Annotated in this window: 51 protein-coding genes and 4 pseudogenes (1 of these 55 only partly in view); 21 read left to right on the top strand and 34 right to left on the bottom strand. The window is 74.0% G+C overall.

Annotated elements, in window-relative coordinates:
• From egtC to A6A27_RS05445, 5 genes are all read right to left on the bottom strand, one after another.
• Positions 1-659 carry the 5' portion of an ergothioneine biosynthesis protein EgtC gene (egtC, locus tag A6A27_RS05465; protein ID WP_073833424.1) on the bottom strand. Its footprint begins 88 nt before the window's first position, so 659 of the gene's 747 nt are visible here — the first part of the coding sequence; its start codon is at positions 657-659; its stop codon lies off the left edge, out of view.
• Positions 660-698: 39 nt separating this feature from the next.
• Positions 699-2,033 (bottom strand): ergothioneine biosynthesis protein EgtB, encoded by a 1,335-nt coding sequence (gene egtB / locus A6A27_RS05460; protein ID WP_073833423.1) that lies wholly within the window; start codon positions 2,031-2,033, stop codon positions 699-701.
• Positions 2,030-3,265, bottom strand: a complete 1,236-nt coding sequence (egtA, locus tag A6A27_RS05455) for an ergothioneine biosynthesis glutamate--cysteine ligase EgtA (RefSeq protein ID WP_073833421.1) — start codon at positions 3,263-3,265, stop codon at positions 2,030-2,032. The genes egtB and egtA overlap by 4 nt, the downstream gene beginning before the upstream one ends.
• A gap of 172 nt (positions 3,266-3,437) precedes the next feature.
• Positions 3,438-4,379, bottom strand: a complete 942-nt coding sequence (locus A6A27_RS05450) for a hypothetical protein (protein WP_073833420.1) — start codon at positions 4,377-4,379, stop codon at positions 3,438-3,440.
• 16 nt (positions 4,380-4,395) lie between these two features.
• Positions 4,396-5,037 (bottom strand): RNA polymerase sigma factor, encoded by a 642-nt coding sequence (locus A6A27_RS05445; protein WP_073833418.1) that lies wholly within the window; start codon positions 5,035-5,037, stop codon positions 4,396-4,398.
• 550 nt (positions 5,038-5,587) lie between these two features.
• Here A6A27_RS05445 and A6A27_RS05440 point away from each other — a divergent pair.
• Entirely contained in the window at positions 5,588-6,964 is a 1,377-nt protein-coding gene (locus A6A27_RS05440) for a serine/threonine-protein kinase (protein ID WP_198940204.1), read from the top strand.
• Positions 6,965-7,058: 94 nt separating this feature from the next.
• On the opposite strand, the gene A6A27_RS05435 is transcribed toward A6A27_RS05440, so the two are convergent.
• The 13 genes and pseudogenes from A6A27_RS05435 to A6A27_RS05380 all read right to left on the bottom strand — a co-directional run bounded on the left by A6A27_RS05435 (position 7,059) and on the right by A6A27_RS05380 (position 19,555).
• Positions 7,059-9,542 (bottom strand): ABC transporter permease, encoded by a 2,484-nt coding sequence (locus A6A27_RS05435; protein WP_073833572.1) that lies wholly within the window; start codon positions 9,540-9,542, stop codon positions 7,059-7,061.
• 18 nt (positions 9,543-9,560) lie between these two features.
• Positions 9,561-10,352 (bottom strand): annotated as a pseudogene (locus A6A27_RS42895) (ABC transporter ATP-binding protein); the annotation flags it as partial.
• 121 nt (positions 10,353-10,473) lie between these two features.
• The gene (locus A6A27_RS05425) at positions 10,474-11,139 is read right to left on the bottom strand and encodes a response regulator (RefSeq protein ID WP_073833415.1); all 666 of its coding nucleotides are present in this window, start codon (positions 11,137-11,139) and stop codon (positions 10,474-10,476) included.
• The gene (locus A6A27_RS05420; protein WP_073833414.1) at positions 11,136-12,368 is read right to left on the bottom strand and encodes a sensor histidine kinase; all 1,233 of its coding nucleotides are present in this window, start codon (positions 12,366-12,368) and stop codon (positions 11,136-11,138) included. The genes A6A27_RS05425 and A6A27_RS05420 overlap by 4 nt, the downstream gene beginning before the upstream one ends.
• 118 nt (positions 12,369-12,486) lie before the next feature.
• Positions 12,487-13,482, bottom strand: coding sequence for a carcinine hydrolase/isopenicillin-N N-acyltransferase family protein (locus tag A6A27_RS05415; protein WP_073833412.1), 996 nt, complete (start codon positions 13,480-13,482; stop codon positions 12,487-12,489).
• A 41-nt stretch (positions 13,483-13,523) separates the two neighbouring features.
• The gene (locus A6A27_RS05410; RefSeq protein WP_073833411.1) at positions 13,524-14,456 is read right to left on the bottom strand and encodes a PfkB family carbohydrate kinase; all 933 of its coding nucleotides are present in this window, start codon (positions 14,454-14,456) and stop codon (positions 13,524-13,526) included.
• Positions 14,457-14,495: 39 nt separating this feature from the next.
• Positions 14,496-14,966 (bottom strand): DUF1203 domain-containing protein, encoded by a 471-nt coding sequence (locus A6A27_RS05405; protein WP_073833409.1) that lies wholly within the window; start codon positions 14,964-14,966, stop codon positions 14,496-14,498.
• 88 nt (positions 14,967-15,054) lie between these two features.
• Entirely contained in the window at positions 15,055-15,360 is a 306-nt protein-coding gene (locus A6A27_RS47355) for a hypothetical protein (RefSeq protein WP_443189950.1), read from the bottom strand.
• 36 nt (positions 15,361-15,396) lie between these two features.
• A pseudogene (locus A6A27_RS47350) lies at positions 15,397-15,974 on the bottom strand (asparagine synthase C-terminal domain-containing protein); the annotation flags it as partial.
• A gap of 91 nt (positions 15,975-16,065) precedes the next feature.
• Complete coding sequence (locus A6A27_RS47345; protein WP_443189947.1) at positions 16,066-16,638, bottom strand: hypothetical protein; 573 nt, start codon at positions 16,636-16,638, stop codon at positions 16,066-16,068.
• A 22-nt stretch (positions 16,639-16,660) separates the two neighbouring features.
• Entirely contained in the window at positions 16,661-17,782 is a 1,122-nt protein-coding gene (locus A6A27_RS05395; RefSeq protein WP_241825087.1) for a hypothetical protein, read from the bottom strand.
• Between the two features lie 128 nt (positions 17,783-17,910).
• Positions 17,911-18,695, bottom strand: a pseudogene (locus A6A27_RS05385) (isocitrate lyase/PEP mutase family protein).
• Positions 18,696-18,808: 113 nt separating this feature from the next.
• The gene (locus A6A27_RS05380) at positions 18,809-19,555 is read right to left on the bottom strand and encodes an ArsR/SmtB family transcription factor (protein WP_073833408.1); all 747 of its coding nucleotides are present in this window, start codon (positions 19,553-19,555) and stop codon (positions 18,809-18,811) included.
• A gap of 128 nt (positions 19,556-19,683) precedes the next feature.
• On the opposite strand from A6A27_RS05380, the gene A6A27_RS05375 reads away from it, so the two are divergent.
• Positions 19,684-21,891, top strand: coding sequence for a family 43 glycosylhydrolase (locus A6A27_RS05375; RefSeq protein ID WP_073833406.1), 2,208 nt, complete (start codon positions 19,684-19,686; stop codon positions 21,889-21,891).
• On the opposite strand, the gene A6A27_RS05370 is transcribed toward A6A27_RS05375, so the two are convergent.
• Positions 21,854-22,468 (bottom strand): 2'-5' RNA ligase family protein, encoded by a 615-nt coding sequence (locus tag A6A27_RS05370; protein ID WP_083672445.1) that lies wholly within the window; start codon positions 22,466-22,468, stop codon positions 21,854-21,856. The genes A6A27_RS05375 and A6A27_RS05370 overlap by 38 nt on opposite strands.
• A gap of 57 nt (positions 22,469-22,525) precedes the next feature.
• Between A6A27_RS05370 and A6A27_RS05365 the strand changes: the two genes are divergently transcribed.
• Positions 22,526-22,954, top strand: a complete 429-nt coding sequence (locus A6A27_RS05365; RefSeq protein WP_241825086.1) for a nucleoside deaminase — start codon at positions 22,526-22,528, stop codon at positions 22,952-22,954.
• A 5-nt stretch (positions 22,955-22,959) separates the two neighbouring features.
• On the opposite strand, the gene A6A27_RS05360 is transcribed toward A6A27_RS05365, so the two are convergent.
• Together A6A27_RS05360 and A6A27_RS05355 are read right to left on the bottom strand one after the other, a co-directional pair.
• Positions 22,960-23,565 (bottom strand): response regulator transcription factor, encoded by a 606-nt coding sequence (locus A6A27_RS05360; protein WP_073833404.1) that lies wholly within the window; start codon positions 23,563-23,565, stop codon positions 22,960-22,962.
• Positions 23,562-24,704 carry a sensor histidine kinase gene (locus A6A27_RS05355; RefSeq protein ID WP_073833403.1) on the bottom strand — a complete coding sequence of 381 codons (1,143 nt, stop codon included), beginning with the start codon at positions 24,702-24,704 and terminating at the stop codon, positions 23,562-23,564. The genes A6A27_RS05360 and A6A27_RS05355 overlap by 4 nt, the downstream gene beginning before the upstream one ends.
• Before the next feature lie 132 nt (positions 24,705-24,836).
• Between A6A27_RS05355 and A6A27_RS05350 the strand changes: the two genes are divergently transcribed.
• The gene (locus tag A6A27_RS05350) at positions 24,837-25,670 is read left to right on the top strand and encodes a hypothetical protein (RefSeq protein WP_073833401.1); all 834 of its coding nucleotides are present in this window, start codon (positions 24,837-24,839) and stop codon (positions 25,668-25,670) included.
• A 60-nt stretch (positions 25,671-25,730) separates the two neighbouring features.
• Positions 25,731-27,533, top strand: a complete 1,803-nt coding sequence (locus tag A6A27_RS05345; protein ID WP_073833400.1) for a DEAD/DEAH box helicase — start codon at positions 25,731-25,733, stop codon at positions 27,531-27,533.
• A gap of 56 nt (positions 27,534-27,589) precedes the next feature.
• Here A6A27_RS05345 and lon read toward each other — a convergent pair whose 3' ends face one another.
• The gene (gene lon, locus A6A27_RS05340; protein ID WP_073833398.1) at positions 27,590-29,926 is read right to left on the bottom strand and encodes an endopeptidase La; all 2,337 of its coding nucleotides are present in this window, start codon (positions 29,924-29,926) and stop codon (positions 27,590-27,592) included.
• Positions 29,927-30,172: 246 nt separating this feature from the next.
• Here lon and A6A27_RS05335 point away from each other — a divergent pair, with 246 nt between their 5' ends.
• Positions 30,173-30,520: a histone-like nucleoid-structuring protein Lsr2 gene (locus A6A27_RS05335; RefSeq protein WP_073833570.1), complete on the top strand. Its 348-nt coding sequence runs from the start codon at positions 30,173-30,175 to the stop codon at positions 30,518-30,520.
• A gap of 240 nt (positions 30,521-30,760) precedes the next feature.
• Positions 30,761-32,008, top strand: a complete 1,248-nt coding sequence (locus tag A6A27_RS05330; RefSeq protein ID WP_073833397.1) for an MDR family MFS transporter — start codon at positions 30,761-30,763, stop codon at positions 32,006-32,008.
• Between the two features lie 127 nt (positions 32,009-32,135).
• On the opposite strand, the gene A6A27_RS05325 is transcribed toward A6A27_RS05330, so the two are convergent.
• Positions 32,136-33,005, bottom strand: coding sequence for a DUF2726 domain-containing protein (locus tag A6A27_RS05325; RefSeq protein WP_073833569.1), 870 nt, complete (start codon positions 33,003-33,005; stop codon positions 32,136-32,138).
• A 211-nt stretch (positions 33,006-33,216) separates the two neighbouring features.
• Here A6A27_RS05325 and A6A27_RS05320 point away from each other — a divergent pair, with 211 nt between their 5' ends.
• The 5 genes from A6A27_RS05320 (at position 33,217) to A6A27_RS05300 (ending at position 35,737) form a co-directional block, all read left to right on the top strand.
• Positions 33,217-33,405 carry a hypothetical protein gene (locus A6A27_RS05320; RefSeq protein ID WP_073833396.1) on the top strand — a complete coding sequence of 63 codons (189 nt, stop codon included), beginning with the start codon at positions 33,217-33,219 and terminating at the stop codon, positions 33,403-33,405.
• A 13-nt stretch (positions 33,406-33,418) separates the two neighbouring features.
• Positions 33,419-33,802: an Asp23/Gls24 family envelope stress response protein gene (locus A6A27_RS05315; protein WP_073833394.1), complete on the top strand. Its 384-nt coding sequence runs from the start codon at positions 33,419-33,421 to the stop codon at positions 33,800-33,802.
• Position 33,803: 1 nt separating this feature from the next.
• Complete coding sequence (locus A6A27_RS05310) at positions 33,804-34,322, top strand: hypothetical protein (RefSeq protein WP_073833393.1); 519 nt, start codon at positions 33,804-33,806, stop codon at positions 34,320-34,322.
• Positions 34,319-34,870: a hypothetical protein gene (locus A6A27_RS05305; RefSeq protein WP_073833391.1), complete on the top strand. Its 552-nt coding sequence runs from the start codon at positions 34,319-34,321 to the stop codon at positions 34,868-34,870. Before A6A27_RS05310 ends, A6A27_RS05305 begins: the two co-directional genes overlap by 4 nt.
• Before the next feature lie 150 nt (positions 34,871-35,020).
• A complete protein-coding gene (locus tag A6A27_RS05300) occupies positions 35,021-35,737 on the top strand; it encodes a helical backbone metal receptor (RefSeq protein ID WP_073833568.1) in 717 nt (238 codons plus the stop codon).
• A 47-nt stretch (positions 35,738-35,784) separates the two neighbouring features.
• On the opposite strand, the gene A6A27_RS05295 is transcribed toward A6A27_RS05300, so the two are convergent.
• Positions 35,785-36,483: a CBS domain-containing protein gene (locus A6A27_RS05295; protein ID WP_073833390.1), complete on the bottom strand. Its 699-nt coding sequence runs from the start codon at positions 36,481-36,483 to the stop codon at positions 35,785-35,787.
• Between the two features lie 209 nt (positions 36,484-36,692).
• On the opposite strand from A6A27_RS05295, the gene A6A27_RS05290 reads away from it, so the two are divergent.
• Complete coding sequence (locus A6A27_RS05290; protein WP_443189946.1) at positions 36,693-37,286, top strand: DoxX family protein; 594 nt, start codon at positions 36,693-36,695, stop codon at positions 37,284-37,286.
• Between the two features lie 148 nt (positions 37,287-37,434).
• Positions 37,435-37,803 (top strand): FKBP-type peptidyl-prolyl cis-trans isomerase, encoded by a 369-nt coding sequence (locus tag A6A27_RS05285; RefSeq protein WP_073833387.1) that lies wholly within the window; start codon positions 37,435-37,437, stop codon positions 37,801-37,803.
• A gap of 92 nt (positions 37,804-37,895) precedes the next feature.
• On the opposite strand, the gene A6A27_RS05280 is transcribed toward A6A27_RS05285, so the two are convergent.
• A complete protein-coding gene (locus A6A27_RS05280) occupies positions 37,896-38,246 on the bottom strand; it encodes an STAS domain-containing protein (protein WP_073833385.1) in 351 nt (116 codons plus the stop codon).
• On the opposite strand from A6A27_RS05280, the gene A6A27_RS42885 reads away from it, so the two are divergent.
• Both A6A27_RS42885 and A6A27_RS05275 read left to right on the top strand, forming a co-directional pair.
• Positions 38,245-38,445, top strand: a complete 201-nt coding sequence (locus A6A27_RS42885; RefSeq protein WP_143193896.1) for a hypothetical protein — start codon at positions 38,245-38,247, stop codon at positions 38,443-38,445. The genes A6A27_RS05280 and A6A27_RS42885 overlap by 2 nt on opposite strands.
• A gap of 32 nt (positions 38,446-38,477) precedes the next feature.
• Positions 38,478-39,494, top strand: a complete 1,017-nt coding sequence (locus A6A27_RS05275; RefSeq protein WP_073833384.1) for an SMP-30/gluconolactonase/LRE family protein — start codon at positions 38,478-38,480, stop codon at positions 39,492-39,494.
• Between the two features lie 157 nt (positions 39,495-39,651).
• Here the strand turns inward: A6A27_RS05275 and A6A27_RS05270 are convergent, their stop codons facing one another.
• From A6A27_RS05270 to pdhA, 5 genes are all read right to left on the bottom strand, one after another.
• Positions 39,652-40,914 (bottom strand): L,D-transpeptidase, encoded by a 1,263-nt coding sequence (locus A6A27_RS05270; protein ID WP_073833383.1) that lies wholly within the window; start codon positions 40,912-40,914, stop codon positions 39,652-39,654.
• A 138-nt stretch (positions 40,915-41,052) separates the two neighbouring features.
• Positions 41,053-42,732 (bottom strand): right-handed parallel beta-helix repeat-containing protein, encoded by a 1,680-nt coding sequence (locus tag A6A27_RS05265; protein WP_073833381.1) that lies wholly within the window; start codon positions 42,730-42,732, stop codon positions 41,053-41,055.
• A 108-nt stretch (positions 42,733-42,840) separates the two neighbouring features.
• Positions 42,841-44,247 carry a dihydrolipoamide acetyltransferase family protein gene (locus tag A6A27_RS05260; protein ID WP_073833380.1) on the bottom strand — a complete coding sequence of 469 codons (1,407 nt, stop codon included), beginning with the start codon at positions 44,245-44,247 and terminating at the stop codon, positions 42,841-42,843.
• A gap of 73 nt (positions 44,248-44,320) precedes the next feature.
• The gene (locus A6A27_RS05255) at positions 44,321-45,325 is read right to left on the bottom strand and encodes an alpha-ketoacid dehydrogenase subunit beta (protein ID WP_073833378.1); all 1,005 of its coding nucleotides are present in this window, start codon (positions 45,323-45,325) and stop codon (positions 44,321-44,323) included.
• Positions 45,325-46,530 carry a pyruvate dehydrogenase (acetyl-transferring) E1 component subunit alpha gene (gene pdhA, locus A6A27_RS05250; protein ID WP_198940207.1) on the bottom strand — a complete coding sequence of 402 codons (1,206 nt, stop codon included), beginning with the start codon at positions 46,528-46,530 and terminating at the stop codon, positions 45,325-45,327. The genes A6A27_RS05255 and pdhA overlap by 1 nt, the downstream gene beginning before the upstream one ends.
• Positions 46,531-46,602: 72 nt before the next feature.
• Here pdhA and A6A27_RS05245 point away from each other — a divergent pair, with 72 nt between their 5' ends.
• Positions 46,603-47,109, top strand: coding sequence for an Lrp/AsnC family transcriptional regulator (locus tag A6A27_RS05245; RefSeq protein ID WP_073833567.1), 507 nt, complete (start codon positions 46,603-46,605; stop codon positions 47,107-47,109).
• Between the two features lie 3 nt (positions 47,110-47,112).
• On the opposite strand, the gene A6A27_RS05240 is transcribed toward A6A27_RS05245, so the two are convergent.
• The 3 genes from A6A27_RS05240 to A6A27_RS05230 all read right to left on the bottom strand — a co-directional run bounded on the left by A6A27_RS05240 (position 47,113) and on the right by A6A27_RS05230 (position 48,880).
• The gene (locus A6A27_RS05240) at positions 47,113-48,087 is read right to left on the bottom strand and encodes a DNA polymerase domain-containing protein (RefSeq protein ID WP_073833375.1); all 975 of its coding nucleotides are present in this window, start codon (positions 48,085-48,087) and stop codon (positions 47,113-47,115) included.
• A 57-nt stretch (positions 48,088-48,144) separates the two neighbouring features.
• Complete coding sequence (locus A6A27_RS05235) at positions 48,145-48,471, bottom strand: hypothetical protein (RefSeq protein WP_073833373.1); 327 nt, start codon at positions 48,469-48,471, stop codon at positions 48,145-48,147.
• A 166-nt stretch (positions 48,472-48,637) separates the two neighbouring features.
• The gene (locus A6A27_RS05230) at positions 48,638-48,880 is read right to left on the bottom strand and encodes a hypothetical protein (protein WP_241825085.1); all 243 of its coding nucleotides are present in this window, start codon (positions 48,878-48,880) and stop codon (positions 48,638-48,640) included.
• Positions 48,881-49,015: 135 nt separating this feature from the next.
• Here A6A27_RS05230 and A6A27_RS05225 point away from each other — a divergent pair, with 135 nt between their 5' ends.
• Positions 49,016-49,771, top strand: coding sequence for a histidine phosphatase family protein (locus A6A27_RS05225; RefSeq protein ID WP_073833371.1), 756 nt, complete (start codon positions 49,016-49,018; stop codon positions 49,769-49,771).
• 177 nt (positions 49,772-49,948) lie between these two features.
• Positions 49,949-51,280 (top strand): annotated as a pseudogene (locus A6A27_RS45715) (vanadium-dependent haloperoxidase); the annotation flags it as partial.
• Positions 51,281-51,504: 224 nt separating this feature from the next.
• Here A6A27_RS45715 and A6A27_RS45710 read toward each other — a convergent pair.
• Positions 51,505-52,563, bottom strand: coding sequence for an AfsR/SARP family transcriptional regulator (locus A6A27_RS45710; RefSeq protein ID WP_073833368.1), 1,059 nt, complete (start codon positions 52,561-52,563; stop codon positions 51,505-51,507).
• A gap of 334 nt (positions 52,564-52,897) precedes the next feature.
• Between A6A27_RS45710 and A6A27_RS05210 the strand changes: the two genes are divergently transcribed.
• Positions 52,898-54,424, top strand: coding sequence for a S8 family peptidase (locus A6A27_RS05210; protein WP_073833367.1), 1,527 nt, complete (start codon positions 52,898-52,900; stop codon positions 54,422-54,424).
• 395 nt (positions 54,425-54,819) lie between these two features.
• On the top strand, positions 54,820-55,974 hold the full coding sequence (locus A6A27_RS05205; protein ID WP_338013277.1) for an RNA-guided endonuclease InsQ/TnpB family protein: 1,155 nt from the start codon (positions 54,820-54,822) through the stop codon (positions 55,972-55,974).
• The last annotated feature ends 60 nt before the right edge of the window (positions 55,975-56,034 follow it).

Below are 56,034 nucleotides of genomic sequence, written 5' to 3'. Positions count from 1 at the left end.
TCGTCGAGAGGTTCCGAGGCCAACAGCACCGACTCGGGGGTACGGCGCACCGACAACGCGTGCCCAGCCACGCTGGCCACCGCCGTCGTACCGTCGGTGAGCAGCAGGTTCATCCGCGACCCGGGCGCGACCCCCGCGACCGCCGCGACGGTGTCGGCCACCGCCCGCGCCGGATCCTGCCCGGCCCGCAGCCGGTGCCGGACCAGCGCCCACAGCAGCGCGGCGTCGGTCGGCGCGTCCAGCGTCAGCAGGTCGCGGACCGGCAGCTCGGCGGCGAGCGGCACCACCGTGTCCGGCCAGCCCCGGACCACGCCGTTGTGGCTGAACAGCCAGCGCCCCTCGGCGAACGGGGCGACGGCCGTCTCCTGCACCGGCATGCCGACCGTCGCGGACCGGACGGCGGCCAGCACCGCACCGGCGACCGTGACCGCCGCGAGCCCGGGCAGCGTGGTGTCGCTCCACAGCGGCTGCGCCCGCCGGTAACGGACCGGGTCGCCGGTGCCCGGGTACCACCCGACGCCGAAGCCGTCGGCGTTGATCGTGCCGCCGCCGCGCATGTCGCGCGGCGCCCAGGACTGCCGCAGCAGCCCGTACGGCGGGTCGTACAGCAGGCTACGCAGGCTGACCAGCGGACCGAGGTACGCCAGGTGGCGGCACATCAGGTGGAACCGCCGCTCACGCCGCCCCGCTCCGGTCGCTCACGCCGCCTCCTCCGGCCGGGCGTCCCGGGCGCAGCGGAAGCCGCTGAAGATCTGCCGCCGGATCGGGTAGTCCCAGTTGCGGAAGGTGCCCCGGCAGGCCGCCCGGTCAGTGCCGAACGAGCCGCCACGCAGCACCCGGTAGTCGTCGCCGAAGAAGACCTCGGAATACTCGCGGTACGGGAACGCGACGAAGCCGGGATGCCCCCGGAAGGTGGACGAGGTCCACTCCCAGACGTCCCCGATGAGCTGGTGCACGCCGAGCGGCGAGACGCCCGCCGGGTACGCGCCCACCGGCGCCGGCCACAGGTGCCGCTGCCCCAGGTTCGCGTGCCCGACCGTCGGGTCGTCATCGCCCCACGGGTAGCGGCGGGAGCGCCCGGCCGCGGGGTCCCAGCGGGCCGCCTTCTCCCACTCCGCCTCGGTGGGTAGGCGCATGCCGGCCCAGGCCGCGTACGCCTCCGCCTCGTACCAGCAGACGTGCACCACCGGCTCGTCGTCGCGCACCGGCGACCAGCGGCCGAACCGGCGGTACGCCCAGCCGTCGCCGTCCCGCCGCCAGTGCATCGGCGCGCTCAGCTCCGCGTCGACGCGGTGTCGCCAGCCCGCCACGCTCCACCAGCGCGGCTCGTCGTACCCGCCGTCGGCGATGAAGGCGCGGTACTGGCCGTTGGTGACCGGCGCGGCGTCGATGACGTACGCGGGCAGGTCCACGGTGTGCGCGGGGCGCTCGTTGTCCAGTGCCCACGAGTCGGTCGAGGTGCCCATGGTGAACGGCCCGGCCGGCACCAGCACCTCGCCGCCGACCCGGATGAGCGGCTCGGGCGGTGGTGGCGCGTCCAGCACCGGCGCCCCGGCGCGCAGCTGGTGGGTGGCCAGCATAGTCTCGTCGTGCTGCTGCTCGTGCTGCACGATCATCCCGAACGCGAAGCCGTCCGCCAGCAGCCGCCGATCGGTGAACCGGATCCCATCGAGCAGGTCGTACACCTTGTCCCGGACGGTGCGCACGTAGGCCCGGGCCTCGGCCGGGGGCAGCAGGGGCAGCGCGGGGCGGTCCTTGCGGGGCTGCTTGAACGCGTCGTACAGGTCGTCGATGTCGCGACGTACCGGATCGCGACCGCCGACGTCGCGCACCAGCCAGAGCTCCTCCTGGTTGCCGACGTGGGCCAGGTCCCAGACCAGCGGGGACATCAGGGTGGAGTGTTGCCGGATCAGGTCGTCGTCGTCCACCGCGTCGGTCAGCAGCGAGGTGCGGCCCCGGGTGCGGTCCAGCTCCGCCGCGATCCGGCTGCGCAGCTGCTCGCTGTCCGTACCCGGCCGCTCGGTCGTGGTCACCGGTGTCCCCTCCCCGCGGCGACGCGGCGCCGCATGATTCCTCGACTCGTCTCCTCGTGGATCCCGGCCGGCAGGTCCAGCTCGGGCAGGGCCGCCAGGGCCAGGTCGAACAGGGCCGTAGCGGCGGCAGCCAGCGGGCCGTCGTCGAGCCCGTGCCGGGCCGCGGCATGCCAGCGGTCGGCGACCCGGGCGGCGACGGCCAGCGCGTCCCTGGTGGTGGCCGGCTCGGCGAACAGCGCGGCCAGCACGGCCAGCGGCACCGTCCACTCCCGTCGTGGCTGGGCGTCCAGGTAGCGCACCTCCAGGTAGCCGCGCGGGCGTACCGGCGGGAAGAGCGTGCTGACGTGGTACTCCAGGTCCTCGGTGGTCGGCGGGCGGGGCAGCGCCCCGGCCAGCCAGTCGGCGAAGGTGACCCCCGGCGGCGGGGTCCAGTCCGGGCCGTCACCGCGAATGCACAGCAGTGGCGCGGCGAGCGCGTACTCGGTCCACGCGGTGAGCGGGTCACGGTCGGGCGAAACGGGCGACCAGACCGGCCGGGTCCGGGCCGGGTCGATGGCCAGCCAGGCGGCCATCCGGGCGGAGGCCCAGCCGGTACGCCGGCCGGCGTACCGGTCCGCGGTGGCGAACGCGGCCAGCAGCGGCGGACCGACGGCGTGGGCCGTGGCCCACCGCTGCGCCAGTTGCTCCGGCTCGCCCGCGTCAAGGCAGACCTGCAGGCTGGCCGTGCTGTACATCATGACCCGACCGGCCGGGCCGTGCCGGTCGAAGACGCAGCGCATGGCCTGGTAGCGGGGGGTTTCCACGACGGAGCGCGGGATCCGCCAGGGATCCAGGCCGGTATGGCCGAGAGCGAGGCCGGCGGCGTCCAGCGCGGCGGTCAGCTCGGCGACGTCGGCCTCGGTGGCCAGGATGAGCGCGGCGATCGACGGTCGCGGCGCGGAGGAGATTTCCACCTGCCCGCCCGGCTCCACGGTCACGGCGCCGCCGTGCCGGAGCCTCTCGGCCGGGCTGGTGGGATCGATGGTGACGGGGCTGTGCCGCCCCAGCGCCCGGTGCAACCGCGCGCGGTCGACCGGGCGGGCCGGGTCCGCGGCGTCGTGCACCGTCCATTCCAGCTCGACGCCGGTGAGCGTGGGCGGACCGGTCTTGAAGCAGATCCTGGCCATGTGCCGGGCGGCGGCGGCCTCGTCCGGCAGGACGGTCGCCCGGTCCAGCTCCGGTGACATCACCAAGAGAAGGCTCCTCTCCCCGTGCGGGGGTGGGCGACCACGGTGTCGACGGGCGCCCCCACCGTCGCGGGTCGGGCGTCCGCGGTCCCACCCATCTTCTGTCTAGCAGACGGATCCCGCCCGCCGAGGGCGATGAATTTTTGTCCGGATTCGGGTGCGGCCGATGCCGGTAGGGTCAGCCGCCGACGCCTGGCCTCTGCACCGCCGGGTTGCCCACACCGGACATGCCGCTACCCGATTTGCCGCTGTTCGCCTTACCGCTGTTCGACTTACCGCTGTTCGATTTGGCGCTGTTCGAATTGTCCGGGCCCCCGGCGGACGTGGTCGCGCCGTCGGCCCCGGACGACGCGCCGGCGGACCCGAACTTGGCAGGCGCACCGGACGACTTTGCGGGCGCAGCGGATGACGTGGCAGGGGCGCCGGACGACGTGGCGGAGGCATCTGGGGACGGCTTCGGGGCCCGTTCCGGGACGAGCCGGAGGCAGAAGTCCTCCACCTGGTCCGCGCCGCCCGCCGTGGCGACCAGGTCGGCGAAGCCCGGCGACTCCAGCGCCTTGGCCCGCTGCGGTGGCGACTTGGCCAGGTAGGCCTTGCAGTGGCCGGCCAGCTTGCCGGCGCCGGCCGGCTGGCCCGGCCCGTCGGTCGGGGTCGGGGCGGCACCGGTGGTCGGGGCTTGGCCGGGAGTTCCGGTGCCGGTCGGGCTCCCGCCCTGGGACCCCGTCGGCGCCGCCGCGCTCTCCCCGCCGGTGCTGCCCGACGTGCTCGGGGCCGGTGGCGGCGCCGGTTGGTCGGGCCGGTCGAGGCTCACCGCGGCGAACGCGACCCCGGCGGTGGCGGTGGTGGCGAGCCCGGCCAGCCAGGCCGCCGCGCCGACGCGGAGGCGTCCCGGCCGACGAGGCGCGAGCGCCGGCGCCGGTACGGGTGCCGCGCGGGCCGCCCGGAACGCGGCGAGCGCCTGTTCCTCGCCGGACAGCTCGCCCGGCTCGGCGGGAGCTGCCGCCGCGACGAGCAGGTGGGCGAGCGGATCGGCGGTCGGCTGGCGGCCGGCACGGGCCGTGTCGAGAAGACGGTCGGACTCCGCCCGGTCGGCGGGTCCGACGGATCGGTGAAACCTCATCCAGATTCCCCTCACGTCATCCGTCTGCCGGCTCGGCCTTGGGCGCATTCGCCGCCGCTCGTCCCCGGCCGGTACGGGGGCGGGGTGGGGTGGCCTGTTCGGTCCGGTTGGACGGCTGGTGCACGTCGGAGCGTTCCAGGAGCGCGGCGAGGCGCCGGAGCCCCCGGTGTGCAGCGGTACGGACGGCGCCCGCCCGCCGGCCCAGCACCCGCCCGGCGGTCTCCGCGTCGAGCCCGATCACGGCGCGCAGCAGCACCGCCTCCGCCTCCCGCTGCGGCAGGGTGGCGATCAGCGCGAGCGCGCTCTCGGTGCCGATGGTCTCCCCGGCGCGCTCGGCGGTGTCGGCGTCCCCGGCCAGCTCGCTGAGCGCCTGCACCGGCACCGGCAGGGACGGCCGCCGGCGCTGCCGGCGGAGGTGGTCCATGGCGCGGTTGCGGGCGATGGTGACCGTCCAGGCGCGGAACTCCCCACCGGCGAAGCCGGGCAGGTCGCGGGAGATCTGCAGCCAGGCCTCGGAGGCGACGTCCTCGGCGTCCGCGCCGACCAGGGCGGTGAGGTAGCGCAGCAGGCCGGGCTGCAGGCTGCGGTAGAGGAAGCGGAAGGCCTCCTCGTCGCCCGCCTGCGCTGCGGCAACCGCCTCGCTCAGCTCACCGGTCATGGATCCGCCATTTCCGTTCTCGGGACCGACGCCTGCCGGTGCGGCGTGCCCGATGCCCGTTCCGGTCCCGGTGACCGGACCCCACCCGCACCATCAGCCCCCCGCTGGCCTGATCGGCGCTCCGCGCGGAAACGTGCGGCGCGCGCATGGACACACGTGCCGCGAAGTACGGTCCGTCGGCGGACATACCGTACCCGCGTCATGGGGCGGCCCAGAGCCGGGCTAACGCTAGGAGCGGAGGCACCGGTGGACAAGCCGCCACTCGACCGGGAAAGAGTGAGAATTCTCTACGGGCGGCCACGGCGGGTCGATGTAACGAAGAGCACCGCCAGAACGCTGCGGACCGACCGCTGCTCGAGTCAGGCCGGTCAACGCGGACAAACCAAGCGTGGAGCGGCGATTCCTGGCCGATCGTACCCGACCCGTCACGGTCCGCCATTCGACACCCGGGGCCGCTGGCCGTTCGACGGAGGACGGTCGGACCGCCCACGCGCCCCGACGGGAGAGATCGCGGGAAATACTTCCGGGCACCACTGGGTACGGTATGGAGGTGTTGTCTTCGGAGGTCGTGCTCAGCGGTCGGTACCGCCTGGATGACCGTGTCGCCACCGGCGGCATGGGTGACGTCTGGCGTGCCACCGACCTGGTGCTGGGCCGTCGGGTCGCGGTGAAGGTCCTGCTTCCCGCGCTGGTTTCCGACCCCGATTTCATCGCCCGCTTCCGCGCCGAGGCGCGGATCATGGCGTCCCTGCGTCACCCGGGCGTCGTCCAGGTCTTCGACTGCGGCGAGGACGAGCTGCCCGACGGCGGCCGGGCCGACTACCTGGTCATGGAGTTCGTCGACGGCGAGCCGCTCTCCCGGCGGATCCAGGAGGCCGGCCAGCTCGAGGTCGCCGAGACGATGTCCATCGTGGCGCAGGTGGCCCAGGCCCTGCACGGGGCGCACACCCGGGGCATCGTCCACCGGGATGTGAAGCCGAGCAACCTGCTGGTGCAGCAGGACGGCACGGTCGTGCTGGTCGACTTCGGCGTGGCCCGGTCGACCAACGTCACCAGCATCACCAGCGCCAACGCCGTGCCCGGCACCGCGCTCTACATGGCACCCGAGCAGGCGGCCGGCCGGCCGGTCTCCGGCGCAACCGACATCTACGCGCTCGGCGCCGTCGCCCACTGCTGCCTCACCGGCAGCCCGCCGTTCACCGGCGACAGCCCGCTGCAGGTGGCGGTCCGGCACCTGGACGACGAGCCGCCGGAGCTGCCGGCGGACATCCCGCAGCCGGTCCGCGACCTGGTCGCCCGGGCTCTCGCCAAGGGCCCGGCAGACCGCTTCCCGGACGGCGCGGCGATGGCTGCGGCGGCCCGGGCGGCCATGGCCGGGGCACCGACCGCGACGGTACCGGTGACGCTGCGCGGGGCGGTCGGACCGGCCCCCGGCCGGGACGACCTGACCGTCGCGGCGCCCCTGGCCACGGTGGCGCCCGCCGGCCGCCGGACCCGGCGCGGGACCCTGGTCGGCGCGCTGGCCGCGGTGCTGGTCGCCCTGGCCGCCCTGGGCGCGGCGCTCGGCGCGGCGCGGAACACGGGCGAGCCGGGCATCACCATCGAGAGCACCCCGCCGGCCGTCGCGCCCAGCGACGACGCGGAGTCGCCGGCGGTAACCGAGACCAGCCCCGACGAGGGCACGCGGCCGCGCCGGCCGGCCCGGCCGGATAACAGCCCCTCGGCCACGGCGACCCCGACCCCCACCCCGTCCTTGACCGCGTCCGTGGAGCCGTCGGCGTCCGAAGCGCCGCCGAGCGCCTCGACATCACCGCCGACGGAGCCCAGCCCGACCGGCTCGCCGTCGGAAGGCCAGCCGTCACCGAGCGACAGCGCCAGCACGCAGACCAACGTCAAAACGGATCAACAGCCCCGCGCGGGCGGCTGATCCGCCGAACGCAGGCGAGCGCACCGGGGCAACCCAGCCGGACCGGCCCCGCATCCGCTGCGGGACCGGCTCGGCGTTCCGGGTCCGTTCCCGGTCACTCCGCGCCCAGCGCCTCCACCACCGGCCGGGACAGCGCGCGCCGGGCCGGGAGGACGGAGGCGGCCAGCGCGGCCAGCACCGCCACGCCGAGGATCAGGGCGATCCGCGCCGGCGGCAGCACCAGGATGAAGCTGCCGCCCACCCGGGCCACCACGGCCATCGCGCCGGCGGCGACCGCGGTGCCGAGGGCGACGCCGAGCACCGCGCCGACCAGCGCGATGAGCACCGCCTCGACGGCCAGCGCGGCCCGCATGCCGCGCCGGGTCAGCCCCACCGCCCGCAGCACCGCGTTCTCCCGGGTGCGTTCCACCACGGACAGGGTCAGCGTGTTGGCCACCCCGACCAGGGCGATGACCACCGCCAGGCCGAGCAACGCGGTGACGAAGCCCAGCACCATGTCCACCGTGCCGGTGAGCATCTTCTTGTACGCCGCCTGGTCCATCAGGTTGACCGTCGGGTAGTCGGCCAGCACCTGGGTGAGCGCCGCCTTCGCGGTCGCCGGGGCGACCCCCGGCGCCGGGTCCACCTCGGCGAGGTAGCCGCGCTGCGCCGGGAAGAGCCGGGTGAAGTCCGAGTCCACCACCTCGACCACGTACCCGGCCGGGACCGGGCTGCCGGCCAGCGGGGCGTCGTCGGCGTGCACCACCGCGGCGATCCGGAACTGCCGGCCGGCGAGGGTGACGTTCTCCCCGACCGTCCAGCCGCGTGCCGTGGCCAACTCCCGGTGCACCAGCACCGCGCCGGGCCCGAGCTCGCCCACGTCGCCGGCGTCGACGCCGGTCAGCGTCCGGCGCACCAGCGCCGGGTGCGCCGCGCGCAGCTGCACCCCGTCGGCCACCCGGCTGCGCTGCTCGTGCACCACGCCCAGCTCGGGGCGGGCGGCCAGCGCGCCGGCCAGCGGGGCGGGCAGGTCGCCACCGATGCCGGTCACCACGAAGTCCACCCCGACCTCGGCGTCGACCCCGTCCTCGATGCCCCGCTTGGCGCTGGCCGCGCCGACCACGAAGGCGGTGACCAGCCCGATCCCGATCACCAGCGCGGTCGCGGTGGCGGCGACCCGGCGTGGGTTACGGACGGCGTTGGCGACGGCCAGCCCGGCGGTCGCGCCGAGCAGCGGGCGCACCGGCCGGCCGAGCAGGCGGACCAGCGCCGGCACCAGCACCGGCCCGAACAGCACGATGCCGAAGAAGGCCAGCACCCCGCCGAGCGCGACCAGCGCCACCTGGCCGGAAGCGCCGGCGCCGAGCAGGGCGGCCACGCCGCCAGCGAGCACCAGCGCACCGGCCGCGAGCCGGATCCGGCCCGCCCGCCGGGCCGGCTGCACGGCCGCGTCGGTCAGCGCCGCCACCGGCGCGATCCGGGTGCCCTGCCAGCTCGGCACCGCGGCGGCACCGACGGTGATCAGGGTGCCGAGGAGGAGGCAGAGCAGCACGGTCGCGGGGCTCATCGTGAGCGGGCCGCCCGCCGGCGCGCCCTGGGCGGACATCAGGGCGTCCAGTCCGACGGCCAGACCGACCCCGGCCAGCACCCCGGCGGCCGACGCGACCAGCCCGGTCACCGCCGCCTCCAGCAGGGTGGCCCGGAACACCTGGCCACGGGTGGCCCCGACCAGCCGGAGCAACGCGGTACGCCGGGTGCGCTGGGCCAGCACGATGGCGAAGGTGTTGGCGATGACGAAGCCGGACACCACCACGGCCACCGCGGCGAAGGTGAGCAGGAAGGCGCTGAACTGCCGCAGGTTCCGTACGCCGTCCTCCACGGCCTCGTCGAGGATCCGCTGCCGGTCCTTGACCACCACCCCGGGGCCGGCCGCCGCGCGGACCCGCTCGACGAGCGTGGCGCGGTCCACCCCGGGCCGGGCGGCGACGAGGATCCGGTCGTACCCGCGCTGGCCGCTGACGGCGAGAGCGTCGACGCCGGCCAGCCCGATGTACGGCCCGCCGACGTCCCGGGAGGTGCCGTCCACGTCGACGGTGCCGACCAGGGTGTACGGCCGGGCCGCCCCGGTGGCCCCGCCCACGCCGACCGGCGAGCCGAGCCGGAAGCCCTGTTCGGCGACGGTCGGCGCGTCGAGGACAAGCTCGCCCGGGCGCTGCGGCAGCCGGCCGGCGACCACGTCGTACGACTGCACTACCGGGTCGGTGGGGACGGCGGCGAGGACGGCGTAGCCGAGCACCGGGCGGCCGTCGGCGCCGACGACCCCGCCCGAGCCGAGCAGTTCGCCACCGGCGGCGGCCACCCCGTCGACGGCCCGCACCCGGTCCACCAGAGCGGGTGGCAGCGGCTTGTCGTCCTGGCCGTACACGCCGAGATCGGTGTGCCGGTCGAAGGTGCCGGCGCGGGCGTACGCCCCGGCGCGGATGCCGTCGGTGAAGATCAGGGTGCCGGCGACGAAGGCGACCCCGAGGACGATCGCCAGCGAGGAGAGCAGCAGGCGCAGCCAGTCGGCGCGGACCTGGCGCAGGGTCAGGCGCAGCATTCCGGTCACCGCCCCACCCGACGGCGCGAGGGCGCCGGCCGGGTCGAGGCGGGTGAGCGCCTCACGCACCTGCCCGACGGTGGGCCGGACCAGCTCGTCCACCACCCGGCCGTCGGCGAGGAAGACCACCCGGTCGGCGTAGCCGGCGGCCACCGGATCGTGGGTCACCATGACCACGGTCTGGCCGAGGGTGTCGACCGCCTCGCGGAGCAGGCGCAGCACCTCCGCACCGGAGCGGGAGTCGAGGTTGCCGGTGGGCTCGTCGGCGAACAGCACCCAGGGGCGGGTGATCAGCGCGCGGGCCACCGCCACCCGCTGCTGCTGGCCGCCGGAGAGCTCGGCCGGCCGGTGCCCGAGACGGTCGGTCAGGCCGACCGCGGCCACCACCTGCCGCAGCCAGGCCGAATCGGGCCGGCGGCCGGCGATGGCCAGCGGCAGCACGATGTTCTCCTCGGCGGTGAGGGTCGGCAGCAGGTTGAACTTCTGGAAGACGAAGCCGATCCGCTCCCGGCGCAGCAGGGTCAGCCGGCGATCGTCGAGCCGGGCCAGGTCGGCGTCGCCGATCCGTACCGTGCCGGCGGAGGGCCGGTCGAGGCCGGCGAGGCAGTGCATGAGGGTGGACTTGCCGGAGCCGGAGGGGCCCATCACGGCGGTGAAGCGGCCGGCGGCGAGGTCGAGGTCGACGCCGTCGAGGGCGACGACGCGGGACTGCGCGGAGCCGTACTCCTTGCGCAGGCCTCGGGCGGTGACGGCGACGCCGGTGGTCGTGGGTGCGACGGACACGTGTTGCTCCCGTGTGGAGACGTTCATCTGACGCCTCCGACGCTATGCGCGACACCGCCCTGTCGATCTCCACCTGCGCGCTCGATCCTGGTACGCCGGCGGTCGCCCCGGACCGGGTGGACCCGTACGCCCCAGGTCGTACGCCGGGTCAGCCGCCCGGCGTGACCAGCCCACTCTCATACGCCAGCACCACCGCCTGCACCCGGTCGCGGAGCTGGAGCTTGGCCAGGATCCGGCCGACGTGGGTCTTCACCGTCGCCTCCGCGACGTGCACCCGGCCGGCGATCTCGGCGTTGGACAGCCCCTCCGCCACCAGCAGCAAGATCTCCCGCTCACGTTCGGTGAGCTGGGCGAGCCGCGGGTCCTCGGTGGGAGCCGGGCCGAGCTGGCCGGCGAACCGGTCGAGCAGCCGCCGGGTGATCGACGGGGCGACCACCGAGTCACCCTCGGCGACCACCCGGATCGCGGCGAGCAGCTCCTCCGGCGGGACGTTCTTGAGCAGGAACCCGCTGGCCCCCGCCTGGAGCGCGGCGAACGCGTCGGCCTCGGTGTCGAAGGTGGTGAGCACCAGCACCCGGGGCCGCCCGGCAGGCGGCCGGGCGCAGATCCGCCGGGTCGCCTCCACCCCGTCCATGGTCGGCATCCGCAGGTCCATGACGACCACGTCGGCCTCGACCCGGTCCAGCACGCGCAGCGCGTCCGCGCCGTCGATCGCCTCGCCGACCACCGCCAGGTCGGGCTGGGAGTCCAGCACCATCCGGAACCCCGCGCGCACCAGCGCCTGGTCGTCGACGATCACCACCCGGACGGTCATGCCGCCTTCCCTTCCTCCGCACCGGGTGCCGACGGTAGCGGCAGCCGCGCCTCGACCCGCCATCCCCCGGCCAGCGCGGAACCGGCGGTGAGGCTGCCGTCGTACACCCCGACCCGCTCGCGCATGCCGACCAGGCCGTGCCCGCCGGACGGCGCCGGACGGACCACCGGCCGGCCACGACCGTCGTCGACCGCCCGGACCACCACGGCGTCCGCGGACCAGTCCAGGCTCAGCTCGACGGACGCACCCACCCCGGCATGCTTGAGCGCGTTGGTCAGCGACTCCTGCACCACCCGGTAGACGGTCAGCTCCAGGCCCGGCGGCAGGGGCACCGCCGCGCCGGTGGCGGCGCAGCTCACCCGCAGGCCGGCGGCGCGGAAGCGGTCCAGCAGGTGGGGCAGTTCGACCAGCGCCGGCCGGCGGTGCGCCGGCTCGGCGGACAACTCGCCGCCGGGCGCGTCCGGCACGGCCGCCGGCTCCGGCCGGCTCGGCTCCCGCAGTACGCCCACCAGCCGGCGCATCTCCTCCAGCGCCTGCCGGCCGGTGTCCGCCACCACCTTGGCCGCCTCCCGGGCCGTCGCCGGATCCCGGTCGATGGTGAACCGCACCCCGTCCGCCTGCACGATCATCACCGCCATGCTGTGCGCCACCACGTCGTGCAGCTCCCGGGCGATCCGGGTGCGCTCCTCGGCCACCGCCGCCCGGGCCTCGGCCTCCCGCTCCCGTTCCAGGGTGCTGGCCCGCTCCTCCAGGCTCAGCACGTAGAGCCGGCGGGTCCGCACGTTCAGCCCCATCAGCCACACCGCACCGGTGACCAGCCCGAAGTAGATCGCGCTGGCCCACCAGGCGGCCGGCCCGCGCACCTGGAGCGCGGCCAGCACCACGCCGGCCGCGGCCACCACCCCGGCGAGCACCCCGTCACGGAGCCGGTCGGCGTACTTGACCACGCTGTAGAGGGCGATCAGCACGCCGACGTCGTAGCCCAGCGGCCCCCAGCCGACGATCACCTGGGTGAGCGCGAGCGCGGCCACCACCGCGGCCACCGCCGTCGGGTGGGTACGCCGGAACAGCAGGACCAGCGCCATCACGATCCCGACGCCGGTGGCCTTCCAGCCACCCGGCTGGGCGACGCCCCCGGCGACGGCGAAGAGCGCCACCAGCCCGGAGACGGCGGCGTCGAAGGCGACGCTGCGTAGCGGGCGCCCGAAGATGATGCGGTCCACGGTCACCCAGCGTACGGGGTAGGTCGACCATCGATGCTCACCGCTACTGCGCGGCGACGCTCGCCACGTGGCGCCCGCCCCAGGTTCAACGCGCGCCCGGCCCCAGGCCGGTCGGGCCCGGTCGTCAGCTCATCGCCAGCCGGTAGCTGCGCTCGCCGCCGCCCGCGGCGGTGACCAGCCGCACCTCGCCCGACTTCAGGCCGTACACCACCGACCAGCGGGTGTGTGCCTGCCGGACCGAGCCGAGCAGCCGGAGCGCGCTCGGCGCGTCCACGGTCCCGCCGGCCCGGTCCAGCGCCTCGGCCAGCACGCCGTACCGGTGGTCGCGCCGCAGGTCCCGGTCGGCCACCCCGACGGCCGGCACGTTGGTCAACGCCTGCCACGCGCCCCGGCCCTTCTCGGCCCGCATCTCACCGTCGACGAACTCGACCACGGCGGACGCCCCGGTGGCGTCGGCGAGCAGGTAGTGCAGCGGCGGGCCGCCGTCGAAGTCCAGGTTGTAGCGGCCGAACACGGCGATCGCCTCGTCCACCGTGGCGGCCCCGTCGAGCACCAGCCGCAGGATGCGTACGGAGCCCACGGTCGGCCGGCCCGGCACCGGGCGCGCTGTCGCGCCGTCGTCGGCGGCCAGCCCCACGGCCAGGCCGCGCTCGTTCATCCCGTCGAAGGGCAGCAGCGGCGCGTTGAGCAGCCGCCGGTCCCCCGCCGGGTCGGCGCCGACGCCGAGGTACGAGATGTCCACCACGGAGATCGAGGCGTACCCGTCCGGCGGGTCGGTCCGCAGCACCAGGGCCGGGTTCGGGTCCCAGTCGAAGTTGCGGGCGAACAGCGGCCGGGTCCGGTCGCCGAGCGCGGCGAACAGCGAGCAGCCGAACGGGCTCGCCTCGGGGGTACCGGAGATGCCGACCGTCGGGTCGTAGTCCCCGACGTAGGTCATCTCGTACAGCGGCAGGTCGTCCACCCGGCGGAGACTGGCCAGGGTCCGCTCGACCTGGCCGGCGTCCTGCCGGGAGGCGGTCGGGGTGCCGGCCGGGGACGCCGCCGGGGTCCGTTGGCTGGCGGCGCAGCCGGTGCCGGCGAGCAGCAGGGCGAGACCGGTGGCGAGCAACGTCCTCCGCATGCCACCGACGCTAGAGAAGGCAGCGACAGTTGTCCATCGGATCAGACGGCGGGGATCCGGGCCAGCTGCTCGTCGATCGCCTCGGGGGTGAGGGCGGGGCGACCGCCGGGGTGACCCACCGTCGCGCCGGCCGCGGCGACCGCGTGCCGGGCCACCCGCTCGTACGGCTCGCCGCGGAGCAGGCTGACGGTGAGCGCCGCGACGAAGGCGTCCCCGGCACCGGTGGTGTCCACCGTGGGCGTGTCGCTGATCGGCACGAAACGTTCCCCGTCCGGCCAGACGAAGGCGTTCCCCTCCCCCGCCACCTCGACCGCAACCAGCGACGGCCCCCGGGCGAGCAGCTCCCGGCCCGCCCGCAGCCCCGTCCCGGCGTCCTTCGGCGGGTCGCCCACGATCAGCTCGACCTCCCGCGCGTCGGCCCGCAGCACGTCGGCCAGGGCGAGCAACTCCGTCGCGCCCGCCGGGTCCGCCGGCGCGCCGTCCAGCACCACCAGCCGGTCGGCCTCGCGGGCGCACCGGGCCGCCGCGAGCGCCGCCGGCAGCGGCTGCTGGAGTTGCACGAGCACGGCGCGGGCCGCCGAGAGCACCTCGGCCGCGCCGGTCACATCGGCCTCGGTCAGCAGGGTCGCCTCGGGGATGTCCTCCAGGTAGCGCCAGTGGGCGTCGGCGTCCACCACGTCGACGATCAGCGCGCTGGGGGTGCCCGCCCGGCGCAGCACGGGGGCCACGTCGATGCCGTCGCTGCGGGCCTGACCCAGGAGCCGGTCGCCGACCTCGTCCTCGCCGACCACGCCCAGCAGCCCGGGCCGGACGCCGAGCTGGGCCAGCCCGACGGCTTGGTTGGCCCCCTTGCCGCCGAGCAGTTCCCGGCGGCGGCGCACCGGGGCCGTACGGGACGGGCCGGGCACCTCGTCCACCACGAGGACGAGATCCCGGCACACCTGTCCCACCACCAGCGCGTCCAGTCCGGCCATGCCCGGTGATACCCCGGCCGCCGCCGGTCACGCCCCCGGCTACCGGCGCGTGACGGCGAACATGAAGCAGCCGTACACCACATTGCGGCTGTGCAGCCGGTCCACCGCCGGGTCGGCGAGCAGTTCGGTGATGACGGCCTCGGGCTCGTCGCCGTCGTGGAGCCGGCCGCCCACGATCCGGCCCCGGCGGTCGTACGCCCGCAACACCTGGGGCCGGCCCCGCCAGCCGGCCGGGTAACCCGGCCCGTGGTCGGGTCCGGGGCAGTCGCCGTCGTGCGCGAAGACCGGCCCGACCTCACGGTACGGGCCGGCCGGCAGCGGTGGGGCGTACCCGAACAGCAGCAGCGGCTCGCCCGCGCCGGCGTCGCGCAGGCAGCAACGCAGCGGCTCGCCGCCCTCGGCGGTGCGGCGCTGCGGCGGCTGGCCGGACGCGTCCCGTCCGGTGCGCCGCACCTCGGCCAGCACCTCGCCCGGCAGTGACTGGATCAGGTACCCGGTGGACGTCCTCACACGCCCAGCCTGGCGCGGTCCGGCGGCCGGTGCTGGCGGCGATCGGACCGCGCGTTTCCCGCCGCGAGCCGCCCGGTCGGCTCGCGGCTCACCGGGGCAGGGGCGCCTCGTCCCCACCCCGGGCGCGGCGTGGGTTGACCATCCGGCGGACCACCGGCGCGGCGTTCCACCGCGCCGCGCCCACCAGGTCCCGGACGTGCTCGAACACGGTGTAGTCGGGCCGGGCCAGCCCGTCGGCGATCGCCCGGTCCAGGTCGTTGCCGCACCGGCTGAGCACGCTGTCGAAGTCGCGCCGGACCGGGTCGAGCAGGTGGTAGCCGTAGGAGCGGTGCAGGCGGGCGAAGAACGGCTTGTAGAGCCAGGCCCGCTCGTGCAGCCCGGACGAGTACGACATCGGGTGCTTCGGCCGCCGCCGGACGTAGTCGGGCAGCAGGTCGGCGAATGCCTGCCGGAGGATCCATTTCTCCTGCCGTCGCGCAGCTTGAGCTCGAGCGGGAGCCGCATCGCCAGCTCCACCAGGTTCAGGTCGAGGAAGGGCACCCGGGCCTCCACGCCATGGCCCATGCTGGTCCGGTCCACCCGCTGCAACTCGGTCCGGCAGAGGTGGCGGATCTTATGGAGGAAGAGCCGGCGGGACCGTTCCGGGCCGACCTGGTGATACATCGGGTAGCCGCCGAAGAGTTCGTCCGACCCGTCGCCGGTGAGCACCACCTTGATCCCCAGCTCGCGCAGCCGGCGGAAGATCGGCACCGAGACGACCGCGTTGATGAGGTCGCCGTACTCGGTCAGCTCGGAGATCCGGATCGCCTCCCGGATGTCGGCCAGCCGGATGTCGCGCGGTCGCAACTCGACCACCTCGTGCGGCACGCCGAGGTCGGCGGCGAGTCGCCGCGCGTACGCCACGTCCGGGCTGCCTGGCATGCCGATGGTGATCGCGAGGCAGTCCGGGTGCAGCTGCCGGGTGTGCAGCAGCGCGAGCGAGCTGTCCAGACCGCCGGAGAGGACCACCCCGACGGTGAGGTCGGTGTCGAGCCGCACCCGGAGGCTGTCGGTGAGCGCGCGACCCGGACGAGCAGGGCGGCCTCGTCCGGGTCGTCGATCACCGGCCGCCCGGCGCCGAGGCTGGGCAGGTCCGGACCGCCCCGTCGCGCCCGGCCCAGCCGTGGTGGCCGGGCGGGACCTCGCTGATCGGGGCGCCGTGCCCGACCAGCGCCTTCACCTCGGACGCGAGGTGCAGGCAGCCTGGGCTGCGGGACCAGTACAGGGATTTCACGCCGAGGGGGTCACGGGCCAGGTAGGCCCGGCCGCTGGCTCGCTCCACCACCACGAAGGCGTACTCGCCGCGCAGCCGGCGCACCGCCTCCTCGCCCCACTGCCGGAACGCGGCGAGCACCACCTCGGTGTCGCTGACGCTGTCGAAGGCGTACCCGAGCCGGGTCAACTCGGCGCGTAGCTCGTGGTGGTTGAAGACCTCGCCGTTGTAGCAGAGCAGGTGCCGTTTGTCGGGCGTGACCCAGGGCTGCACCGCCCGCTCGCGGTCCACGATCCGCAGCCGCCGTACGCCGGCCAGCAGGCCACCCTCCTGCCGGGTCTCGGTGACCTCGCCGCGTGGGGCGAGGGCGGCGAGCATCCGCCGGAAGGTCGCCGGATCGGCCTCCGGGCCGATGCTCAACGCGATCCCGCACACGCTCCGCTCACCCGCCCATCTCGGCCTCGTACGCCCTGCGGAACCGGAGCCGGGCGGTGGGCGCGAGACAGAGGTGCCAGGCCTGGCCCTCGTCGACCACGTTGATCTCGCCGGCCTCCTGCCGCGCCAGCAGCAGGTCGGCCAGCGCGTCCCGGACGCCGAACCGGGCGAACCAGGCCATCTCCACGTCGGCCGCCCAGCCGAGGCAGTGCCCGCTGGGCACCATGGCGGCGTATCCGAGGCGGCGCAGCCGGTACTGGTGCTCGGCGCTGCGGGCGAGGCTGGTGACCCAGAGCGGCGGCGTGGCCGGCGGGCTGGCCGCGGCGAACTCCCGGGCGACGTCGTTGAGCAGGGCGATCACCTCGCGGCGGGCTCGGCGGAACATCAGCCCCGCGGTGTACGGGGTGGAGTCGGGCAGCAGCCGACGGCGTACCGCCCGCAGCCCGCGGCCGAAGACGGTGGCGGGCTGTTCCTGGTAGCGGAAGGCGAGCAGTCCGCGCCGGCGCAGCCACTCCAGGTCGACGAGGTCGGTGGTCGTGTCGACCTGGCTGTTGGTGAGGAAGGCCGGGGTGCCCCGCCACCACATGACGTCGATGCGGGAGAGCAGGTAGATCCGGACCAGCGCGGTGAGGTCGTGCGCCGAACTGCGGACGTTCGGCTGGTAGCGGGTCATCTCCAGCAGCAGGGTCTCCCGGGCGCCGACGAATCCCTGTGGGGTGGCGTTGAGGACCGCGGCGATGGCCGGCTCCCGCAGCCGCTGATCCAGCAGCACCTGGCGGGCGGTGGTCGAGGAGGCGTCGGCCAGGGCGGCGACCTCGATCAGCAGTTCCGCCACCGCCGCCCGGTACGCGGTGAGGTCCGGCTGCCCGGGCACGGGGCATCGACCGACGGCGGTGGGTGCCCGACGGGCAGAGGCGGTGGGCGCGGAGGCGGTGGGCGCGGAGGCGGTGGGCGCGGAGGCGGTGGGCGCGGAGGCGGTGGGCGCGGAGGCGGTGGGCGCGGGGGCGGTGGGCGCGGGGGCGGTGGGCGCGGGGGCGGTGGGCGCGGGGGCGGTGGGCGCGACCGCGGGGGCGGTGCGCGCGACGGCTTGCCCGGGCTGCTGGCCGGGGCTTCGGCTGGGCACTCGCATGATCGGGTCCCCTCTCCGGGCGGACACGGCGTGATTGCACCTGGACCCACCGTAAGCACCAGGATCGGGAAGCTTCCGAACAGTCCTCCTATCTCCCCCTAATACCCCTCATTCGGGGCGGCCCGCCCCTAACTGCCCGTCAACCCCTGCACCCACCCGTACGACGGCGCGGCGGGCAGGTCGGCGTCCCGGCCGGCGCGGACGGCGTCGGCGAGGTGCAGCGCCGCACCCAGCGCGGCCCGGAACAGCAGGGAGCCGGTGCTGACCCGGGCCACCCCGAGCCGACCCAGCGCGGCCAGGCCCGGCCCACCAGGCCGGTGCAGCACGTTCAACGGCCGGCCGGCCTCCGCAGCCAGCAGCCCGACGGTGTCGTCCGGCGCGGCGGGGACGAAGAACCCGTCGGCGCCCGCCTCCCGGTACGCCCGCGCCCGATGCAGGGCCTCGTCCAGCGGCTCGGACACCCCGAGCCACCAGGCGTCGGTGCGGGCGTTGACGAAGGCTCCGGCACGGCGGTCTTCACCGCGGCGACCTTGGCGGCGGTCAACTCCGGCGACGCGAGCGTGCCGTCGGGGCGGCCGTCCTCCAGGTTCACCCCGACCACCCCGAGCGCCGCCAGCTCGGCGACGTAGTCGGCCACCGCCGCCGGGTCGTCGCTGAAGCCGCCCTCCACGTCGACGGTGAGCAGCACCGGCAGATCGCGCAACCGCCGGGCGAGGTCGAGGTTCTCGCCCCCGGTGGCGCCGGCCCCGTCCGGCTTGCCGCCCGCCGCGGCGACCCCGAGGCTGGTGGTGCCGATCGCCGGATGCCCTGCGGCGGCCAGGGCGGCAGCGGAAGCATGGTCCCACGCGTTGGGCAGCAGCACCGGCCGCCCAGGCCGATGCAGCGCGCGAAAGGCGGCACCCCGCTCACTCATCAACGATCACCTCAATCATCAGCGGCACCCCCGGGGTTGATCATGAGGTTGGCAGCCGCTTCGGAGATCCACATCGCTGCCAACCTCATGATCATCGGAAGCGAGGTGGGTGGTCAGGCGCGGGCGGGGCCGGTGTCGCGGGAGGGGGGTGGGGCGAGAGCGGCCGGGGCGAGGCCGAGGGTGGCCGCCAGGGCGGGGCCGCCGGCCGGGGTGAGCCGGATCGCGCGGCCGGTGCCGCGTACCACCCAGCCGAGGTCGAGGAAGCGGGCGCACAGCGCCGCGCCGAGCGCGCCGGCCAGGTGCGGGCGGCGTTCGGTCCAGTCCAGGCAGTCGCGGACCAGGGGCCGCCGGCCGGTCCGCAGCGGCTCGACCGGCACGCCGATCCCGGCCAGCCAGGCCACGCCGGCCGGAGTGAGCGCCAGGCCGCCCGTCCGGTCCAGCACCCCACGGTCCAGCAGCGCGTCGTGCACCAGCACGCCGAGCCGGCCTGCCAGGTGGTCGTAGCAGGTCCGGGCGTACGCCAGGGCGGCGCCGGCCGACGCGGCGCGCAGCGTACGGGCCGGGACCGGCGGGGCGGGCACGTGCCCGGCGAGGTCCTCGATGAGCTGAGCCACCGACGGCCCGGCGAGGCGGACATACCGGTGCCGCCCCTGCCGCTCCTCCACGAGGAGCCCGCCGTGCACCAACCGGGTGAGGTGATCGCTCGCCGTGGAGGGGGCCACCCCGGCGGCGCGGGCCAACTCCCCCGCCGTCCAGGCGCGCCCGTCGAGCAGGGCCAGGCAGAAGCTGGCCCGAGTGCGGTCGGCGAGCAGCGCGGCGAGCCCGGCCAGCGAGCGGCCGTCGGTGCTGGTGGTGGTCATCCACCCATGCTGGCACGGGCACGGTTCGGCGCCGGCCGACCCGTCCGGCCGCTCTTTACAACGTTGTATCCAACGTTGTAGAAACGGGTGCACCGCAGTGACCTCCGTCAACCCTCGAGGCAGGCCTGATGGGACACCTCCACCGGGGCGGCGCGCTCGCCGCCGTACTCGCACTGGTGCTGACCACGGCGGCCCCCGCGCCGGCCGCCGCCGCACCCGACCGCTACCGCAACCCGATCTCCGCCGGCTACGCCGACACCTTCGCCGACCCGGTCATGGTCCGCGGTGACGACGGCCTCTGGTACGCCTTCGGCACCTCCGACCCGCTGCGCGAGGGCGAGCGACGGGCACACCGGGTGCCTATCGCCCGCTCCGCCGACCTCGTCGACTGGACGTACGTCGGCGACGCCTTCGCCCCCGACCAGCGGCCCTCCTGGGCCGCCCCCGGCGCGATGTTCTGGGCCCCCGACGTCCGTCGGGTCGCCGGCCGCTGGGTCATGTACGTGACCGTCACCGACACCACCGTCTCCGGCGACACCTTCGACACCGCCATCGGGGCGGCCACCGCGCCCACCCCGGCCGGCCCGTGGACGTTCGCCGACGCACCGGTGGTCGCGCCGCGCCCAGGCGGCGGGGGCGGCTACCTCTGGACCATCGACCCCAGCCAGCTCACCGACGTCGACGGCCGGAACTACCTGTACTACGGCAGCTACTACGGCGGGCTCTCGGTCACCGAGCTCTCCCCGGACGGGCTGACCGCCGTGGGCACGCCGACCCTCGTCGCCATCGACAACAAGTTCGAGGGCAGCTACGTGCTGCGCCGCGACGGCTGGTACTACCTCTTCGCCTCCACGGCGAACTGCTGCGCTGGGCCGGCCACCGGCTACTCCGTCCAGGTCGGACGCGCGCGCAGCCCACGCGGCCCGTTCGTGGACCAGGACGGGCAGCGGCTGGACGTCTCCCGGGCCGGGGGCACCCCGGTGCTCACCCAGAACGGCAACCGCTGGATCGGCACCGGGCACAACGGCTTCCTCACCGACCTGTCCGGACAGGACTGGATCGTCTACCACGCGATCGACCGGGCCGACCCGTACCTGGACGAGCCGTTCGGCATCAACGAGCGGCCGATGCTGCTGGACCGCCTCAACTGGGTGGCCGGCTGGCCGACGGTGAACGCGGGCGCCGGCCCCTCCGACGGTCCCCGGCCCGCGCCGGTCACCACCGGGCGCCTCGACGCCCGCTTCGACTCGGCGGACCTCACGGGTTGGCGGTCCGATGGCACCTGGCGGGTGGCCGACGGGCAGGTCACCGGCACCGGCGCGCTGACCAGTCGTACCGCCGTGGGCGGCGACGTGCGGGCCGAGGCCGACCTGCGGTTGGCCGGCGGGGAGTCGGCCGGGCTGCGGCTCGGCGAGGTGGAGGTGCGGGTCGGCGGCGGCCGCTTGACGGTCCGGGAGGCCGGCGGGACCGCGGCGGAGGCACCCCTGCCCGCCGGGCTCGACCTCGCCGATCGGCACAACCTGGCCGTCGAGGTACGCGGCCGGCAACTCGTCGCCCAGTTGAGCCCGGCCCGGCTGGGTGACCAGCTCGCCGTGGTGGCACTGGAACTGACCCGGCCGGCGGCCGGCCCGCTGGCGCTGCTCGCCGCGGGGGCCGCCGGTTTCGACAACGTCAGCCTGGCCCGGCTGTACCGGCTGGTGCGGCACACCGTCGCCCCGCCGGCGGTCGGTCCACTGCTGCCGGGGTACTCGGACGAGTTCACCGACGGCCTCGATCCCGCCTGGCGCTGGATCCGGCGCAACCCGACGGCCGGCGTCACCGACGGCGCGCTGCGCTGGCCGGTGGAGTCGACCGACCTGGTCGGCACCGGCAACACGGCCGGCGTGCTGCTCCGCGACGCGCCGACCGGGGACTACGTGGCGGAGACGAAGGTGACCCTCGACCTTGGTGCGGACACCGTCCGCAACTACCAGCAGGCCGGCATGATCGCGTACGTGGACGACGACCGGTTCGCCCGGCTGGCCCAGGTGGCCATCTGGAACACCCGCCAGGTCGAGTATGGCTACGAGTTGCCCTTCGCCGGCCAGCCGGTGTACGGCGGCTCCATAGTCGGCACCCCGGCCACCACCACCTGGCTGCGGCTGGCCCACCACGTCGACCCGGCCACCGGCGAACACGAGTTCCGGGCCGGCTCCAGCCGGGACGGGCAGCACTGGACCTGGGGCGCGGTGTGGACCTTCCCGGCCGACACCACGCCCCGGATCGGACTGGTCGCGCAGGGCGGCGCCCAGCCGGCGGTCACCGCCGAGTTCGACTACCTGCGGTTCTACCGCTGAGCTCGGGAGTCCGGGGCCGTCCGCAGCCGGGCGGCCCCGGACGGCAGCAGGCCGGGCGCGGATGCACGGAGACCAGCTCGCTGACGGTACGGGTATCGCTGTCGTAGCTGCGCGCGGCGACGAACTCCCCGGCGGGGCGGTCGAGGCCGGCCAACGCCCGGGCCCGGCGGCGGTCGGCGTCCCGGAACCGCAGCGCCAGGCTCAGGTGCGGAATCCAGCGCCCCGGCAGGTGCCACGGGCGCGGGCCGGGCGCCCCGGCGAGCACGTCCCAGACGGCACCGTGCAGGGCGAGCAACTGCGGCGCGGGCCGGATCAGCCAGACCAGCGGGGCGCTCCCGTCGAGCACCGCGACCCGGTCGAGGCGGGCGGGCAGGGGCAGCGCCGCGTCGCAGAGGTCGGCGAGGCGCTGTTCGGCCCCGGGTGGGAACTCGTCGACCGAGGCGAGGGTCAGGTGCGGGCGGTTGGTGGGGTGGATGTTGCGCGCCAGGCTGGGCAGACCGGCCTCGGCCAGCCGTCGCCAGGCCGCCCGTACCGCCTCCTCCAGCTCCGGCGAGCAGAGCAGTTCGACCGTACGCACGCCGTCAGGCTAGTCGCCAACGGTGTGTCGGGACGTCCCGTGGGGAATGCTCACCGGATGAGCGTGCTGACCGAGACCGACGAACGCCACCTGCGCCGGGCCATCGCGCTGGCCGTCGCCGCCCGGGACGCCGGCGACGGCCCGTTCGGCTCGTTGCTGGTCGACACCGACGGGCGGGTGCTGGCCGAGGAGGTGAACACCGAGCGCACCGACGACGACATCACCGCGCATCCGGAGCTGAAGCTGGCCCGCTGGGCGGCCCGGCACCTGGCCGCCGACGCGGCGGCCGTCGCGACGATGTACACGAGCTGCCAGCCCTGCGGCATGTGCGCCACCGCCATCGAACGCTCGGGCCTGGGCCGGGTCGTGTACGCGCTCAGCGCCGAGCAGTTGGCCCAGCTGCGCCCGGCGCCGCCGCCCGCCCCGGTGGCGTACGCCGGCCCGGCGCTGCTCGCCGAGGCGCGGGTGCCGTTCGAGGCGGGCTGAGCCGGTCACAGCCAGCCGGCCTCGCGGGCGATCCGGACCGCCTCGGCCCGGTCGGCGGCGCCGAGCTTCTGCACGCAGGCGGCGAGGTGGTTGCGTACGGTCCCGGCCGCCAGGTGGGTACGCCGGGCGATCACGGCGACCGGTGTGCCGTACTCGGCCAGGCGCAGGGTCTCCAGCTCCCGGGCGGTCAACGGGCAGACGGGCAGGGTCAGCGCGTCGGCGGCGAGCGCCGGGTCGACGTACCGGGCCCCGGAGTGGACCCGGCGGATCACGTCGGCGAGCGCTCCACCCGGCGCGCCCTTGGGCAGGAACCCCCGGGCACCGGCGGACAGCGCGGGGCGTAGGTGAGCGGGGCGACCGTGACCGGTCAGGATCACCACGGCGCAGGCGGGCAGCACGCGGGCGAGCTCGGCGGTGGCCTGGATCCCGCCGGGCGGCGGCATCTCCAGGTCCAGCACGGCCACGTCCGGGCGGTGCGCCAGCGCGGCCGTCACGGCGGCGCGGCCGTCGGCGGCGTGCGCGACCACCTCGATGTCCGGCTCCAGGTCCAGCAGGGCCGCGAGGGCGAGCCGGATCAGCTCCTCGTCGTCGGCGAGCAGCACCCGGATCACGACCGCACCGGCAGGGTGGCCACGAGGCTGAACACCCCGTCCTGGGTGCGGGTGCGCACGGTGCCGCCGGCCGGGGCGAGCCGGTCGGCCAGCCCGCGCAGGCCGCCGCTGCGCTCGTCCGGTCCGTCGCCGCGGGCGCCGTCGTTGCGTACGGTCATCGTCACCAGGCCGTCCTCCCGGGTGATCTCGATCCGGCACCAGTCGGCCCGGCTGTGCCGCAGCACGTTCGTCCCGGCCTCCCGCAGCACCGCGGCCAGGTCGGCGGCGACCGCGGCCGGCAGGTCACCGTCGGGCGGCACGACCGTGCAGCGCACCCCGCTGGTACGCAGCACCTCACCCACCGCGGCCACCTGCTCGGCGAGGTCGACGGTCCGGTAGCCGTGCACGGCCGCGCGTACCCGGTGCAGGGCGGACCCGGCGAGGCGCTGCACCTCGGCGGCCTCCCGGCCGGCGCGGCCGGCGTCGACGGGCGCGAGGCGGGCGGCCAGCTCGGCCTTCAGCGCGATCACCGTCAGGTCGTGGCCGAGCAGGTCGTGCACGTCCCGGGCGAAACGCAGCCGCTCCTCGGCGGCGGCGAGCCGGGCGCGGGCGGCCTGGCCCTGCCGTGCCTCGATGAGCAGGTCCCAGAACCACACCTGTACCCAGGTGACCGCGGCGACCCCCAGGCCGACGCCGCCGGTGACGAGCAGCGCGTGGCGTACTGGCACGCCGGCCCACCCGGCCACCACGACGGAGACCACGAGCATCGCGGCCATCGCGACCGTGGCGGTCGCCGGCCGGAACAGCAGCGGCAGCATGCCGACCAGCGACGCGCCCAACCAGGCCCAGGTCGGCCAGGTGCCGGCGGCGACCGGCCCGACGAGCGGCACGCTCAGCAGGGTGGCCACGGCCAGCGCGGCGTGCCGTCGGCGCCGCCGGTCGCCGGCGAGCCAGGGGGTGACCGCCGCGTGGACCACACCCGCCTGGGCGGCGACGAACGCGAGGAGCCCGACCGCGCCGAGGCCCACGCGGACCGGGTCCGGCTCGCGGGCCAACCCGACGCCCGGCAGCAGCAGGGTGGCACCGAGGTTGGTGGCCAGCGACGCCAGGGTCAGGTGCCGGGCCCGGCGCAGCCGGCGGTCCGCCGCCTCGACCGTCATGCCCGCCGATCCTAGGTAAGTTGGCCGTCCGGTTCACCCCTGCGGAATTCATCGCCGCACCGTGCGTCCCGCACGGATCCCGGTGAGTTGTGCGCGGGCCGGCCGGGCGGCCGGTCGGGGCACGGTCGGGGCATGACGGAGACGACGGCACGCGTACCCCGGAAATCGGCCCACGACGGCCGCCGGCTGGCGCGGCACCTCGCCGAGATGGTCGCCGCGATGCTGGCGGGCATGCTGCTGCTCGACCCGGTGTGGCGGGCGGGTGCGGCGGTGCTGGGCGGCGCGGACGTCCTCGCCCGGACGGACGTGGCGGCGCTGGTGATGGCGACGGACATGGCGCTCGGGATGGCCGCCTGGATGTGGCACCGCGGTCACCGGCGGGTCGCCGCCGTCGAGGTGGTGGCCGCCATGTACGTCCCGTTCCTGCTGCTGCTCCCGCCCTGGTGGGCCGGGCTGGTCAGGGACCACGGGCTGACACTCGGCGGCCACCTGCTGATGCTGCCGGCGATGGTGCTGGTGGCGCTGCGGCACCGCCACGCGCCTGCGGCACCGCCCCGCCGGCACCCGGCCGCCGCGGCGCTGGCGCGCCGGTGGCCCACCGCGCTGGCCCTGCTGATGACCCTGGACCTCTGGATCGCGCCGGCCGTGCTGGCCCCGTGGACGCTGCTCGTGCTGCCGGCCGGCTACCTGCTGCTCGGCACCGGGCGCCGGCAGTGGCGCGACCGGCGGGCCCTCGCGCTCCAACTCGCCGGGCTGGCCGGCTGGGCCGGGCTGGCCGCGGTCGCCCTCGCCGTGCCGGACGGCGTCGGCGGTGCGCTGGTGGCCGCCGGCTGGCTGGCGCACGCCGCCTGGGACCTAGCGCACCACCGCAGCGGCCGGGTGGTCCCGCGGGCGTACGCCGAGTGGTGCGCGGTACTGGACGCGGCGGTGGGGATCACCATGGCGCTGGCCCTGCTGGGCGGATGAGCGCGACCTGGTGTGCCGGTCGCCGCGCGGCCCGGTCGGCGGTGATGAAAGGCTTGTCGCATGAGTTCCGCACCAACGCCGACCGACCCCATCACCCCTGCCGACGCCGACGACCCGACGACCAGCTTCGCGGACCTCGGGCTACGCCCCGAGCTGCTGAACGTGCTGGCCACGCTCGGCTACGAGGAACCGACCCCGATCCAGCGGGAGGCGATCCCGCCGCTGCTCGCCGGCCGGGACCTGCTGGGCCAGGCGGCGACCGGTACGGGCAAGACGGCGGCGTTCGCCCTGCCGCTGTTGCAGCGGATGCCGGACGAGCGGCCCGGCGGCGAGCCGGTGTCGCTGGTGCTGGTGCCCACCCGGGAGCTGGCCGTGCAGGTGTCCGAGGCGTTCCACCGGTACGGCAAGGACCTGGGCACCCGGGTCCTGCCGATCTACGGCGGCCAGCCGATCGGCCGGCAGCTGCGGGCGCTCGACCTGGGTGTGGACGTGGTGGTGGCGACGCCGGGCCGGGCGCTGGACCACATCGCCCGGGGCACCCTGCGGCTGGATTCGCTGGCCACGGTGGTGCTGGACGAGGCGGACGAGATGCTCGACATGGGCTTCGCCGAGGACATCGAGGCGATCCTGGAGCACGCCCCGGCCGACCGGCAGACGGTGCTGTTCTCGGCGACCATGCCCGCGCGCATCGACGGGCTGGCCCGCCAGCACCTGACCGACCCGGTCCGCATCCAGATCGAGCGGGAGCGGCCGGTGGCCGGCGAGGCGCCCCGGGTGCGGCAGAGCGCGTACCTGGTGGCGCGGGCGCACAAGCCGGCGGCGCTGGGCCGGGTGCTGGACGTGGAGTCGCCCACCGCGGCGATTGTGTTCTGCCGCAGCCGGGAGGAGGTGGACCGGCTCACCGAGACGATGAACGGCCGGGGCTACCGGGCCGAGGCGCTGCACGGCGGGATGAGCCAGGAGCAGCGGGACCGGGTGATGGGCCGGCTGCGGGCGGGCACCGCCGACCTGCTGGTGGCCACCGACGTGGCGGCCCGCGGCCTGGACGTCGAGCAGCTCACCCACGTGGTGAACTACGACGTGCCGTCGGCGCCCGAGTCGTACGTGCACCGGATCGGCCGGGTGGGCCGGGCCGGCCGGGAGGGCGTGGCGATCACCCTCGCCGAGCCGCGCGAGCACCGGATGCTCAAGACCATCGAGCGGGTCACCGGCCAGCGGATCGCCGTCGACAAGATCCCGACGGTGGCGGACCTGCGTACCCGGCGGTTGGAGCTGACCCAGGCGGCGCTGCGGGAGTCGCTGCTGGAGGACGACCTGGAGCCGTTCCGGGCGATCGTCGAGTCGCTGACCGACGAGTTCGACCTGATGGAGGTGGCGCTCGCCGCGGTGAAGCTGGCCCACGAGGCCACGCTGCCCGGGACCACGGACGAGGAGGAGGAGATCCCCCAGGTCGCGGTCCGGCCGTCCCGAGAGGGCCGACCGGGGTACGAGGGTCGGGAGCGGCGCGGCGGCGGCCGGCCGCGTGCCGGCGGTACGACGCAGGTCTTCATCGGGCTCGGCCGGCGTGCCGGGGTCCGGCCGCAGGACCTGGTCGGGGCGATCACCGGGGAGACCCGGGTCAGTGGCCGGGACATCGGCTCGATCGAGATCGCCGACCGGTTCTCCCTGGTGGAGGTCCCGTACGCGGTCGCCGACGAGGTGATCCAGGGGCTGCGCGGGAGCACCATCAAGGGCCGCAAGGCCACCGTACGCCGGGACCGGGACACCGACGGCGGCGAGCGCCGCTTCGACGGCGAGCGGCGGGAGCGGCGCGGCCCGGATCTCGACGGCGGTGCGCGGCGGGAGCGCCGGGACCGCTGGTGAGCACAACGAGGCCCCCGGTCGAACGACCGGGGGCCTCGTTGTGCCGGGCGAACGGATCAGGCCGCGGCGAGCGGCTGGCCGCCCAGGGTCTCCGCGTCGACGTCGGCCGGGCGCAGCGCCAGGGCGAGCACGTCGGCGACGTCGGCGAGGGTGTGGATGGTCAGCGCGTCGCGCACCTCGGTGGGGAGGTCGTCGAGGTCCGGCTCGTTGCGCTTCGGGATGATCACCTCGGTCAGGCCGGCCCGGTGGGCGGCGAGCAGCTTCTGCTTCACGCCGCCGATGGGCAGCACCCGGCCGGAGAGGGTCACCTCACCGGTCATCCCGAACTCGGGGCGTACCGGTCGGCCGCTGGCCAGCGAGGCCAGCGCGGTGACCATGGTGATGCCGGCGCTGGGGCCGTCCTTGGGCACCGCGCCCGCCGGGACGTGCAGGTGGATCCGCCGCCCGGCCAGGGCGTTCGGGTCCAGCCCGAGCCGCCGCCCGTTGGATCGCAGGTACGACAAAGCGATGTGCGCGGATTCCTTCATCACGTCGCCGAGCTGGCCGGTCAGGGTCAGCCCCGGCTCGCCCTCCATGCTGGTCGCCTCGATGAACAGCACGTCGCCGCCGGCACCGGTGACCGCCAGTCCGGTGGCCACGCCGGGCACCGCCGTCCGCTCCGCCGACTCCGGGGTGAACTTCGGCCGGCCGAGGTAGCGGGCCAGGTTGTCGGTGTCCACCCGGACCGGGGTCGGGTCGGCGGCCAGCGCGACCGCCACCTTGCGCAGGATCTTGGCCAGGGCGCGTTCGAGCTGCCGGACGCCGGCCTCCCGGGTGTACTCGCCGGCGATGAGGGCCAGGGCCTCGTCGGCGATGGTCACCTCGTCGGCGGTCAGCCCGGCCCGCTCCCGCTGCCGGGGCAGCAGGTGGTCCCGGGCGATGGCCACCTTCTCGTCCTCGGTGTAGCCGTCCAGCGTGACCAGCTCCATCCGGTCCAGCAGCGGGCCGGGGATGGTCTCCACCACGTTGGCTGTGGCCAGGAAGAGCACGTCGGACAGGTCGAGGTCGACCTCGAGGTAGTGGTCCCGGAAGGTGTGGTTCTGCGCCGGGTCGAGCACCTCCAGCAGGGCCGCCGCCGGGTCGCCGGCGTAGCCGACGGCCAGCTTGTCGACCTCGTCGAGGAGCACGACCGGGTTCATCGAGCCGGCCTCGCGCAGGGCACGGACGATCCGGCCGGGTAGCGCGCCGACGTACGTGCGCCGGTGCCCGCGGATCTCCGCCTCGTCCCGGACGCCACCGAGGGAGACCCGGACGAAGTTGCGCCCGAGTGCCCGGGCGATCGACTCGCCGAGGCTGGTCTTGCCGACGCCGGGCGGGCCGGCCAGGGCGAGCACCGCGCCGGAGCCGCGCCCGCCGACCGCGCCGAGGTTGCGCTCGGCGCGCCGGTTGCGCACCGCCAGGTATTCCAGGATGCGATCCTTCACGTCAGCCAGGCCGGCGTGGTCGGCGTCGAGCACCGCGCGGGCCGCGCCGAGGTCGGTGTTGTCCTCGGTACGCGTGCTCCACGGCATCTCCAGCACGGTGTCGAGCCAGGTACGGATCCAGCCGGCCTCCGGCGAGGCGTCGCTGGCCCGCTCCAGCTTGCCGACCTCACGCAGGGCCGCCTCGCGCACCTTGTCGGGCAGGTCGGCGGACTCGACCCGGGAGCGGTAGTCGGCGGAGCCGTCCGGCTCGTCCTCACCGAGTTCCTTGCGGATCGCGGCGAGCTGCTGGCGGAGCAGGAACTCCCGCTGGGACTTCTCCAGGCCCTCCCGGACGTCACTGTTGATCTGCTCGGTGACCTCCTGCTCGGCCAGGTGGTCCCGCACCCAGCCGACCAGCAGTTCGAGCCGGGCGGTGACGTCCGGGGCGGCGAGCAGCTCGGTCTTCTGCGCCAGGCTGAGCCAGGGCGCGTAGCCGGCCGCGTCAGCCAGCTCGGAGAGGTCGGTCATCCGCTCCATGGCGTCGATGACCTGCCAGGCGCCACGCTGCTGGAGGACCGAGGTCATCAGCGCGCGGTACTCGCGGGCGAGTTCCCGGGCGCGGCCGGCCGGTGCGGGTTCGTCGAGTTCGGTCGCTTCGACCCAGAGGGCGGCGCCCGGTCCGGGCACGCCGGAGCCGATCCGGGCCCGGGCGAGGCCACGGACCACGGCGGCGGGCTCGCCGCTGGGCAGCCGGCCCACCTTCTCGATGGTGGCGATCACGCCGACGGAGCCGTACTCGCCGTCGATGCGGGGCACGGCGAGCAGCTTCTTGTCACCGCTGGCGCGGGCCGCGTCGACCGCGGCCTGGGTGGTCGGGTCGAGGGTCACCGGGATGACCATGCCCGGCAGCAGGACGGCGTCGGTGAGGGGAAGTACCGGAAGAGTTGCCATCGAACACCTGCTATCACGTTGAGTTGAGCGTGTCTGACTCAAGTTACAAACCGTGCCCCTTGTTCCGGGATGTGACCCACGCCACTCATTCGCATCCGCCCGCTGCCGTACACAGGGCCCGAGAGAGCCATTCCGCGGGCGGATTAGCCGACCCGCCGAATGGCGAAGGTCGGTTATTGTTGCGAAATTGCCGCGCCATAGGTCAAACTCTTAGCCACACCCCGCCCGACACAGGGAGCAATGGCGATGGCAAGGAAAGTAATCACCGTTCTGACCGACGACCTTGACGGCGGAAAGGCCGATCGGACCGTCGAGTTCAGCCTGGACGGCGTGGCATACACGATCGACGTCTCCGACGAGAACGCGGGGGTCCTGCGTAAGGCCCTCGACCCGTTCATCACCGCTGGCCGGCGGATCGGGCGCGGGCCGGTCGAGATGGGTCGCGCGGCACGTCGGGCCGCCTCCCCGGCCACCTCCGGAATGGACCGCGAGCAGAACCGCGCCATCCGGGAATGGGCCGCGAAGAACGGCTACGAGATTTCCGAGCGAGGTCGCATCCCCGTCTCGGTGGTGGAGGCCTACAAGAACCGCTGAACCTCCCGGTTCACCATCGGGCACACCGGGGTCACGCTGAGAAATCGGCATGACCCCGGTCGGCTTTTCCCCGCGTTCACAATTTTCATCCCCGGGAGGAGAGCCGGTAGCGAACTCCATCGCCACGCCGTGACCGACACCACCATGACCGGCACCTGACCGGCATCCTGTCGCACCTCTCGACTGTAATGACCGACGACGCCTGAGGTCATTACGGGTACGACACACGGGGGTGGACGCATGGCGACCTGGTGGAGGCAGACCGGGGGCGGGTTGCCCCGCACCTTCTGGTATCTCTGGACCGCCACCCTGATCAACCGGTTGGGCGGGTTCGTCGCCATCTACCTCGGCGTCTACCTGGTCTCCGTACGGCACTTCGACCCCTCGTACGCCGGCGTGGTGATCGGGTTGCACGGGGCCGGCAGCGCCCTCGGCACGCTGCTCGGCGGCATCATCGCGGACCGGTGGGGGCGACGACCGGCGATGCTGGCCGGCAACGTCAGCGCCGCAGTCACCGCAGCCGCACTGGGCCTCACCGGCCACCCGGTCGCGATCGCGGCGCTGACCCTGTCGCTCGGGCTCTTCCTCGGCGTGGCCCGGCCGGCCTTCACCGCCACCATCATCGACGTGGTCGGCGACCGCGACCGGCTGCGCGCACTCACCCTCAACTACTGGGCCATCAACATCGGCTTCTCGGTGGCCGCCACCCTGGCCGGCGTGCTGATCCGGGCCGACCCGGTACTGCTGTTCGTGGTCAACGCGGCCGTGCTGCTGGGCACCGCCGCCCTGATCGCGGTCAAGGTGCCCGAGTCCCGCCCGGCCCCGGAGGTCGTCGGACCGCGCGCCCCGGCTGACCGGGGCGGCCTCGGCACGGTACTGCGCGACCGGGTCTTCCTCACCTTCACCGCGCTGACCGGGCTGATCTGGCTGTGCATCGAGGCGGACGTGATGCTGCCGGTGGCGTTGCAGGCCGACGGGCTGCCGGCGTCGGCGTACGGGCCGGTCATCGCGGTGAACGGACTGATGATCGTGGTGGGGCAACTCTTCGTGCCGCGGCTTGTCGCCCGCTTCGACCGCTCCCGCACCATCGCGCTGGCAGCGGTGGTGATCGGCGCCGGGTTCGCCCTCACCGCGCTGGCCGACACCGTCTGGTTCTACGCCGGCACCGTCATGGTCTGGACACTCGGCGAGATGCTCATGACGCCCGCCAATTCGGCGCTCACCGCCGATCTCTCCCCCACCGCGCAGCGCGGCCGCTACCAGGGCGTCTACTCGCTCGGCTACGCCTTCGCCAGCTTTGCCGGGCCAACCGTGGGCGGCCTGGTCACCGGCCGGTTCGGCGACACCGCGCTCTGGCTGGGGCTGGCCGGCCTGGCGCTGCTGGTGGCGCTGGGCAACCTGCTCGCCGGGCCGGCCCGGACCCGGCGGATCGCGGCGCTGCGCGTACCCGCCCCGGCTCCGGCCCGACCGGAACCCGCGCCGGTCTGACCGCGAACGGTCGATGCCGCGGGCTTTCCACGGTTCGGTCGGCCTACGGCGGTAACGGTTCACCGATGGATCGGGAGAATTCCCGGCGCCGTTCCGCCGCAACCGGCGAAACCGCCGAGGCGGTCGATCAGTCGACCCAGAGATGGTCGAAGGCGAAGCCGCCGGCGAACTCATCCCGGCGGGCGGCGAGCCGCCGGATCTGCTGCCGCAGCTCGTCCCGCTCCACCAGCGGCGGCTCGCCGACCTGGAGGTCGCGCAGCCGCTCCCCGACCGCCACCGCGGCCAGGTCCTCGGCGAGCCGGCCCGGGTCCACGCCACAGGAGAAGCGCTGCGCGAAGAGTTGGACCCGCTCGACCAGACACCGGCCGGGCCGCACCTCGACCCAGCTCCACCCCTCGGCCGGGCCGTCCGCCCATTGCACGTGCAGCCCGCGGACGATCGGGTCGGCGAGGCGCCGCTCGACGAACGCCTCGACAGCGGCGGCCCGGGTCAGCGCCCCGAGGTCGTTGACCGGCCCGCGGCGGCCGTCGGGAAGCCGGCCGAGAATGTCCCGGAACCCGACCATGTCCCCGCCCTCCGGGTCGGGTTGGGTGCCGGCCGCGTAGCTGCGCGCGTCGATGACGTACTCGACGAGGCGGCGGCCGTGCTCGGAGCCGCGCAGCGTCGGCGACTCCACCCGCAGCACCGGCAGACCGACGGCCGCGCAGACCGCGCTCGTCATCCGCTCGGCACGCTGGGCGGAACCGGCGGGCGCGGGCGCGGCGATCTGCAGGGCGAACAGCGGCCAGCCGGTGTCGGCCGCGCACACCACCAGGTCGAAGCCCTCCTTGCTGGCGGTGCTCCACTGGTGCCCGGTGATCCCCGGCGGGCGCCCCTGCACCAGCTCGCTCAGCCGCCGTGCCGCGTACCCCACCTGGCCGGCCCGGCTGAGCAGCGGCGCCGCCCCGCCGGTGATCGGACGCAGCCAGGCCGCCGCCACGCTGCCGGTGCTCGTCATCTTCGCCAGATCCATCCGTCGGTCGATCGACGTCCGAGTGTATGCGTTCGATCATGTTCGTCGTGTCGCCGGTGCACGGTCGGGCGGGTCGTACCCGTTCGTCACCTTCGCCGGACCCCCGGTTCCGAGGCCCTCGTCCACCATGAGTGCGCGGCGCGGAAACGGGTACGCCCCGCCCGTCCGGTCGGGTCACCGCGCAGCGGAGGTGGGCATGACGCGACATCAGTTCGGGTTCCTCGCCGGGTTCCTCCTGGTCGCGGTCTGGGCGCTCGGCGGCGCCGGCGCCGCGGCGGGCGCCACGCTGGCCGGGCTGGTGGGCTGGCTCCTGGTCCGGGTCCTCGACGGGGACGTCACCCTGCCCGGGCTCGCCGATCGGGCCCCCGCCGACCGGCACCGCTGAACGGAGGCGTCCGATGACCGGCACCCTGCAGCGGCGCGGCACGTCCGCCCAGGATCGCCCGGTCGCGCCGGCCCGGCCCTGGACCGAGGAGTGGCTCGCCCGGCTCGCCGCGGACGCGGCGCGGCTGACCCCGGCCGTGTCCGGCCCGACGGCGGCTGTCCGGGTGGCCGGGCAGGCCGCCCGGATCGACCTCGACCTCGCCGTCAACTACGGCACGCACCTGCCCACCCTCGCGGCCGCGGTCCGCCGCCGGGTCACCGCCCGGATCGAGGCGCACACCGGCCTGACCGTGGAGTCGGTCACCGTCACGGTGGTGGACATGCTCCTGCCGGCCGACCCGCCGACGGCCGGAGGCGACCGCCCCCGGGGCGGCGGGATCCCGGCGGCCGGAGGTTGACGTGCGGACGGTCAACCGGGTCGCCACCCTGCTGCTCGCCGTCGCCCTGCTCGCCGGTGGGGCGCTCGCCGTCGCCGAGGGGCTGCTCGCCGCGCTGGGCGGTCCCGGTCCGCTGGTCCACCGCTGGTACGCGACGCTGACCACCACCCGCTGGCAGGACGCCCCGGCCCGGGCGGTCGCCGGCGGGGTGACCCTGCTCGGGCTGGTGGTGCTCGTCGCCGAGCTGCGCCGGTGGCGCCCCGCCCGGCTGCGGCTCGCCGAGGACGACCGCTGGCACCTGCACCGCCGGTCGATGGAACGACGGCTGGCCCGGGCGGTCTGCGCCGTGCCCAGCGTCCGGCGGGCCCGGGTACGCCTGCGCCGGCGGGGGGACGTCTGGCGACCCCGGGTGACCGCCACCGCCGACCCGGCGGCCCGCGCCGACGTCGAGTTCGCCCTGCACCGGGAACTCGACCGGCTGGCCGCGCCGCGCCGGGGCCGGATCGACGTCCGGCTCCTACCGGCCCGGCGGGCCACGTGAGCAACGCCGCGCACCGGCTGCTGTGGACGGTGCTCGCCCTGGTGTTCGTGGCCGCCGGCGGGACCGCGCTGGCGGTCGGGCTGGGCTGGCTGCCGGGCGGCGGCGCCCCGTTGCTGGGGGCCGGACCGGCCAACTGGTGGCGGGCCGGTACGCCGTGGAGCGGTCTCGCGGTGGCGGTCGGCGGGGTGCTGGCGGCCCTGCTCGGGCAGCGGTTGCTGGCCGCCGGGCTACGTGTGCCGGGCCGGCTCGCCGGCACGCTGGCGCATCCCGGTGACGGGGGCGGGCGTACCCGGGTGACGACCGAGGTGCTGACCGCCGCGCTGGAGCGGGACCTGTGCCGGGCTCCCGGGGTACGCCGGGCCCGGGTGGTGCTCACCGGACCGGTCAGTGGGCCGGACGTCTGGGTGGAGCTGCGCGTCGACCCGTACGCCGGACTCGGCGCGGCCCGCGCGCACGTCGACGCCGCGGTCCGCCGGTTCGCGGCGACGGTCGGCTGCCAGCCGGCGCACCTGGACGTGACCGCGCTGGTGGACGAACCCCGGCCCTGAATCGGCGACGCCGGCTCGGCGTCTGACGCGGCGCGAGCTCGAGCCGCCGCCGGCAACGCCAGCCCGACGCGTCCGGCCCCGCGACACGACCTGGAACCGCCGCCGCTCCCCCGCTGGGGCAGCATGTACGGGACCGAGGGGAGGCCCGACGTGCGGGTGGTGTCGCTGGTGCCGTCGTTGACCGAGGCGGTGGCGTTGACCCGGCCCGAGGTGCTGGTCGGGGCGACCGACTGGTGCACCCATCCGGCCGGGCTGGACCTCGGCCGGGTCGGCGGGAGCAAGTATCCGGACCTGGACCGGGTGCTCGCACTCCGGCCCGACCTCGTGCTGCTCAACGAGGAGGAGAACCGGCTTGCCGACGCGGACGCCCTGCGCGCGGCCGGCGTACCGGTGCGGGTCACCTTTCCCCGTACGGTGCCGGAGGCGCTGACCCAGCTCGGCGAGCTGGTCGCCGCGCTCGACGTGACGGACGAGCCGGACTGGTTGCGGGCCGCCCGGCGGGCCTGGGCCGACCTGCCCACGCCGACCAGCCACCGCGCCGCAGTGGTGCCGGTGTGGCGGCGGCCGTGGGTGGTGCTCGGCCGGGACACCTTCGCCGGTGACGTGCTGCACCGGCTGGGCGTGGCGAACCAGTGGGCCGGCCACGCGGAGCGGTATCCCCGCCCGAGCCTGGACGAGCTGCGCGGACGACGGCCCAGTCTGGTGGTGCTGCCGGACGAGCCGTACCGGTTCACGGCCGGCGACGGGCCGGAGGCGTTCCCCCGCGTACCGGCCACGCTGGTCTCGGGCCGCCACCTGACCTGGTACGGGCCCTCCCTCGCCGAGGCGCCCGCGCTGCTCGCCGCCCAGCTCGCCCGTCCGGTCTGAGCCCGGCGCGGGCCCACCCGGTCGGGGTGGGCCCACGGACGGGCCGGTCAGGCGACCGGGGTGGCGTGCACCAGGTCGAGCTCCATGAGGGTGGTGTCGTCCACGTCGTACCCGATGGCGTTGTGGACCACGACGACGCCACTGACCTGGCCGGCGAGCCGGCCGGCCAGGTCGACGGCGCTGCGCCGGTCCAACCGCCCGTCCAGGGTGACCTCACCGTCGCGGACCCGGACGGTGACCAGGCCGTCCCGGACCGCGAGCACCCGGCGCAGCACCTCCTGCACCACGTCCTCGCGGATCTCCGCGTCGGTGCGCAGGTGCACCCGGAGCAGGTCGCTGCGGGTGACGATGCCGACCAGCCGGCCGAGGTCGTCCAGCACGGGCAGCCGCTTGACCGCCTCACGGTCCATCAGCCGGGCCGCCGCCGCCAGCGTCGCGTGCGGGTAGGTGGTCACCGCCGGTGCGGTCATCAGCTCCTCGGCGACCTGCGCGCCCGCCTTCTCCCGGGCGGTGCGTCGGCGCCGTCCGGTGAAGATGCGCCGCTCGTCGGGTTGGCCGGCCCGCTCCACCTTGTGTAGCAGGTCCGCCTCGGAGACCACCCCCAGCACCCGCCGGAAGGAGTCCACCACCGGCACGGCGCTGACGCCCCGCCGGATCAGCACGTCGACGATCCGACGGTACGGGGTCGCCGCCTCCACCGTCGCCACGTCCGTGGTCATCACGTCGCCCACCTGCCAGGTTCGCATCACAACCTCCTCGGTCCACCCACGACGCTAGGACCGCCATGGTTGCCCTGGTCAGAGGCGGTGGACCGGTCTGGGCAGGCCGACCGGACCGGGCCGGAACAGGTCCAAGGTCCCGGGCGGGAGCGGCCCGGTCGGCCCTGCCCGCCCCGCCTCCGCGGAGCTGGAATGGAGTTGCCACCGGAAAGCGCGGTGCAGCCACCAGAAGGGACGTGGAGACCATGACCGCGACGATCGAGCGGGTCACCGCCAACAACAAGGTTCCGGCCAACACCAGGGTTCCGGCGGTCGCGACCACCCGCAACGTCGAGACCACCCGCCAGCGGGCGGCCCGCTACGTCCTCGCCGGACTGCGGATCGCGCTGGGCTGGACCTTCCTGTGGGCCTTCCTGGACAAACTGTTCGGCCTCGGGCACGAGACCGCGGCGAAGAACGCCTGGATCAACGGCGGCAGCCCCACCAAGGGCTTCCTGACCTTCGGGGCGGCCGGCCCGTTCCAGGGCTTCTACCAGGGCATCGCCGGCGCGGCCTGGGCGGACTGGCTGTTCATGCTCGGCCTGCTCGGCATCGGCGTGGCCCTGCTGCTCGGCATCGGCACCCGGATCGCGGCGGTCACCGGCGGGCTCCTGCTGGTCATGATGTGGACGGCCGTGCTGCCCCCCGCGAACAACCCGTTCCTGGACGACCACCTGATCTACGCCGGTCTGCTGGCCGTCCTGGCCCTCGTCGGCGCCGGCAACACCCTCGGCCTCGGCCGGCCCTGGGCGCGGCTCCCCATCGTCCGGCGACTCCCCTGGCTCAAGTGAACTGATCCCCTGGGTGGGCGTCACCTGAGGTGACGCCCACCCATGGCGTACCCCGACCGGACCCTTTCCCGGGACCCGCGGGTATCGGCCGGTCGCGATCCGGCAGGATCGACGGGGACCACACCCGGAACACCGAGGAGACCCGCTCATGCAGAAGCCCGAGGTTGGCCCGATCGAGGGCGCGGCGCCCGCCGATCTCGTCATCGACGACATCACGGTCGGCGAGGGTCCGGAGGCCCGCCCCGGCCAGCTCGCCACCGTGCACTACGTCGGCGTGGCCCACTCGACCGGCCGCGAGTTCGACGCCTCGTGGAACCGGGGTGAGCCGTTCGAGTTCCCGCTCGGCGGGGGCCAGGTCATCGCCGGCTGGGACCAGGGCGTGGTCGGCATGAAGGTCGGTGGCCGGCGCCGGCTGACCATCCCGCCGCACCTGGGTTACGGCGCCCGGGGTGCCGGTGGCGTCATCAAGCCGAACGAGACGCTCGTCTTCGTGGTGGACCTGCTCGGCGTCCGCTGACCCGGCCGATCTGGGCCGTCGGCACCCACGCCGGCGGCCCTGGTCCGTCCCGCCGGGGCGGTCGCGCCGCCTGGCCGCCACGAGGGCGGGCGTCAGGCCGCGACCAGCTCCCCCGCGACGGCCGACTCCCGGACCGGCATCACCCGGTGCAGACCGGTGGCCCGCAGCACCCGGGCGACGACCGGGCCGGGATCGACCAGGACCAGCTCGCCGCCGCGGGCGCGGACCCGCAGGTGCGCGGCGAACAGCGTGCGCACGCCGGCCGCGGAGAGCAGCCGCACCCCGGAGAGGTCCACCCGCAGCACGGGCCGCGCCGGGGCCGCCCAGAGCGCGGCCCGGAACGATCCCACGGTGGCGATGTCGATCTCGCCGATCGCCCGGATGTCCACCTCGTGGTCGCCCACGCTGATCTCGACGTAGAACCGGTCGCTGTGCTGCCCCATGCCGAGAAATCTATCCCGGGGGACCGACACTTCCGGCCTGCCGGAACCCGGGATCCGGGTACGTCCCGGGTCCAACCCCGAGAGCCTCAGGGGATCCCCCCGGCCCCGGGCGCCGGCCACCCCGGACGCGGTGGTGGTCGGTGCCGCGCTGGTCTCCGGCGCGCTGCCCGATGTCGCGCGACACGCCGCCGGCAACTGACTGACCGGGCATCGGCGGGGAACAATGACCCGATGGCCGTCCCCCGCCGGCGCCCGCCGCTGCTGATCCGGCCGGTCCGTGAGCCGGCCACCGTGCCCCCGCCGCTGGACGGGCCGTGGGCCCCCACCGACGACCGCCTCGACCGGGCCGACCTGCTGCCGCTGCCTGACGGCGGGCACGGCCCGGAGGACGTGCTGATCGACCCGGAGGGCAGGGCGGTCAGCGGCGACGAGCAGGGCCGGCTCTGGTGGTGGCCGGCCGACGCCCCGGCCGGCACCCGGCCCACCCTGCTCGCTGAGACCGGCGGCCGGCCGCTCGGCATTGAAGTGGACCCGGTCGACGGCGGGCTGCTGGTCTGCGACGCGTACCGGGGGCTGCTGCGGGTCACGCCGGACGGGGTGGTGCGCGAGTTGACCGGCAGCGGGGAGGTGCATCTCGCCGACAACGCCACGGTGGCCCGGGACGGCACGGTCTACTTCACCGACAGCTCCGACCGGTTCCCGCTGTCCCACTGGAAGCGGGACCTGCTGGAACACCGTCCCAACGGGCGGGTGCTCGCGTACGACCGGCGGACCGGGCGCACCGAGGTGGTGACGAGCGGCCTGTACTTCCCCAACGGGGTGGCGCTGACCCCGGACGAGTCGGCGCTGATGCTGGTGGAGACGGCCACGCACCGGCTGCTCCGGGTGGACCTGCCGGAGGGGCGGGCCACCGTGCTGGCCGATCTGCCGGCGTACCCGGACAACGTGTCGGCGGTGGGCGACGGCACCTACTGGATCGCGCTGCCCAGCCCCCGGCTACCGAGCGTGGAGAAGCTCCTGCCGCATCCCCGGGTGCGCCAACTCGTCGCGCTGCTGCCCGGCGCGGTGCAGCCGCAGCCCCGCCGCTACGGGCTGGTCGCGCTGGTGGACGGCGCCGGGCGGGTGCTGCGGACGCTGCACGGGCCGAGCGGGGCGTACCCGATGATCACCGGGGTGCGGCAGCACGGGCAGCAGCTCTGGCTGGGCAGTCTGACCGCCGCGTGCGTGGCCCGGGTGGACCTGAGCTGACGGACGAGGCCGGCCCCGCCGTGGTTCCCACCGGGACGCCGCCGGGCCGGCCGAGAGGGCCGGCTCGCCGTGGTTACGGCAGGGACACCGCCGGGCCGGCCGAATGGGGCCGGCCCGCCGTTACGGCGGGTCGGCCCCGGTCGTTCCTCCCCGGTGGTCAGCCGCCGCTGCTGGAGGGCGCGGGAGCGGGCGCCGACCCGCCGGCCACCGCGCCCGGGTGCGGCGTGGCACTGATCGTGGGCTTGAGCCCGGCCGGTACGGGCAGCGCGCTGCCCTTGGCGAACTCGTCCCAGCCGACGTTCCAGGCGGTCCAGCCGTTGCCGGCCTGCAGTTGCACCTCGGTGCCCTTGACCGTCACCAGGTCACCGACCTGCGTGATGCCCATCAGCCAGTCCGCCGCCGCGTTGGAGACGTTGGCGCAGCCGTGCGAGACGTTGGTGTAGCCCTGGTCCCCTTCCGACCAGGGCGCGGCGTGGATGAACTCGCCGCCCCAGGTGAGGCGCTGGGCGTCGTCCACGTCGACCACGTAGCCGCCGTTCGCCTCACCCCGGGTGTCGAAGGTGGTCCGGTCGAACTTCTCCATGATCACCATGTTGCCGCTGGAGCTGGGCGTGTCCGGCTTGCCGAGGCTGACCGGGATCTTCTTGAGCAGCTTGCCGTCCTGGTAGACCGCCATCTGCTTGGTGGCGTTGTCGATGTCGAGCGAGACCTGCCGACCGATCTTCGAGGAGGCCGACCGGTCCGCGTCGCCGATCCGGTCCTTGCCGATCGGCAACCCCTCCAGCCCGGCCCGCACGCTGATCTTCGTGCCCGGCTTCCAGAAGTCCGGCGCCCGGTAGTAGACCTGCGTGCCGTCCCCCACCCACGACCAGGTGCCCGGCTGCGGCGGGTCCGTCTTCACGAACAACCGGCGCTGCACGTCCGCCCGGGCCTCCTGCGGAATGCCCGGCTCGAAAGCGACCACCAACGGCATCGCCGTCCCGTAGGTCTGCTCCCCGCTGAAATACAAGGTGCTCTTGATCGCCTGTTTGGTCGATTTCGCCATCGTCGTGAATGTCGCCTTCTGCGTCCTCGTCCGCCCCTTGTCACCGGTGGCGGTCACCTCCGCCGTGTACGTCCGCGAATTCTGCAACGGCCGGGTCGGCACCCAGCCCGACCCGTCCTCGCGCGGCTCGGCCGGCACCTGCGCGCCCTTGTCGTCGGTCAACCGCACGCCGGTGATCTTCCCGTCCTTGACGGTGGCCCCCACCTCGGCGCTGACCGGCACGTCCTTCGTCTTGTCCGCCGGCGTGACCGTGATCGACGGGGGTGCGGCCCCCTTGCCGACCACCGACTTCGGTCCGGCCGTGCACGCGCCGACCGCCAGTGGCGTGGCTGCGATGGTTACCGCGAACAGCGTCATTCGCCGCCTCAGGTCCATTTCCCCACCCCCATTTCCAGTCCCCTTCATTCCCATTCTGTCGGTCACCGGAGAAGCTGTAGGCCGTTCCGAACAATTGCTTGACCGAGGCGACTTAAGTTTTGTCAGTCGCGCACGGAATAGCATTTCTTCGCCCGGTCAGTCCCATTCGTCGTCGCCGTGGTTGCGTTCCCATCGGCCGCCGATGGGCGGGGTGTCCAGCCGGGTGGGGCCCTCGGCGTTCCCGGCCAGGTCGTTGTCCTCGACCCGGCAGTCCACGCAGCTGCCCCGTTCGGTGATCCAGAAGCCATGGGTCTGGGTGGCCGGGCGCAGACTGTCCCAGACCCGGTTGCCCCGGATGCTGGCCGAGTCGAGCGCGGCGTGCACGGTGATGCCCGCCCGGGTCTCGGGCGCCGCCGACAACTCGTACCCGGTGCCGGGCACCGGGACGTCGGCGCTCCAGGCGGTTACCGCGTCGGGGCGGACCGGCGCCAGGGTGAGCTCGGTGGCGTTGTTCGCGGCCACCAACGCCATCCGGCCGTCGACCCGGACCACCTTGCCCCGGTGCTCGTCCTCCTGCCACTCGGCCCGCCGGTCGACCACCAGCTTCTCGCTGTACCGCACCGAGTCGCCGCCGCCCCGGACGACCGGGCCACACTGCCGCCCGTTGCTCCGGATCCGGTTGCCGGTGATGATCGCGTCGATGATCGGCCGGTCGATCCGGATCGCGTCCAGGCTGTTGCCGTAGAAGTCGTTGGCCTCGATGACGACCTCCCGGGCACACTCCTGCTCCTCGCCGCCCAGGCTGCGCTGGTGGTACCCGTACCGGCCGTTTCCGGTGATCCGGTTGCCCCGGATCGTGTACGGGCCGGGGGTGTTGCCGATGCTGACCCCGTCGCGCACGTTGCCGTCGATCACGCAGTCGCTGAGGATGCCGCCGCGACCGGCGGTGCCCGTGGTGCCCTTGGCCGAGACGTGGAAGCCCGCCTCCAGGTTCCCGGTCAGCGTGCAGGCGGAGACGATCAGGCCGTTGGCGCCCCAGTCGGAGATGCCGAAACGGTTGCCCTGGGCGTGGCAGCCGACGATCCGGATCCCCCGCGGCCGCAACGTCCCGGCCTGCTGCAACTCCAGGAAGATCCCGCTGGTGGCGTTGCCGACCGCCGAGCAGTTGACGATGTTGACCCGCTCGATGCTGCCCCACCCGCCGACCCCGATGCCGATGCCGGCCCCGCCCATCTCGGTGCCGTTGTCCAGCCTCCCGCAACCGGCCACCAGCAGGCCGTCGATCAGGCAGTCCTGGAGGAAGTCGCAGCCCAGGCCGGTGGCTGCGGTGTGGTGGATGTAGAGGTTGCGGAACATGCCCCGCACGACGTACTGGAGGCCCAGCCCCTTGGCCAGCGGGTTGTACTCGGCCGAGGCCACCTCGGAGCCGTCGATCTCGAAGTCGGCGAAGGTGCAGTCCGCCAGGTGACGCTCCCGATCGGCGCCGTGCAGCGCCGCCGTGTGGAAGGCCAGCGGGGTGGGATCAGCCCGGTTGCCCGAGTTGCTGAGCACGAACCGGGTCGCGCCCGGGCCGGCGCCGAGCAGCGACACCCCGCTGCGCCAGACCGTGCCGGCGTCCCGGATCGAGTACACCCCGGGCGGGCAGTAGATCACCCGGGCCCGCCGGTCGGCGGCGTACGCGTCCCCCAGCCGGTCCACCAGCGCGGCGAACGCGGGCTGGTCGTTGGTCGTCCCGTCCCCGGTCAGCCCGTGCTCCCGGGCGTCGCACATCAGCGGCGCGCCGGCGACCGGGTGCGGGCGTACGCCACCGGCGGAGGGCACGTGCGAGTGCTCCATCCCGTTCCTCCCCCTCGGCGACCGGGCTCGCATTCCCGGTCCCGCAGCGGAGAAACGGCGGACGGCCCCGGCCCCGGGCGTGGACGGGGCCGGGGCCGGGTCGGTGGGTCAGACGTTCGCCACCAGCAGGGCGGGCTGCTCGACGCAGTCCGCCACATGCCGCAGGAAACCGCCGGCCACGCCGCCGTCGCAGACCCGGTGGTCGAAGGTGAGGCTGAGCTGCGTCACCTTGCGGACCGCGAGCTGCCCGTCGACCACCCAGGGCTTGTCCACGATGCGGCCGACGCCGAGCAGTGCCGCCTCCGGGTGGTTGATGATGGGGGTGGAGCCGTCCACACCGAACACCCCGTAGTTGTTCAGGGTGAAGGTGCCGCCGGTCAGCCGCGCCGGGGGCAGGCTGCCGGCCCGGGCCGCAGCGGTGGTCTCGGCGAGGGCGGCGGCCAACTCCCGTGTGGTCAGCCGCTGGGCGTCGCGGAGCACCGGGACGACCAGGCCCCGGTCGGTCTGCGCGGCGATGCCCAGGTGCACCCCGGCCGACTGGATGATCCGCTGCCCCTCGGTGTCCACGTGCGCGTTGAGCTGCGGGTACTTCCGCAGGCCGCTGAGGCAGATCCGGGCCAGCAGGGCCAGGATGCTGACCGGAGCGTCCGGGGTGGCGGCGTTGATCGCGGCCCGGGTGGCCAGTAGCCCGGTGGCGTCCACGTCGACCCAGATGGTCACCTCGGGGATCTCCCGCCGGCTGCGGGAGAGCTTTTCGGCGATGACCTTGCGGATGCCGGTCAGCGGGATGACCACGTCACCGTCCGCGCCGGGGGCGAGCCCGACGTGCGGGTCCGGCACCGCGACCAGCCGGGTCGCCGGGGCGGCCGAGGCGGCCTCCACGTCGGCGCGGCGGATCACCCCGCCGGGGCCGGTGCCGCGCACCGACGCCAGGTCGATCCCGCGCTCCTTCGCCAGCCGCCGCACGATCGGCGAGATGACCAGGGCGCTCGTCCGCGTGGCCTCGGCCGCGGCCACGCCGGCAGCAGCCGGGGCGGTGGCGGTCGGGGCGGTGGCGGTCGGGGCGGTGGCGGTCGGGGCCGGGCCGGCGACGGCACCGACCGGCGCGGCGGCCGGGGGCTCCGGGGCCAGCGCGAGCCGCGGGCGGCGACGCCGGCGGCCGGAGCCGCCGTGCCCGGTGCCGTACCCGATCAGCACGTTGCCGGAGCCGGCGCGCTCCTCCTCGCGGTAGGTGGCATGCGGGTCGTCCCCTTCCGCACCGTCGAGCGGGGCGATGGTGATCAGCGGCTGGCCGACCGGGCGGACCTCACCCGCCGCGCCGTGCAGGGCCACGACCCGGCCGGCGTACGGGCAGGGCACGTCGACGACCGCCTTGGCGGTCTCCACCTCGACCACGGTCTGGTCCACGGTGACCACGTCGCCGACAGCGACCCGCCACTCGACGATCTCCGCCTCGCTGAGCCCCTCGCCAAGGTCCGGCAGGAGGAAGTCGCGCGTCCTGGTCGTGGTCGTCATGCCGCCACCTCCCTGCGGTCGGCGTCGTCATGACCTGCGGGGCGGAGCCGGATGATTCGCTCGCTGCGCTCGCTCATGCCGCCACCCACCGGGTGTCGGGCTGGTCGTCCCACTGGAGGCGGGCCACCGTGTCCAGCACCCGATCCACCGAGGGCAGATGGGCGTGCTCCAGCATCGGCGCCGGGTACGGGATGTCCAGGCCGGACACCCGCAGCACCGGGGCGTGCAGGGCGTGGAAGCAGCGCTCCTGCACTCGGGCGGCGATCTCCGCGCCGACGCCGGCGAAGCCCTGCGCCTCCTGGATCACCACGCACCGGCCGGTCTTCCGCACCGACGCGATGACCGTGGCGTCGTCGAACGGCACGATCGTGCGTACGTCGACGACCTCCAGGTCCCAGCCCTCCTCGCGGGCGGCCTCGGCCGCCTCCAGCGCGACCGGCACCGCCGGCCCGTACGCGACCAGGGTGGCGTCGGTACCCGCCCGGCGCACGACGGCCTTGCCGAACGGCGCGGTACGCGCCGGCAGCTCCGCCTCGGCGCTGGAGAAGTAGAGCTTCTTCGGCTCCATGAACACGACCGGGTCCGGGTCGTCGATCGCCTCGCGCAGCAGCGAGTACGCGTCCTCGACGGTGGCCGGGGTGACCACCTTCAGGCCCGGGGTGTGCGCGTAGTACGCCTCCGAGGAGTCGCAGTGGTGCTCCACGCCGCCGATGCCCCCGGCGTACGGGACCCGGATGACGATCGGCACGCTGAGCGCGCCCCGGGTGCGGTTGCGCAGCTTCGCCACGTGCGAGGCGATCTGCTCGAACGCCGGGTACGCGAACGCGTCGAACTGCATCTCGACCACCGGCCGCAGCCCGGACATGGCCAGGCCGACGGCGAAGCCGACGATGCCGGCCTCGGCGAGCGGGGTGTCGAAGCAACGCTTGTCGCCGAACCGGGCCTGCAGGCCGTCGGTGATCCGGAAGACGCCGCCCAACTGCCCGACGTCCTCGCCGAAGACGACCACCCGCTCGTCGTCCAGCATCGCGTCGGCCAGCGCGGCGTTGAGCGCCTTCGCCATGGTCATGGTGGCCATCAGGCGTCCCCCTCCTCGTCGCGGGCGGCGGCCAGTTCGGCGCGGACCTGCTCACGCTGCTCGACCAGCTGCGGGGTCGGCTCCGCGTACACGTGGTCGAAGAGGCTGAGCGGGTCCACCGCCGGCTGGGCGTTCATCCGGTCGCGCAGCGCGGCCGCGTACGCCTCCGCCTCGTCGGCGATGGCGGCGACCGCCGCGTCGTCCAGCACGCCCCGGGCCCGCAGGTAGGTCTCCAGCCGGGCGATCGGATCGCGGTCCCGCCACGCCTCGACCTCCTCGGCGTCCCGGTAGCGGGTCTGGTCGTCGGCGTTGGTGTGCGGTTCCATCCGGTAGGTGTGCGCCTCGACCAGGAACGGCCCCTGGCCCGACCGGGCGTGCTCCACCGCCCGGGTGAGCACCGCGAGCACGGCCACCGGGTCGTTGCCGTCGACCTGCTCGCTGGGTACGCCGTAGCCGACACCCTTGTACGCCAGGCTCGGCGCGGCGGTCTGCCGGGACAGCGGAACGCTGATCGCGTACTTGTTGTTCTGCACGAAGTAGACGACCGGGGCCTTGAACACGGCGGCGAAGTTGACACCCTCGTGGAAGTCGCCCTCGCTGGTCGCGCCGTCGCCGATGAAGGCCAGCGCCACGGTGTCCCGCCCCTGGTACGACTCGCCGTACGCCAGGCCCGCGGCGTGCACGCACTGGGTGGCCAGCGGGGTGCACTGCGGTGCGGTGTGCCGGGCCGCCGGGTCGTACCCGCAGTGCCAGTCACCACGCAGCAGGGTGAGCACCTCGACCGGGTCGATGCCCCGGGCGGTCAGCGCCATCGACTCGCGGTAGGTGGGGAAGACCCAGTCGGTGTCGTGCAGCGCGAGAACCCCGCCGACCTGGCAGGCCTCCTGGCCGCGCGAGGACGGGTAGACGGCGAGGCGACCCTGCTTGGTCAGCGCGGTGGCCTGCACGTCGAAGCGGCGTCCGACGACCATCCGCCGGTACATCTCGCGGAGCGCGTCGAGCGGCGGCTCGGGGTAGTCGTCCCGGGCCGGCAGCGGGGTGCCGTCCGGGTTCAGCAGCCGGACCGGCTCGGTACGCGGCAGCAGCCCGGCCGACGGGTCGACGGCGGCGGGGGTGGCCTTCCGGCGGGTGCGGGGGGATGCCCTGCGGACCGCCTGGGGTGTGGTCGTCACGGCGGGGACCTCCTGGACGTGTGGTGGACCTATGCTCACGCCGTCGGATGATTGACTCAAGTTGCCCGTCGAATGCGGGACGAATGGCAGTACTGGGAGTGGTTCATGAGCCAGGAGACCAACCCGACACCGGGCGTGGCGGGCGGAACGGGACGTTCGGCCGGGCCGCTCGACGAGGTGGACCGGCGGATCCTGCGCGAACTGGTCGACGACGGCCGGCTCTCCATGCGCACGCTGGCCGAACGGGTGCACGTCTCGCGCACCAACGCGTACGCCCGGGTGGAGCGCCTGATCCGGGACGGGGTGATCACCGGCTTCCGGGCCCGGGTGGCGCCGGAACCCGCCGGGCTGGGCACGTCGGCGTACATCGCGCTGACCATCGAGCAGAACACCTGGCGGGAGGTGTCCGAGGAACTGGCCCGGGTGCGCTACGTCGAGCACGTGGCGCTGCTCAGCGGCGAGCACGACGTGCTGGCCCTGGTCCGGGCGCCGGACAACGCCACGCTGCGGAACGTGGTGCTGGAGCGGGTGCAGAGCATCGCCGGGGTGCTGTCGACGCGCACCTGGCTGGTTTTCGAGGAGTTCGACGGGACGCAGGGCCTCTGGCCGTAGGCGTCAGCGTTCCGGCGGCGCCTCCAGGCCCTCCCGGTCGGCCAGCTCCAGCAGCGGCTCCAGGGAGAACCGGCGGTCGTCCAGCCCGGCGTGCGGGTCGCCACGCTCGGCGAACCGGGCTGGCAGGCTCACCACGTCGAAGTCCTCCGGCCGCGCGTCGTCCAGCTCCGACCAGTCCAGCGGGGCGGAGACCAGCGCCTGCGGGGTGGGCCGTATCGAGTACGCCGACGTGACGGTGTGATCGCGGGCCATCTGGTTGTAGTCCACGAAGACCGGCCGGTCCCGCTGCTCCCGCCACCAGGTGGTGGTCACCAGGTCGGGCAGCCGGCGCTGCATCTCCCGGCCCAGTGCCAGCACCGCCCGCCGGCACTCGCCGAAGCTCCACCGCGGCTCGATGGACAGGTAGACGTGGATGCCGCGACCGCCGGTGGTCTTCGGGTAGCCGACCAGCCCCAGCTCGTCGAGGAACGCCCGCACCTCGCGGGCGACCGGGACCACCTGGGCGAAGTCCACCCCGGGCATCGGGTCGAGGTCGATGCGGAGCTGGTCGGGGTGCTCCACGTCGCCGGCGGACACCGGCCACGGATGGAAGCGCAGGGTGCCCAGGTTGACCGCCCAGATCACCACGGCCAGCTCGCTCGGGGCCACCTCGTCGGCGGTCCGGCCGCTGGGGAAGGTGATGTGCGCGGTGCGCACCCAGTCCGGCGCCCCGGCGGGTAGCCGCTTCTGGTAGAACGCGTCGCCGCGATTGTCCTGCCGGGTGGCGATCTTCGCGCCCTCGAACACCCCGCGCGGCCACCGCTCCAGCATGGTGGGCCGGTCGCGCAGGGCGCGCAGGATGCCGTCGCCGACGGCGAGGAAGTAGCGGACCACGTCAAGCTTGGTCAGCCCGCGCTCCGGGAAGTACGGCTTGTCGGGGCTGGAGACGCGGACCACCCGCTCGCCTACCCGGATCTCCTCGGCCGCCGTGGTCGCCACGCCTCACACGGTAGCGGTCGACGGGCCGCCGGGGTCGCCCGCCGCGCAGCGGGCCGGTCAGGAGATCAGCGTGATGCCCACGACGACGAGCGGCAGTCCGACGAACAGGAAGATCCCGACACCGGTGAGGACCCGGCCACCGCCCGCGGTCTCCTGCTCGGGTGCGAGCCCGAAGGCGGCCCGGGCCCCGAGCATGCCGACCCGGCTGAGGGTGAGGTCGCCGGTGACACCGAGCAGCGCCCCGACGACGACCAGGGCGATACCGAACCGGGCGACGAACTCGCCGCCGGACACCGCCACCCAGACGCCGGCGGCGACCGCGACCACCGCCAGCGCGATCACCAGCAGCACCAGGGCTTCCCGCAGACCCTTGAGGACCGTCATCGATGGCTCCATCCCGTCGTGTCGGACGGGACATTCTGCTCCACCGATGGGCGTGCCCGCTGCCCCGTTCGCGACAGCGGTCAGTCGAGCGGCACCATTCGGGAAGCGCCAGCGTCGCGGCTGCCGGGACCGGGCGGCGTCCGTCCGGCCCCGGCCACGCCGGCGCTCAGCGCCCTTCCTGCTGCATACGCGTCATGAGCATCTGCTTGCCCTGGTCACCGGCCTTGCGGTTGTTCTCCTGGATCTTGCGGAACCAGTTGGCGAGCTCCGTGTCGCCGCGCTTGTCCGCGTCGGCGATGTACGTGTCCATCCGGTAGATGTTCTCCAGCGACATCTGCACCGTGTGGATCAGGTCGTAGTTCTTGTCCCGTACCGGGCTCATCTGTTCTTTGGTCATGGTCGTGGCCACGACATACCTCCCCATGTCTCGGCTTCCGGTGGCGCCAGCGCTTACCCGCCTGCGGCCGGTTCACGCCCCACCCGGCCGAGGGCCGCCCGACGGCCGGCACGGTTACGCCCGCCGGGCCCGGGTACCGGAGGCCGCATGGCGGACCTGGCGGCGCTGTGGATCGTCCGGCACGGCGAGAGCACGGCGAACGTCGCGGCGAGCCGGGCGGAGGCGGCCGGCGCTGAGCTGACCGGCCTCACCCAGCACCGCGACGCGGATGTGCCGCTGTCGCCGACCGGGCGGGAGCAGGCCCACGCCACCGGCCGCTGGCTCGCCGGGCTGCCGGGGGCGCGCCGGCCCGATGTGGTGGTGGTGTCGCCGTACCTGCGGGCGGTGCAGACGGCCGAGCTGGCGCTGGCCGGCACGGGCATCCCGGTCAGCCGGGACGAGCGGCTGCGCGACCGGGAACAGGGCATCCTCGACGGCCTGACCCAACACGGGGTGCGGCAGCGGTATCCGGCGGAGGCGGAACGCCGGGCCCGCCTCGGCACCTTCTACTACCGGCCCCCCGGCGGCGAGTCCTGGCCCGACGTGGCGCTTCGGCTGCGCGCCCTCCTCGGTGACCTGCGCCGCGACCACGAGGGCCGGCGGGTGCTGCTCTTCGGCCACGACGCCCTGGTTTTCGTGCTCCGCTACTTGATCGAGGGGCTCACCGAGGACGAGCTGAGGCGGCTGACCCGGGACTACTCGATCGCCAACTGCTCGGTCACCGGCTGGTCCGTCGACGCCGCGGGGCGGCTCGCCCCGGAGATGTTCAACGACGTCACCCATCTGCACCGGCAGGCCAGGCAGCCGGAACGCGGCTCTGCCGACCCAGGGACCAGCAACGGGCTGGACAGTGGGCCAACTTGATTGCTCCTGCCCTTCCGGCGACCGCGACTGCCGGCTGCGATCGAGCTTTGCACCCGGCCTGTCCTACATGGCCGGTCCGTAGCGGGACCGTAGCCGGGCGATAGCGAGCTGGCCCAGGCTCGCGACGGGCGCGGGACATCCCCGCCGCCCGTTCCGGGTCTCTCGCCAAGGAGTTCCATGGGCAGGTTCAGCTCAACCAGACGGTGGGGCGCCGTGGCGCTGACCACCGCAGCCCTCAGCACCGGTGCCGTCGTGCTCCCGACCACTGCGGCGCACGCCGCCGCACCCAATGATCACGTCCTCTACTGGAACGATGTCCTGGTGCGCACGTACCGCCAGCTCGGCGGAGCGCCGGGGCCGCTGGCCCGCGCCGGCGCCATGCTGCACGGCGCCATCTACGACGCGGCCAACTCGGCTCTCTGCGCGGCCGGCGACGCCCAGTGCATCGGTCAGCCGTACCGGGTCAAGGTCTCGCCCACGCCCGGCGTTGTGCCGGACATGGCCACCGCCATCGACTATGCCGCTTACGACACGCTGCGCAGCGTGTACCCGGGCGTCAACTTCGACGCCGACCTGTCCACCGCGCAGGAGGGGACGGCCGGTTCGCCGGCCCGGACCGACGGTCAGCGGATCGGCTCGGCGAGCGCACAGGCGATGATCAGTTTCCGGACCGACGACGGGTCGCCGGACAACTCGACGTTCCCGTTCAGCGACACCCCGGGAGTGTGGCGGCCGACCGGCTCCGGCGCCGCCGCCACGCCCAGTTGGGGCCTGGTCAAGCCGTTCGCGATGACCTCCGGCGCCCAGTTCCGGCCAGGCTTGCCGGCGGGCTACTCGGACATGGCCAAACTGCTCGCCAGCCCCGATTACGCGGCGCAGGTCAACGAGGTGAAGGACCTCGGCCGGTACAACAGCACGTCTCGCACTGCCGACCAGACGCAGGCCGCCTGGTTCTGGGCCAATGATCTAGACAAGCTCACGTACAAGCCGCCAGGCCAGCTCTTCGCCCACACCCAGATCGTGGCGAAGTCGGCGAAGCTGACCCAGGCCGGGAACGCTCGGCTCTTCGCCCTGGTGGCGATCGCGCTAGCCGACGCGGGGATCGTGGCGTGGGACGCGAAGTACCAGACCCCGATCGCCCTGTGGCGGCCGGAGAGCGCGATCCAGCTCGCGGACACCGACGGCAACCCCGCGACCAAAACCGACGCCAACTGGAAGCCACTCTCGGCCGACGACAAGGGGGTGAACTTCTCCCCGCCGTTCCCGGCCTACACCTCCGGGCACGCCACGTTCGCCGCGGCGTGGGCGAGCGCGATGACGGGCTTCTTCAACACTGACGCGTTCAGGTTCACCGTCACCACCCAGGATCCGCACGCGCCAGGGGTTACCCGGACCTTCGCCACCTTCAGCTCCGCTGCCACGGAAAACGCCCGCAGCCGGGTCTACCTCGGCGTGCACTACCAGTGGGACGCCGACGCGGGGATGTCGTCGGGCACCGCGATGGCGAACTACGTCACCGCGAACTTCCTCCGCCCGACCACGTCGTACACCTTCGACGGGTTCTACCTCAACGGCAGCAAGATCGGCGACTACATCGACGCCGCACCGCCGCGGAGCTTCACCTTCGGATTCGCCATCAAGGACTCCGCCGGTAACCCCGTGACCGACTCCGGCGCCGTGACCGGCACGTCATGGAACGGCCACCCCGGGGGCGCCGTGAATTCGGCGCCGATCTACAACCCGACCACCGGGCGGATCGAGGTCAGCACCCTGGCCAACCGGAACTGTTCTGGGCCGCAGCTCTTCTCGGTCCTGCTCCGGGACGGCTCGACCCACTCCATAACTGTCGACTGCGACGTCGTCTGATCCTCATCGGCCACCGCGGTCATGCTGTCGTGGGCCCGGCTTTCGGGTCCACGACAGCCATCAGCCGGTCCGGCCAGTGAGAGGCTCAGCGCCTCAAGCTGGCGGCGTAGGTCCCGCAGCAACTGTTCGGTCAGCCGCAGACAGTCCAGCGTCGCCGCCAGCGCCTCCCGGTCGACCGTTGACGGCGCGGTCGGCTCTTCCTCCAGCAGGTCGCGGTACGCCGCCACCAGTTCCCGGCCCGGGTCCAAGCCGAGCTCCTCGCGAAGGAGCCGGCGAACCTGGTGGTAGGTGGCGATCGCCTCGCCCCGGCGGCCCGCACCGTGCAGTGCCACCACCAGATGCCGCCAGAACGTCTCCCGCAACGGATGCTCCGCGACCAGCTCGGTCAACGTCGGAACGATTTCCTGGTGCCGCCCGAGGCGCAGCTCCAGTCCGAACAACTCACCGAGCACGTCCAGCCGCCGCTCCTGCAGGCGGACCCCGGCGAGCTGAGCGAACGGCGCATCGACGTTGCACAACGGCGGCCCGTGGTACAGCTCGAGCGCTTCGCGGAACAGTGCCGCGGCCGCGTCGAGCTGGCGGCCCGCGCTCAACGCCCGACCGCGCTGCACGAGCTGGTCGAAGACCAGAACGTCGATCTCGCCAGGCGGCGCGTGCAGCGAGTAGCCGGCTGGATGGGTGCTTATCTTGACACCCTCGATGCTCTGGAACAGGGCCCGCAGCGTCGAGATCTGCACCTGCACCTGGGTCCGCACGGTCCGTGGCGGAGTCTCGCCCCAGACCGCCTTGATGATGTCGTCCATCGGAACCACCGCGCCGCTGTTGATCAGCAGCAGCGCGAGCACCGCGCGCAACCGGTTGCCGCGGATGTCGAGCGGGCTGTCCTCCGAGCCTACGGTGAGCGGTCCCAGGAGCCGGAACCTCATGAGCGGTGGAATCGGGCCGGAAGGTGAGTTGGCAGGAGAGTGTGCAGCTCGAGCATGGCGTCCCCCGTCACGCTTAGCAACATCAGCAATTCGCGGCCGTAACTGTAGGAGTTCTTGGATGCGTGGGCAAGGGCGCAGCTCACCAGGGTTGACACGCGGTCGAGTCCCACCCGTGGGCCGCCGTCTGACGGTTGTTGTTCGTCCGTTCGGCTGTGTGTAACACCACAGCAACTCCCTACGCTGATCCCTCGAAAGCGAGCAGCCTGCTCGTTTTCCGCCGACCCCTGTCCGCCAGGCAGTGGGGCTCGGCTGGATCGGCCCTCTGGGAGTCTGTGTGAAGAACCTTCGTCGCAAGACACTGGCCGCAGCGTCCGTCGTGGCGCTCGGCGTCGGCCTCGCCGCCACCGGCGGGCTGGCACCGGCGGCCGCAGCCGGACCGGACACCACGTTCCTGGTCCTCGCCCCACAGGGCGGCAAGACCGACAAGGCCGCCGCCCGCGTGGCGGCCGCCAAGGGCACCGTCGTGGCCAGCTACGACCAGATCGGCGTGCTCGTCGTCCGCTCAACCAACCCCGACTTCGCCACCCAGGTGGCGGGCGCGGGCGTCGAGTCGGTCGCGTCCACCGCCGGCCTGGGCACCGCCCTCGACGAGGGCGAGACCGTCGAGGTCTCCGCGGAAGAGGTCGCCAACGCCACCGGCGACCCGACCAAGGAGCCGATGTACGGCCAGCAGTGGGACATGAACATGATCCACGTCCCGCAGGCCCACGCCGTCAACAGCGGCAGCTCCAACGTCGTGGTGGGCGTGCTGGACAGCGGTATCTCCAGCAGCCACCCCGACCTTGCCACCCAGATCGCCAAGGACAAGAGCGTGTCCTGCATCGGCGGTGTCACCGACACCACCGAGGCGGCCTGGAACCCGACCAACTCCGACCACGGCACCCACGTGGCCGGCACCATCGCCGCCGCCGTCAACGGCATCGGCGTGACCGGCATCGCGCCCGGGGTGAAGGTGGCCGCGGTCAAGGTCGTCAACAACGACGGCTTCATCTACCCGGAGGCTGCGGTCTGCGGGTTCCTGTGGGCCGCCGACCACGGAATGCAGCTGACCAACAACAGCTACTTCATCGACCCGTGGGAGTTGAACTGCCGCAACGACGCGCGCCAGCGCCCGGTGTGGCAGGCGGTGCAGCGGGCCATTCGTTACTCGCAGTCCAAGGGCGTGCTGAACGTGGCGTCCGCGGGCAACTCGAACTACGACCTGGCCCACAAGAACACCGACTACGACAGCCCGAACAACCTGCCGGAGGGCCAGGATCCCACGCCTCGCGTGGATCTCAACAGCGCCTGCCTCGACCTGCCGGCCGAGGCGCCGGGCGTGGTCACCGTCTCGGCGGTGGGCCCGACCGGGCAGAAGAGCTACTACTCGTCGTACGGCCAGGGGGTCATCGACGTGACGGCCCCGGGTGGTGACAGCCGGTTCCGTACCCAGGGTGCCCGCTCCACCTCCACCGATACCATTCTGTCGACCATCGGACGCCTGGACGCCCAGGGCAACATGGTCAACGGGTGGGGGTACAAGCAGGGCACCTCGATGTCCGGCCCGCACGCTACTGGTGTCGCGGCGCTGGCGTTGTCGGCGCACCCTGGCATGACCCCGGGCCAGCTGTCGGCGTTCCTGGAGCGTTCGGCGGTGGCGCAGTCCTGCCCGGCGGGCGTCTACGACCCGGTGCCGAACTGGCCGGTGCCGGTTCCGCCGGCCACGTGGCCGCACAACATCGGCCCGTCGTACTGCTCCGGTGGTGAGCGGAACGGCTTCTACGGCGCCGGCATGGTCGACGCGTTCAACGTGGTCAAGTAACACCCGCACCACCAGCGACGGGGTCCGGCGTTCCGACGCCGGGCCCCGTCCTGCTGTTTGCGCTGTTCGTACCGGGGGGTACCGGGGGCGGCATCCGCCGACTCAAGGACATCGCCTGGTGCCTACGCCGACCATAGGTGATCAAAGTCCGTAGCGCCCAGGCCCCGGCTTGATCCACGGGGCTAGCCCATCGACTGTGGACGGACCGTAGCCAGCGCAGAGCTTATACTGCTTACGTATCCGCCACCCTGCGAATCTCCCAGACAATCATGCCCAGACCGCTCTCGCTGGCCGCCGTGACGCGGTGCGTCAAACAACAGAAGGGCCGCTGAGTGTTGACCGGTCGCCGTTATCTGCTGGCGTTCACTGATGAGCAGGCCGCGTACGCGGAGTAGGTGGGTGCGGTGTGCCGGGCGGTGTGGAATACAGCGTTGGAGCAACGCCGTATGTACCGCCGCCGTGGCGGGTTCGTCGGCTACAACGAGCAGGCCCGGCAGGTGGCCGAAGCGAAGAAGGACCCGGACTGTGCGTGGCTGGCCGATGCACCGTCGCACACATTGCAGCAGACGTTGCGGGACCTGGACCACGCGTGCAAGGCGCATGGCACGTGGAAGGTGCGCTGGCGGTCCAAGGCGCGCACCGCGCCGTCGTTCCGGTTCCCCGACCGTAGCCAGATTGCTGTGCGGCGGGTCAGCCGTCGGTGGGGTGAGGTGCGGCTACCGAAGTTCGGGCTGGTCAGGTTCCGGTGGTCCAGGCCGCTCGGCGGTGTCCTCCGTAACGCCACGGTCTCCCGTGACGGCGGGCGCTGGTACATCTCGTTCTGCGTCGAAGACGGCGTGACCAAGGCGGCTCCGAACGGTAGACCGCCGGTCGGCGTGGATCGTGGTGTGGCGGTCGCACTGGCCACCTCTGATGGGGGTCTGGATGACCAGGAGTTCGTAACTCCCGGCGAGGCGGCCAGGCTCAAGCGGTTGCAGCAACGCCTGTCGCGGTCGCTGCGCGTTCACGATCGTAACCGTGGGTCGAAGCGGCGGGACGCTACACGCGCGCAACTCGGCCGGCTGAATGCGCGGATACGAGCCCGGCGGAGGGACTTCGCCGCGCAGACCGCCGTGCGGCTTGTTCGCGAGCACGGCTTGGTCGCTGTCGAGGGTCTGCGGATCAAGAACATGACCGCAAGTGCCAAGGGAACCGTTGAGCAGCCTGGCCGTAACGTGCGTCAGAAGGCTGGCCTGAATCGGGCCATCCTGTCCAAGGGTTGGGGTGGGTTCCTGCTGAAGCTGGAGCATGCCGCCCGCTACCACGGAGCAAAGATCGAGAAGGTCAACCCCGCATACACGTCGCAGACCTGCAACGCCTGCAAGCATGTCGCTCCGGAGTCCCGCAAGAGCCAAGCGGTCTTCCGATGCGTCGCCTGCGGGCACCAGGACCACGCCGACGTGAACACGGCCAAGAACATACTCGCCGCCGGGCTGGCGGTAACAGGGCGTGGAGACCTCGCCGATGGGCGGTCTGCGAAGCGCCAACCACCCGAACTGATCGCAGCGTAAACGCCGATCAACCTCGGGAATCTCCCGCCTTCAGGACTCCGTTGGGAAATCCGTGAAGTG

The sequence above is a fragment of the Micromonospora sp. CB01531 genome (assembly GCF_001905095.1).
Classification (GTDB): Bacteria; Actinomycetota; Actinomycetes; order Mycobacteriales; family Micromonosporaceae; genus Micromonospora.
The sequence above is the reverse complement of the archived record's forward strand: the minus strand, read 5'-3'. Positions and strand labels throughout refer to the sequence as shown.

What these genes read in the sequence shown, in the direction of transcription:
- A6A27_RS05450 (WP_073833420.1), bottom strand. Translation starts at nt 4,379, where the DNA reads ATGAGGTTTCACCGATCCGTCGGACCCGCCGACCGGGCGGAGTCCGAC.
- A6A27_RS05445 (WP_073833418.1), bottom strand. Translation starts at nt 5,037, where the DNA reads ATGACCGGTGAGCTGAGCGAGGCGGTTGCCGCAGCGCAGGCGGGCGAC.
- A6A27_RS05435 (WP_073833572.1), bottom strand. Translation starts at nt 9,542, where the DNA reads ATGCTGCGCCTGACCCTGCGCCAGGTCCGCGCCGACTGGCTGCGCCTG.
- A6A27_RS05425 (WP_073833415.1), bottom strand. Translation starts at nt 11,139, where the DNA reads ATGACCGTCCGGGTGGTGATCGTCGACGACCAGGCGCTGGTGCGCGCG.
- A6A27_RS05415 (WP_073833412.1), bottom strand. Translation starts at nt 13,482, where the DNA reads ATGCGGAGGACGTTGCTCGCCACCGGTCTCGCCCTGCTGCTCGCCGGC.
- A6A27_RS05410 (WP_073833411.1), bottom strand. Translation starts at nt 14,456, where the DNA reads ATGGCCGGACTGGACGCGCTGGTGGTGGGACAGGTGTGCCGGGATCTC.
- A6A27_RS47355 (WP_443189950.1), bottom strand. Translation starts at nt 15,360, where the DNA reads ATGTCGTACTCGTCCGGGCTGCACGAGCGGGCCTGGCTCTACAAGCCG.
- A6A27_RS05395 (WP_241825087.1), bottom strand. Translation starts at nt 17,782, where the DNA reads ATGCGAGTGCCCAGCCGAAGCCCCGGCCAGCAGCCCGGGCAAGCCGTC.
- A6A27_RS05380 (WP_073833408.1), bottom strand. Translation starts at nt 19,555, where the DNA reads ATGACCACCACCAGCACCGACGGCCGCTCGCTGGCCGGGCTCGCCGCG.
- A6A27_RS05375 (WP_073833406.1), top strand. Translation starts at nt 19,684, where the DNA reads ATGGGACACCTCCACCGGGGCGGCGCGCTCGCCGCCGTACTCGCACTG.
- A6A27_RS05365 (WP_241825086.1), top strand. Translation starts at nt 22,526, where the DNA reads ATGAGCGTGCTGACCGAGACCGACGAACGCCACCTGCGCCGGGCCATC.
- A6A27_RS05355 (WP_073833403.1), bottom strand. Translation starts at nt 24,704, where the DNA reads ATGACGGTCGAGGCGGCGGACCGCCGGCTGCGCCGGGCCCGGCACCTG.
- A6A27_RS05350 (WP_073833401.1), top strand. Translation starts at nt 24,837, where the DNA reads ATGACGGAGACGACGGCACGCGTACCCCGGAAATCGGCCCACGACGGC.
- A6A27_RS05345 (WP_073833400.1), top strand. Translation starts at nt 25,731, where the DNA reads ATGAGTTCCGCACCAACGCCGACCGACCCCATCACCCCTGCCGACGCC.
- lon (WP_073833398.1), bottom strand. Translation starts at nt 29,926, where the DNA reads ATGGCAACTCTTCCGGTACTTCCCCTCACCGACGCCGTCCTGCTGCCG.
- A6A27_RS05335 (WP_073833570.1), top strand. Translation starts at nt 30,173, where the DNA reads ATGGCAAGGAAAGTAATCACCGTTCTGACCGACGACCTTGACGGCGGA.
- A6A27_RS05330 (WP_073833397.1), top strand. Translation starts at nt 30,761, where the DNA reads ATGGCGACCTGGTGGAGGCAGACCGGGGGCGGGTTGCCCCGCACCTTC.
- A6A27_RS05325 (WP_073833569.1), bottom strand. Translation starts at nt 33,005, where the DNA reads ATGACGAGCACCGGCAGCGTGGCGGCGGCCTGGCTGCGTCCGATCACC.
- A6A27_RS05320 (WP_073833396.1), top strand. Translation starts at nt 33,217, where the DNA reads ATGACGCGACATCAGTTCGGGTTCCTCGCCGGGTTCCTCCTGGTCGCG.
- A6A27_RS05315 (WP_073833394.1), top strand. Translation starts at nt 33,419, where the DNA reads ATGACCGGCACCCTGCAGCGGCGCGGCACGTCCGCCCAGGATCGCCCG.
- A6A27_RS05295 (WP_073833390.1), bottom strand. Translation starts at nt 36,483, where the DNA reads ATGCGAACCTGGCAGGTGGGCGACGTGATGACCACGGACGTGGCGACG.
- A6A27_RS05285 (WP_073833387.1), top strand. Translation starts at nt 37,435, where the DNA reads ATGCAGAAGCCCGAGGTTGGCCCGATCGAGGGCGCGGCGCCCGCCGAT.
- A6A27_RS42885 (WP_143193896.1), top strand. Translation starts at nt 38,245, where the DNA reads ATGCCGAGAAATCTATCCCGGGGGACCGACACTTCCGGCCTGCCGGAA.
- A6A27_RS05280 (WP_073833385.1), bottom strand. Translation starts at nt 38,246, where the DNA reads ATGGGGCAGCACAGCGACCGGTTCTACGTCGAGATCAGCGTGGGCGAC.
- A6A27_RS05275 (WP_073833384.1), top strand. Translation starts at nt 38,478, where the DNA reads ATGGCCGTCCCCCGCCGGCGCCCGCCGCTGCTGATCCGGCCGGTCCGT.
- A6A27_RS05270 (WP_073833383.1), bottom strand. Translation starts at nt 40,914, where the DNA reads ATGGACCTGAGGCGGCGAATGACGCTGTTCGCGGTAACCATCGCAGCC.
- A6A27_RS05265 (WP_073833381.1), bottom strand. Translation starts at nt 42,732, where the DNA reads ATGGAGCACTCGCACGTGCCCTCCGCCGGTGGCGTACGCCCGCACCCG.
- A6A27_RS05260 (WP_073833380.1), bottom strand. Translation starts at nt 44,247, where the DNA reads ATGACGACCACGACCAGGACGCGCGACTTCCTCCTGCCGGACCTTGGC.
- A6A27_RS05255 (WP_073833378.1), bottom strand. Translation starts at nt 45,325, where the DNA reads ATGGCCACCATGACCATGGCGAAGGCGCTCAACGCCGCGCTGGCCGAC.
- A6A27_RS05245 (WP_073833567.1), top strand. Translation starts at nt 46,603, where the DNA reads ATGAGCCAGGAGACCAACCCGACACCGGGCGTGGCGGGCGGAACGGGA.
- A6A27_RS05235 (WP_073833373.1), bottom strand. Translation starts at nt 48,471, where the DNA reads ATGACGGTCCTCAAGGGTCTGCGGGAAGCCCTGGTGCTGCTGGTGATC.
- A6A27_RS05225 (WP_073833371.1), top strand. Translation starts at nt 49,016, where the DNA reads ATGGCGGACCTGGCGGCGCTGTGGATCGTCCGGCACGGCGAGAGCACG.
- A6A27_RS45710 (WP_073833368.1), bottom strand. Translation starts at nt 52,563, where the DNA reads ATGAGGTTCCGGCTCCTGGGACCGCTCACCGTAGGCTCGGAGGACAGC.